43 protein-coding genes and 1 other RNA gene (1 of these 44 running past the window's edge) are annotated in these 48,170 nt (G+C 56.8%); 28 read left to right on the top strand and 16 right to left on the bottom strand.

The window, feature by feature from the left end; translation table 11 throughout:
- The first annotated feature begins 192 nt into the window (after positions 1 to 192).
- Positions 193 to 1,116: a homoserine O-acetyltransferase MetA gene (gene metA, locus WKS99_RS13080; protein WP_240288555.1), complete on the top strand. Its 924-nt coding sequence runs from the start codon at positions 193 to 195 to the stop codon at positions 1,114 to 1,116.
- A 64-nt stretch (positions 1,117 to 1,180) separates the two neighbouring features.
- Here the strand turns inward: metA and WKS99_RS13075 are convergent, their stop codons facing one another.
- A complete protein-coding gene (locus WKS99_RS13075) occupies positions 1,181 to 2,146 on the bottom strand; it encodes a LysR family transcriptional regulator (protein ID WP_340406436.1) in 966 nt (321 codons plus the stop codon).
- A gap of 180 nt (positions 2,147 to 2,326) precedes the next feature.
- On the opposite strand from WKS99_RS13075, the gene ilvD reads away from it, so the two are divergent.
- From ilvD to WKS99_RS13005, 14 genes are all read left to right on the top strand, one after another.
- Positions 2,327 to 4,003 carry a dihydroxy-acid dehydratase gene (ilvD, locus tag WKS99_RS13070; RefSeq protein ID WP_147573377.1) on the top strand — a complete coding sequence of 559 codons (1,677 nt, stop codon included), beginning with the start codon at positions 2,327 to 2,329 and terminating at the stop codon, positions 4,001 to 4,003.
- Positions 4,004 to 4,445: 442 nt separating this feature from the next.
- Positions 4,446 to 5,108 carry an HD domain-containing protein gene (locus WKS99_RS13065; RefSeq protein ID WP_147573376.1) on the top strand — a complete coding sequence of 221 codons (663 nt, stop codon included), beginning with the start codon at positions 4,446 to 4,448 and terminating at the stop codon, positions 5,106 to 5,108.
- Positions 5,109 to 5,265: 157 nt separating this feature from the next.
- On the top strand, positions 5,266 to 5,640 hold the full coding sequence (locus WKS99_RS13060; protein WP_147573375.1) for a BlaI/MecI/CopY family transcriptional regulator: 375 nt from the start codon (positions 5,266 to 5,268) through the stop codon (positions 5,638 to 5,640).
- Positions 5,633 to 6,541: a M56 family metallopeptidase gene (locus tag WKS99_RS13055; protein WP_186853119.1), complete on the top strand. Its 909-nt coding sequence runs from the start codon at positions 5,633 to 5,635 to the stop codon at positions 6,539 to 6,541. The genes WKS99_RS13060 and WKS99_RS13055 overlap by 8 nt, the downstream gene beginning before the upstream one ends.
- Positions 6,538 to 8,457 carry an XAC2610-related protein gene (locus WKS99_RS13050; RefSeq protein ID WP_340406433.1) on the top strand — a complete coding sequence of 640 codons (1,920 nt, stop codon included), beginning with the start codon at positions 6,538 to 6,540 and terminating at the stop codon, positions 8,455 to 8,457. The genes WKS99_RS13055 and WKS99_RS13050 overlap by 4 nt, the downstream gene beginning before the upstream one ends.
- 80 nt (positions 8,458 to 8,537) lie before the next feature.
- Entirely contained in the window at positions 8,538 to 9,839 is a 1,302-nt protein-coding gene (locus tag WKS99_RS13045; protein WP_340406431.1) for an XAC2610-related protein, read from the top strand.
- Positions 9,840 to 9,882: 43 nt separating this feature from the next.
- Positions 9,883 to 11,889 carry a hypothetical protein gene (locus WKS99_RS13040; protein WP_340406429.1) on the top strand — a complete coding sequence of 669 codons (2,007 nt, stop codon included), beginning with the start codon at positions 9,883 to 9,885 and terminating at the stop codon, positions 11,887 to 11,889.
- 248 nt (positions 11,890 to 12,137) lie between these two features.
- A complete protein-coding gene (locus tag WKS99_RS13035) occupies positions 12,138 to 12,977 on the top strand; it encodes a 3-hydroxyacyl-CoA dehydrogenase family protein (RefSeq protein ID WP_147573370.1) in 840 nt (279 codons plus the stop codon).
- Positions 12,978 to 13,507: 530 nt separating this feature from the next.
- Positions 13,508 to 14,653 (top strand): acyl-CoA dehydrogenase, encoded by a 1,146-nt coding sequence (locus WKS99_RS13030; RefSeq protein WP_147573369.1) that lies wholly within the window; start codon positions 13,508 to 13,510, stop codon positions 14,651 to 14,653.
- 18 nt (positions 14,654 to 14,671) lie between these two features.
- Positions 14,672 to 15,472, top strand: a complete 801-nt coding sequence (gene acrB, locus WKS99_RS13025) for an acryloyl-CoA reductase electron transfer subunit gamma (RefSeq protein WP_147573368.1) — start codon at positions 14,672 to 14,674, stop codon at positions 15,470 to 15,472.
- A gap of 19 nt (positions 15,473 to 15,491) precedes the next feature.
- Complete coding sequence (gene acrA, locus WKS99_RS13020; protein ID WP_340406425.1) at positions 15,492 to 16,604, top strand: acryloyl-CoA reductase electron transfer subunit beta; 1,113 nt, start codon at positions 15,492 to 15,494, stop codon at positions 16,602 to 16,604.
- A 141-nt stretch (positions 16,605 to 16,745) separates the two neighbouring features.
- Entirely contained in the window at positions 16,746 to 17,174 is a 429-nt protein-coding gene (locus WKS99_RS13015) for a hypothetical protein (RefSeq protein ID WP_340406423.1), read from the top strand.
- A gap of 286 nt (positions 17,175 to 17,460) precedes the next feature.
- Positions 17,461 to 18,330, top strand: coding sequence for a dipicolinate synthase subunit DpsA (gene dpsA, locus WKS99_RS13010; protein WP_240288568.1), 870 nt, complete (start codon positions 17,461 to 17,463; stop codon positions 18,328 to 18,330).
- A gap of 85 nt (positions 18,331 to 18,415) precedes the next feature.
- Positions 18,416 to 18,997 carry a dipicolinate synthase subunit B gene (locus tag WKS99_RS13005; RefSeq protein WP_147573365.1) on the top strand — a complete coding sequence of 194 codons (582 nt, stop codon included), beginning with the start codon at positions 18,416 to 18,418 and terminating at the stop codon, positions 18,995 to 18,997.
- A 53-nt stretch (positions 18,998 to 19,050) separates the two neighbouring features.
- Here WKS99_RS13005 and WKS99_RS13000 read toward each other — a convergent pair whose 3' ends face one another.
- From WKS99_RS13000 to hrcA, 6 genes are all read right to left on the bottom strand, one after another.
- The gene (locus WKS99_RS13000) at positions 19,051 to 19,212 is read right to left on the bottom strand and encodes a hypothetical protein (RefSeq protein WP_186853126.1); all 162 of its coding nucleotides are present in this window, start codon (positions 19,210 to 19,212) and stop codon (positions 19,051 to 19,053) included.
- Positions 19,213 to 19,404: 192 nt separating this feature from the next.
- Entirely contained in the window at positions 19,405 to 20,553 is a 1,149-nt protein-coding gene (dnaJ, locus tag WKS99_RS12995) for a molecular chaperone DnaJ (RefSeq protein ID WP_186853127.1), read from the bottom strand.
- A gap of 182 nt (positions 20,554 to 20,735) precedes the next feature.
- Positions 20,736 to 22,580: a molecular chaperone DnaK gene (gene dnaK / locus WKS99_RS12990; RefSeq protein ID WP_186853128.1), complete on the bottom strand. Its 1,845-nt coding sequence runs from the start codon at positions 22,578 to 22,580 to the stop codon at positions 20,736 to 20,738.
- Between the two features lie 41 nt (positions 22,581 to 22,621).
- Entirely contained in the window at positions 22,622 to 22,759 is a 138-nt protein-coding gene (locus WKS99_RS12985; RefSeq protein ID WP_186853129.1) for a hypothetical protein, read from the bottom strand.
- A gap of 62 nt (positions 22,760 to 22,821) precedes the next feature.
- Positions 22,822 to 23,433 (bottom strand): nucleotide exchange factor GrpE, encoded by a 612-nt coding sequence (grpE, locus tag WKS99_RS12980; protein ID WP_147573362.1) that lies wholly within the window; start codon positions 23,431 to 23,433, stop codon positions 22,822 to 22,824.
- 21 nt (positions 23,434 to 23,454) lie between these two features.
- Positions 23,455 to 24,522 (bottom strand): heat-inducible transcriptional repressor HrcA, encoded by a 1,068-nt coding sequence (gene hrcA / locus WKS99_RS12975; RefSeq protein WP_147573361.1) that lies wholly within the window; start codon positions 24,520 to 24,522, stop codon positions 23,455 to 23,457.
- A 315-nt stretch (positions 24,523 to 24,837) separates the two neighbouring features.
- On the opposite strand from hrcA, the gene WKS99_RS12970 reads away from it, so the two are divergent.
- The gene (locus WKS99_RS12970; RefSeq protein WP_186853131.1) at positions 24,838 to 24,993 is read left to right on the top strand and encodes a hypothetical protein; all 156 of its coding nucleotides are present in this window, start codon (positions 24,838 to 24,840) and stop codon (positions 24,991 to 24,993) included.
- A gap of 35 nt (positions 24,994 to 25,028) precedes the next feature.
- On the opposite strand, the gene WKS99_RS12965 is transcribed toward WKS99_RS12970, so the two are convergent.
- Genes WKS99_RS12965 through WKS99_RS12955 form a run of 3 tightly spaced genes read right to left on the bottom strand, consistent with a single transcriptional unit; the run spans position 25,029 to position 28,442 of the window.
- A complete protein-coding gene (locus tag WKS99_RS12965) occupies positions 25,029 to 25,871 on the bottom strand; it encodes an MBL fold metallo-hydrolase (protein WP_147573360.1) in 843 nt (280 codons plus the stop codon).
- 13 nt (positions 25,872 to 25,884) lie between these two features.
- The gene (locus tag WKS99_RS12960) at positions 25,885 to 27,273 is read right to left on the bottom strand and encodes an MATE family efflux transporter (RefSeq protein WP_186853132.1); all 1,389 of its coding nucleotides are present in this window, start codon (positions 27,271 to 27,273) and stop codon (positions 25,885 to 25,887) included.
- Positions 27,274 to 27,302: 29 nt separating this feature from the next.
- Positions 27,303 to 28,442 (bottom strand): cysteine desulfurase family protein, encoded by a 1,140-nt coding sequence (locus tag WKS99_RS12955; RefSeq protein ID WP_340406412.1) that lies wholly within the window; start codon positions 28,440 to 28,442, stop codon positions 27,303 to 27,305.
- Positions 28,443 to 28,724: 282 nt separating this feature from the next.
- Between WKS99_RS12955 and WKS99_RS12950 the strand changes: the two genes are divergently transcribed.
- From WKS99_RS12950 to WKS99_RS12930, 5 genes are all read left to right on the top strand, one after another.
- The gene (locus tag WKS99_RS12950) at positions 28,725 to 29,396 is read left to right on the top strand and encodes a thiamine diphosphokinase (RefSeq protein ID WP_147573358.1); all 672 of its coding nucleotides are present in this window, start codon (positions 28,725 to 28,727) and stop codon (positions 29,394 to 29,396) included.
- A gap of 72 nt (positions 29,397 to 29,468) precedes the next feature.
- A complete protein-coding gene (smpB, locus tag WKS99_RS12945; RefSeq protein ID WP_147573357.1) occupies positions 29,469 to 29,930 on the top strand; it encodes an SsrA-binding protein SmpB in 462 nt (153 codons plus the stop codon).
- A gap of 27 nt (positions 29,931 to 29,957) precedes the next feature.
- Positions 29,958 to 30,479 (top strand): peptidylprolyl isomerase, encoded by a 522-nt coding sequence (locus tag WKS99_RS12940; protein WP_186853135.1) that lies wholly within the window; start codon positions 29,958 to 29,960, stop codon positions 30,477 to 30,479.
- A gap of 233 nt (positions 30,480 to 30,712) precedes the next feature.
- Positions 30,713 to 31,077, top strand: a transfer-messenger RNA (tmRNA) gene (gene ssrA / locus WKS99_RS12935).
- A complete protein-coding gene (locus tag WKS99_RS12930) occupies positions 31,032 to 31,310 on the top strand; it encodes a hypothetical protein (RefSeq protein ID WP_340406408.1) in 279 nt (92 codons plus the stop codon). Before ssrA ends, WKS99_RS12930 begins: the two co-directional genes overlap by 46 nt.
- A gap of 495 nt (positions 31,311 to 31,805) precedes the next feature.
- Here the strand turns inward: WKS99_RS12930 and WKS99_RS12925 are convergent, their stop codons facing one another.
- Both WKS99_RS12925 and WKS99_RS12920 read right to left on the bottom strand, forming a co-directional pair.
- Positions 31,806 to 32,705: a PAS domain-containing protein gene (locus WKS99_RS12925; protein ID WP_243201030.1), complete on the bottom strand. Its 900-nt coding sequence runs from the start codon at positions 32,703 to 32,705 to the stop codon at positions 31,806 to 31,808.
- 36 nt (positions 32,706 to 32,741) lie between these two features.
- Positions 32,742 to 33,215, bottom strand: coding sequence for a sporulation initiation factor Spo0A C-terminal domain-containing protein (locus tag WKS99_RS12920; protein WP_147573355.1), 474 nt, complete (start codon positions 33,213 to 33,215; stop codon positions 32,742 to 32,744).
- 285 nt (positions 33,216 to 33,500) lie between these two features.
- On the opposite strand from WKS99_RS12920, the gene WKS99_RS12915 reads away from it, so the two are divergent.
- From WKS99_RS12915 to WKS99_RS12905, 3 genes are all read left to right on the top strand, one after another.
- Entirely contained in the window at positions 33,501 to 34,238 is a 738-nt protein-coding gene (locus tag WKS99_RS12915) for a helix-turn-helix domain-containing protein (protein ID WP_147573354.1), read from the top strand.
- A gap of 372 nt (positions 34,239 to 34,610) precedes the next feature.
- On the top strand, positions 34,611 to 36,146 hold the full coding sequence (locus WKS99_RS12910) for a DUF1538 domain-containing protein (RefSeq protein ID WP_340406403.1): 1,536 nt from the start codon (positions 34,611 to 34,613) through the stop codon (positions 36,144 to 36,146).
- Positions 36,147 to 36,818, top strand: a complete 672-nt coding sequence (locus WKS99_RS12905) for a hypothetical protein (protein ID WP_340406401.1) — start codon at positions 36,147 to 36,149, stop codon at positions 36,816 to 36,818.
- A gap of 69 nt (positions 36,819 to 36,887) precedes the next feature.
- Here WKS99_RS12905 and WKS99_RS12900 read toward each other — a convergent pair whose 3' ends face one another.
- Positions 36,888 to 39,314: an ATP-dependent Clp protease ATP-binding subunit gene (locus WKS99_RS12900; RefSeq protein WP_240288582.1), complete on the bottom strand. Its 2,427-nt coding sequence runs from the start codon at positions 39,312 to 39,314 to the stop codon at positions 36,888 to 36,890.
- A gap of 119 nt (positions 39,315 to 39,433) precedes the next feature.
- Here WKS99_RS12900 and WKS99_RS12895 point away from each other — a divergent pair, with 119 nt between their 5' ends.
- Entirely contained in the window at positions 39,434 to 39,604 is a 171-nt protein-coding gene (locus WKS99_RS12895) for a DUF362 domain-containing protein (RefSeq protein WP_147573351.1), read from the top strand.
- A gap of 162 nt (positions 39,605 to 39,766) precedes the next feature.
- Positions 39,767 to 40,480: a PAQR family membrane homeostasis protein TrhA gene (trhA, locus tag WKS99_RS12890; RefSeq protein WP_340406397.1), complete on the top strand. Its 714-nt coding sequence runs from the start codon at positions 39,767 to 39,769 to the stop codon at positions 40,478 to 40,480.
- A 63-nt stretch (positions 40,481 to 40,543) separates the two neighbouring features.
- On the opposite strand, the gene WKS99_RS12885 is transcribed toward trhA, so the two are convergent.
- Together WKS99_RS12885 and WKS99_RS12880 are read right to left on the bottom strand one after the other, a co-directional pair.
- On the bottom strand, positions 40,544 to 43,255 hold the full coding sequence (locus tag WKS99_RS12885) for an S-layer homology domain-containing protein (RefSeq protein ID WP_340406395.1): 2,712 nt from the start codon (positions 43,253 to 43,255) through the stop codon (positions 40,544 to 40,546).
- Positions 43,256 to 43,495: 240 nt separating this feature from the next.
- Complete coding sequence (locus tag WKS99_RS12880; protein WP_147573388.1) at positions 43,496 to 44,857, bottom strand: MATE family efflux transporter; 1,362 nt, start codon at positions 44,855 to 44,857, stop codon at positions 43,496 to 43,498.
- 226 nt (positions 44,858 to 45,083) lie between these two features.
- On the opposite strand from WKS99_RS12880, the gene WKS99_RS12875 reads away from it, so the two are divergent.
- Together WKS99_RS12875 and WKS99_RS12870 are read left to right on the top strand one after the other, a co-directional pair.
- Positions 45,084 to 46,691, top strand: coding sequence for a peptide chain release factor 3 (locus WKS99_RS12875; protein ID WP_147573348.1), 1,608 nt, complete (start codon positions 45,084 to 45,086; stop codon positions 46,689 to 46,691).
- A gap of 68 nt (positions 46,692 to 46,759) precedes the next feature.
- Entirely contained in the window at positions 46,760 to 47,167 is a 408-nt protein-coding gene (locus WKS99_RS12870) for a hypothetical protein (protein WP_340406392.1), read from the top strand.
- A gap of 39 nt (positions 47,168 to 47,206) precedes the next feature.
- Here WKS99_RS12870 and WKS99_RS12865 read toward each other — a convergent pair whose 3' ends face one another.
- Positions 47,207 to 48,170, bottom strand: partial view of an MATE family efflux transporter gene (locus tag WKS99_RS12865; RefSeq protein ID WP_147573387.1) — the 3' portion only. The gene runs 347 nt beyond the window's last position; only the last 964 of its 1,311 coding nucleotides appear in the window; the start codon falls outside the window, past its right edge; it ends in the stop codon at positions 47,207 to 47,209.

Here is a 48,170-nt window from a genome sequence, read left to right as displayed (position 1 = left end):
CTCACTCCCTCCTACCACTATATCTGGACCGCCCTTCTACCTGTCCATCTGTCAAGAACAAATATACACCAGATTTCCGCCTTGCGGAAATTCCTTGTTTGTGGTAACCTTATTTCATCCATGGCCGAGCAAATACGCACCACTAACGGCCAAGAGGCCACACACCTCTTATCATATAGGGAAGTGATCCAAATGCCCATCAAGATCCCCGACTCTCTGCCCGCCCGAGCCACGCTGGAGGGGGAAAATATCTTTGTCATGACGGAATATCGGGCCATCCATCAGGATATGCGTCCGCTGAATCTCCTTATCCTGAATCTAATGCCGACCAAAATCGTCACTGAAACGCAGCTGCTTCGCAAGCTGTCCAATACACCTCTGCAAATTCAGGTGGAGCTCCTTCAAATGGCTAGCCACGTTTCCCAAAATACGGATGCCAGCCATCTCGCTTCCTTTTATACTACCTTTGACCAAATCAAGGATAAACGGTATGACGGTATGATCATCACCGGCGCGCCGGTAGAAAATCTGGATTTCGCGGATGTGGACTATTGGCCGGAGCTGTGCGACATTATGGAGTGGACCAAGACTCATGTCCATTCCACTCTCCATGTGTGCTGGGGGGCTCAAGCCGGCCTCTACTACCACTACGGCATTCCCAAATACTCTCTGCCCAAAAAACTGTTCGGTGTCTTCCCACATACTATTATAAAAAAACAATCCCCCCTGTTCCGGGGATTTGATGATATCTTCTATGTCCCCCATTCCCGGCATACGGAAAACCATCTGGATGATATCCTGGCCCGCCCGGAACTAGAACTGCTGGCCGTATCGGATGAGGCCGGAGTTTTTGCTGTCAAAAGCGAGAACAACCGCCGCTTCTTTATCACCGGCCACCCGGAATATGATCCGGACACGTTGGCCAACGAGTACTTTCGGGATATCAACAAAGGGCTTGATATTGATGTTCCCAAGCATTATTTTCCCGGCGATGACCCCCGACAGTCACCCGTTGTCCGCTGGCGTTCCGCCGCACAGCTCTTTTACACCAACTGGCTCAATTACTACGTATATCAGACTACTCCCTATGACCTGTATCAAGGCCAACTGCAATGATAATAAAGCTGGTCCCCGAATGGAAGTTTCGGGGACCAGCTTTTTGTTATCTCAAATCTCAGGTCTACTGCTCCAGCACCTCTGTCTGCTCCAAGTAGCTGCCCACAATCTCCTTCAGAAGTGCAAAACAGTCTACCGCAAATTTGGGGTAGTACACCATATCCTGATACACCAAATCAAAGCGCAGGGATCGTTCCAAGCCCCGTACTGGTAGGATGCAGAGAAATCTTTCCTCTGGGCAGCTTCGGTTCCCCTTTATAATGGTAGGCAGAAATATTTGAGGACAGAAGGACGCCACATATCCAGTGCGACACGCCTCCTCTAATACGTTGTAATCACTGACTGACAACAGATTGTCTATCGTCACCCCATTTGTGACCAGGTGCTGGTCAATCAACTGGAAGGCTGTACTTTTTCCATAATTCATAGCAAAGGGCAGGCCTTGAAAGTGTTTCAAGTCAATGCCGCTCCTTAGGCCGGCTATTGCCTCTTTCTCCAGTCCGAGGTATTTTTTGAGATAGGAGACGGAGGCAATCAAATAGATGCTCTCCCGAGCCAGAGGGACCGACTTCATTCCAGGACGCAGAGCTGTATTGACACCCAAAAATCCATCCAGCTCACCGTTCTCCAGCATCCTTTCCATTGCGGAGGTCTCTCCCGGGACCAGCTCGAGCCGCACCTTCGGATATCGAGCATGATACTGCACAAAGAACAGAGGAATGATCAGGCGGGCTCTTGCATAGTTTGTACCTAATCTCAGGGTGCCAGCAGCCCCCTCCTCCAGTTCGGCCAATTCCGCTTCCAACCCGGACTCCAAATTTTTTACCCGCTGCAGCGTGCGCTGTACCGCTTCCCCCGCCGGAGTAAGGGACACCCGTGGACGCCGGTAGAAGAGCGGGGTTCCATAGCACCCCTCCAGCCGCCGGATATGGTCACTGAGCCCCTGTTGGCTGAGGAAAGCACGGGCCGCTGCCCGACGGAAATTGAGCTCCTCCGCCAAGATCAGAAAGAGTTTCTCACTATTTGTCATCTGTCTCCCCCCTTTCATGGTAACATACACGGCATTTAATAACAAGTATTTACTTGTTGATTTACAGAGTACAACTGTTTTACATAGAATCAGTTTTTCTCTATACTATATTGTATCAGAGCGGACACATACCACAGCAACCACTATATTATCATTTCAATTAGGGGAGGCAAGACCTAGATGGCAGAAAACTGGAAGGGGGTCCATGACCCTGATAATATCCAGGAGGGCTATTTCACCGGCCTGATGAATTCCTGCGGATACCGCATCAAGGATTTACGCAAACCTATCATCGGCATCGCAAATTCTTACACGGATGTCAATCCCGGTCACCGAAGCTTTGGCGAACTGGTCAAGTTCGTAAAGGAAGGTATCTGGTCCGCTGGCGGCGTACCGGGGGAGTTTAATGTCCCCGCCCCCTGCGACGGCATGGCCCAGGGCACAGGGATGCATTATATCCTGCCCCAGCGTGATTTGATCGCGGCCAGCATTGAATCCATGGCCAACGCCCACGGCTTTGACGGCCTTGTCTTCCTATGCAGCTGTGACAAGATCGTCCCCGGTATGCTTATGGCTGCCGCCGCGCTCAATAAACCCTGCCTTTTTCTCACTGCCGGCAGCATGGTGCCCTATGAGGCGGAGGAGGGCACCTATGTGACCCCTGATTTGAAGGAGTCTATCGGCGCCCGGAATATCGACAAGATCAGTGAGGAAACCTACACTCGTTATCGTGAAAACATCTGCTTTTCCTGCGGTACCTGCAGTATGTACGGGACCGCCAATACCATGGGCGTTTTTGCCGAAGTCATCGGCCTGTGCCCCATCGACAGCACCACCATGCTGTTCTGCTCCGCGGCTAAAAACCGTCAGGCCCGGGATGTGGGTGAACGCATCGTTCAGCTTGTGAAGGAGAACGTCAGGTTCAGCGATATCGTCACGGAAAGCAGCCTGATAAACGGCCTCCGTCATGTAGCGGCTACCGGCGGATCTACCAACGCCCAGCTCCACATATGCGCGCTGGCCCGTGTGATGGGTATTAAGCTCGATATGGGAGATTTCGACCAGATCCAGCAGCATGTCCCCTGTATTGCCAAGTTCAAACCCTCCTCCCAATATAATATCTATGACTATTACAAGGCCGGAGGCGTGGGAGCCACCCTCAAGGCGATCCAGCAGTATTTGGACCTGGATGCACGTTTGGCTATGGGCGGTACTCTGGGCGAATTTTTGTCCGCCTTCAAACGGAAAGTAAACGCCGAGATCATTCACTCTGTCGAGGACCCCCTGTATCCTGACGGCAGCTTTGCCGTGCTATACGGCAATTTGGCCCCCAACGGCTGCATCGTGAAAAAGAGCGGCGTGGTCCCTGAGATGTTCCACCACCGGGGGCCGGCTGTGTGCTTCGACTCTGAGGACGACCTGCGCAAGTTTATGGCAGATAGGGCCGTCAAGCCCGGCAGCGTCCTGGTCATCCGCTATGAAGGGCCCAAGGGAGGCCCAGGCATGAGGGAAATGTCCATCCCCGCCGCTATGCTGGTGGGCATGGGGCTGCACACCAGCTGTGCCATGGTCACCGACGGACGCTATTCCGGCGCGACACGGGGGCCCTGTATTGGCCATGTCTCCCCCGAAGCCTGGGATGGCGGTCCCATCGCCGCGGTCCAAGACGGGGATATGATCGAGATCGATATTGACAACCACACCATCCATCTGGAAGTAAGCGAGGAGGAGATTGTCTCCCGTCTAGCTAAGATTCGCCGTCCCGACCGCCCTGTTAAGGGCGCGTTGGCCGCCTACCGTTCCGCCGTGGAGGGGGTTGACAAAGGTTGCGTCTGGTTATACGGAGACGAGCAATAATTTCCCTACATTCTATTTTGTTATATTCTTTGATATATATTTTACTAGAACAGGGGTCCATAGGTTGAAACCTATGGACCCCTGTTTTTTCTTTTGATTTTCCTTAAACATACAGCTCAGACCGAGACCAGTATGCCTCATGCTTCTCCAACATCTCTGTGGTCCTGTAGCGCTCCCATCCTTCCCTACTGCCGGGCCAAGGTGTTTAGATTCTGGTCCGCTCTTTTTCGCCTGTCCAGTTTTATCCCATTTCAACTATTGAAAACTGCCCATAATTATTATAGTATAAACAGGGACATTTCCACCCCGGAGCGCAGTGTTTCCCTTTCAACGGGGAAGCGGCATCTCCGTTCCCCCTGCGTAACAGTTACCGGCGGCGGGTCACCCACACCATTTGGATGAGAACGTTCCCCAACCGGCCGGCATGAAGGAGGCTTTACTTATGTCTGTCACCTTTCAGGATATTCAAAACTCCGTGGAAATCCGCACTTATATTACCCAGGCGGACGCTTCCCTGATCGCTCTCGGCTTTACCGAACATTCCTTTGCCCATGTGGGCCGGTGTGCCGACGTAGCCGCCAGGATTCTGAACGAGCTGGGCTATCCCGCCCGAGAGGTGGAGCTGGCTCGGATCGCCGCCTTTATGCATGACATCGGTAATGTGGTCAACCGCCATGACCACGCCATCAGTGGAGCCACCATGGCCTTCCGCATTCTGGATAAAATGGGGATGGAACCGGCGGAGGTGGCCACTGTCATCACCGCCATCGGCCACCACGACGACTCCACCGCTTTTCCCGTAAACGCGGTGGCTGCCGCCCTGATCCTGGCGGACAAGACCGATGTGCGCCGCAGCCGGGTGCGCAACAACGATGTCATTAACTTCGACATCCATGACCGGGTCAACTACGCTGTGGAGCGGTCCGAGGTGCTACTGGACACCGTATCCGGAACCGTTACCCTCTCCCTGACCATTAACACCCAGGTCTGTGCTGTCATGGACTACTTTGAGATCTTCCTTCAGCGTATGGTGCTGTGCCGTAAAGCGGCGGAGTTCTTTCACCTTCAGTTCCATCTGGAAATCAATGGGCAGATTTTGCTGTAATTCGTTTTTCCCTGCGGCCGCTTATGAGGCGGCCGCTTTTTCTTTTTCCCCATCCATTCTGTTGCCCACTGTAACCACACTGTAACTTGATTTTCTATTACTTCAAGTGTAGTATGTTTTTAAGGACTACATTTGACGTAATAAGGAGCTATCTGACATGAAACGACTTCCTGACACCGAACTGGAGGTAATGAAGGCCCTGTGGACCTCTGGGCCAGGCACTCCGCGCGCCCAGCTGGACCAAATCCTGGCCCCTTTCGGCTGGTCTCCCAACACCATCAACACCTACCTCACCCGGCTAGTGGCGAAAGGGTTTGTGTCCGTTCGAAGGGAGGGCAGGGGCAACCTGTACACCCCTCTCATCCTTCGGGATGACTACCAGGCCTTTGACAGCCGGGCAGTGGTGTCTCGACTGTACGGTTCTCCCCGAAACTTTGTGGCCGCTCTGGCGCGGGAAGGCTTGGACCGCCGGGATCTGGATGAGCTTCAAGCCCTGCTGAACGAGTTGAGCGGAGGGCGGGATCATGGATGACTTTCTTCTCACTTTAGGGGCGCTGACCCTAGGCGGATCAGCGGCTATTCTCCTGCTGTCCCTAGCATCCCGCTCCACCCGCTCCCTCTATGGGGCCCGGTGGCGGTGCTGGGCCTGGCTGCTCCTTTGTCTGCGGCTGGCGGTTCCCTTCCCCCTGCTGCCCCAAGGGCAGCGTGAAGCCGCCCCTATCCAGCTCCCCACTTTTTCTGATTCCATTATCTACCAATCGCGCCCTGGCGGCGGAGAACAATCTCCCCCTGAAGGTCAGAGCGGGGAGGCGCCCGGCAAGGCCGGCAGTCAGGGGAGCACGGTTTCTTCTTCCTACTCCGGCGGTCAGCCGGACCCATCCTGGGATGAGCCTTTCTCCCTGTCCCTCTCCCAACTGGCTGGGGCATTGTGGCTGGTAGGAGTAACTGTCGTTGTGCTATGGGCCGGGCTGGCCCACCTGCGCTTCCTGCGCTACCTCCGGCGCTGGTCCTCTCCTGTCGTGGACAGCGACACTGTGCGTATTTTCAACCAGTTAGGGGACAGCTTGGGCCTGGGCCGTCGCCCTCGGCTGCTGGCGTGTCAGGGGCTGAAGGTGCCCATGCTGGCCGGTTTGCTGAGGCCCGTTCTCCTGCTGCCCCAGGATAAGCTGTCGGGAGATGCTCTGCACTACTCCCTCCTCCATGAGCTGACCCACTTCCGCCGCCGGGACATCTGGCTGAAGGCCCTGGCCCTGTGGGTCAATGCCCTTCACTGGTTCAATCCCTTGGCCTGGTATATGGTCCGTCTGGTAGAGCGGGACACGGAGCTGGCCTGTGACGAGGCGGCGCTTAACACACTCTCGCCGGAGGAACACGCCGCCTACGGGCAAACCATCCTGTCCGCTGTGTCCCGTCTGAGAAAGGAAGCGCCATGAACAGAACGTCCCTCCCCATTTCCCCTTTTACCACCGCCCTGTCCGGCTCGGCCAGGGAAATGGAGCTTCGCATCCGCAGCATCTTCCAGTGGAAGCGCAGACGCCCGCCTCTGCCTCTGCTGATCCTCCTGCTGGCCGCCGCCCTCCTGTGCGGCAACCTGGTGTCCTGCCGGACGGAGGAGCCTGACCTGGCCCAGCTTCTTCTGGAGGCGCACGAAAATTATCCCTATGATGGTGGCCGTATGTCCTCTAAGCTCCTCCTGTCCCAGGAAGGGGAGGGCTGCACCCTGGCCCTGGCTCTCGTAGACGGCGGCTCTCACCCCGCAGGGCTGGGCAATCTGATGCTGGGCCTGTGGGACGGGAGGGAGCAAGACTGGCGGGGCCCTGTCCGACAGGTGGCTGGGGATGACGGCCTGTTCTCCTCCTGGACCGATGCGGAGGGCATCCTCAACATTTTGTGCACCAACACCTCCACCTGGACCGGCATTGAGGGAGCCAGCACCGTGGCCCACTACCGCTTTGACGGCTCCAGTTTGGAGGAGGCGGCCCAGTGGGACTACTACAGTGACGACGGTCTCTCCGACCAGAAGGCCGTTCCCGTGGAGGGCGGCCTGGAGCTGTACTCCCTCAACCCGGAGTGGGGCTATCCCGACAGCATCCAGTCTGGCAGTCCCATGCCGGAGCAGTGGGTCTATTCCCATTTTGAGTCCATTGGCAAAGCAGGCATCTCCGCCCATACCGCCGCCTACTCCGTTCCCCTCACAAGCCAGCGGGATCTGACTCTGGAACTTCGTTCCGACAGAGCCAAGAGGGACGTTTTTTTCTCCCCTCTCAAGGAGATTCTGGTCTACGAGGACGGAAAGCTGCTTCAATCCATTGACGTCCCCGCTCTGATGGCCAGCGACCAACCCATTCAGGCCTACCGGTGGGACACACATTCCGTTGATATCTACCCCGCCTTCAGTCTGGCGGAGGAATCTCAGTATCTCTATGAGGGTCTGTTTTTCCGGGAGGAGTCCGCTTTTGGCGGCCAGGAATTTGGAGATTTCAACTTCGACGGCTACACCGACTTTGCCATTCCGGCGGTGGAGGCCTCTCCCCATAATGTGACCTACGCCTATTTTCTTTTTGACCCCGCGGCGGAGGAGTACATTTTCTCTTTCCTCATGTTCAGCCCGCCGGAGCTGTTGAAGGAGGAGGAGCTGCTGGTGGAGCATGAGCATGACAGCCAAACCGTCCAGCGCCGCTATTATTCCTTTGACCGGGAGGGACGGCTTGTGTTGGTGCGGCAGGAAACCGAGCTTTACGGACAGCCCTCTGACTCCCTCTCCCCTGAGCCTTATCCCGGCCCCGCCGAGGCAGCAGAGGCATTCCGGCAAGTGATGGCCGGAGACGTTCCTTTCCGCTCTGCATCAGACGGCAGGGAGTATTACCTCTCTCAAATCAACGAGCTGATTTGGAATGACCCTGCGGTGAACGCCTATGCGGAGCAATTTGCCGTGGCCGATCTGGACGATGATGGGACGCCGGAGGTCATCATTCTCACCAACCAGCACATCCACTCCGAGCCCATTCTGGTCCTGCGCTGGCAGGATGGGCAGATCTACGGCTACAATGAGGTGGGCCGGGGGATGCAGGGGCTGAAGGCGGACGGTACCTCCGGCTGGTCTGACGGCGCCTTTCACAACGGCACCCACCGGGACCAATACACCTCCAGCGGCGATGGCCCCGACCGGCGGGAGCAGCTCTATCTCAGTGAATTAATTGTGGCAGACGGTTCAGGGGAATTCTATCTCAGCGGCCAAGAGGTCACCCAGGCAGAGTATGAAGCCGCCGAAGCGGCCCAGGACGCCAAGCCTGACGCGGTCTGGTACAACCTTCTCCCGGAAACCATCGCCGACCTGTTTGGACAATAGGAGGAAGGGCCGCCCTGTGCCTTCGCCCCCCTAATTCCTAACTCCCATCCCAACTCTCCATTCTCAACCGGAGGTGTCCCATGAACAAAATCCCCTCCTCCCCCTTCGCCACCCGCCTGTCCGGGTCGGCCAGGGAGATCGAGCTGCGAATCCGCAGCATCTTCCAGTGGAAAAAACAGCGTCCGCCCCTGTGGGCCATGATCCTCACCGGCCTTGTCATCCTCTCCTGCGGCGGGCTGGTGTCCTGCCAGGCCCAGGAGGAAAGGCCCGCCCCCGGCGGCCTCTCCGGAGATCCGGACCCCGCCCCCGTCAGCAGACCCGCGGATCCCTCCCTCCCTTACGATCTGGAGACAGTCTCTTTGGACGGTCTGACTCTGGATGATAGCGGGACGGAAGACGACCGGGTCACCGTCACCTCCTGCCGGGTGGACGCTTCTGACCGGGAGGGGCTGACCACAGTGGAGGTCACTCTGGGCGGCGGGCAGACCGCTGTCTGGGAGCACCCCTTCCCCTGCTTCCCCAACATTGTCCCCCTGCACCTCACCTCACCTGACGTGCAATCCCTGGTCATCGAAATGGCAGACCGCACCTCTAATTATGGGGCCGCCCGCTACTTCATTCTGGAAATGGAGGACGGCGCTCTGGCGGAGCGGGGCCATATCGGACTGTGGGATGACCCGGAGTGTGACCTTTTGCCCGATGAGGCCGTCCTTTACGGTGCGAAGTGGGCAGAGCGGGAGGACAGCCCGCTCCAGGCCCTGCGGGTCCCCGTACTGATCGACAAGTGGCATGACCCCTGTTATATCACGCTGACCTGGGAAGATGGTCAGTTTGTATCAAAGGCCGACGACTTCTTCACCGACCGGGAAACACTTCCCCTGCCGGACGGCGGGGAAGTGACCATAGAGTTGGAGGGCCGCTGGGAAAACAGTGACACAGCCCGGCAGACGCTTTATTACAGTGAGATCCGGGTTTTGGAGGGGACCCGCCTGCTCCAAACCATCACGCCCCCGCACGCACTGCCCCAGCCCCGTGCCTTCGACTCCGATACCGCCGCCCAGGTCACCCCTCCGGCGGCCAACGCCCCGGCGCTGGGCTTCAGTGCAGAGCGCCAGCTTCACGCCCTGGATCTCCGGGATGTGAATTTTGACGGCTTCACAGACCTGGGCCTTCCCTGGGACACCACCCACAACGATGTCCACCTCTGGTACCTGTGGGATCCGGCGGCCGGACAGTTCCGGTATTCCTTCGCCCTCCAAGGGGATCTGACTATCGATGCGGAGCGGCATCTGCTGATCGAAACCCGCTGGGAGGAGGGCCCCCACACCTATTCCTTCAATGCCCGGGGCCAGATCTGCTGGCAGGGGCCGTATGAGATGTGACTGCCGCCCCTTTTTGCTCCAGGACAAAAGGAGGTATATTCAGATGAAAAAAATTCCCCGCTCCCCCTTCGCCACCCGGCTGTCCGGGTCGGCCAGGGAGATCGAGCTGCGAATCCGCAGCATCTTCCAGTGGAAAAAACAGCGCCCGCCCCTGGCCCTTTTCCTTCTCATGCTGGTCATCGGCCTGCTGTGCGGCAATCTGGTGTCCTGCCAGAGCAGTCCGGCAGGCGTTCCGGAGGATCCCCCCGCCCAGAGCGGCGAGGCGTGGAGCACCCGGTCCGTTCTGGACGCCCTGTCCCAGTGCTTCGACGCCGCAGAGTCGTTCCCCGACGGCATGGAGCGAGAGCTGCTGGATACCGTCGGCACCGGCGAGGATGTCACTCTGGCCGCGGCCCATTTTTACGACCGCTATCCCCGCTACTCCCTGGTCATCGGCATGGTGGACCGGGCGGGGCAGGTGGTCGGAACGCCCTTTGAGGTCCGGGGCTCCGGTGGTCGGCCCTATGTGGCCGCCTTTGTAAAGGACGGGGTGGAGTACCTGCTCTACACTGGAAGCAGTGCGCACCAGGCATACAGCAGCGGCCAGGCCGGGGTCATCCGTCTGGACGGAGGCGACTTCTCCTGGGTGTGGCCGGTGGAGGGGGACATCCGGGATGAAAGCTCCCAAGCTTACCGGGACTACAACGCCTATTGGGAGGAAAAAAAGCCCCTGATGGCCCCTGGCGGCGTAGATATTTTTACGGAAAACCAAGACTACGGCTCCTATGAGGGCTCCCCCGTCCAGTGGGTCCCCCACCACAATGAAACCTTCTGGTATACTGCCGAACAGGACCTGCCCATTGGCGTCTACTATCAGAGCCGGGGATGGTTGGAGGAATTTACCCGGCATGAACGGAACCCCTGGAACGCCTTGAACACCTCTGCCCTGTGGCAGATCGTATCCCTAGCCCCGGCGGACGGGGTGTACCGGGACAGAAACTATGACGGGGAGGCGGTCTATGAGCTGAAGGCCCGGGCGGACAGCGGAGAGGACCTGTGGTTTGCGGCCTCCCTCCTCTTTGACCACAGCGGGGAGCGTCCCATCCAGGTCCAGGGCTGGCGCATGGGTACAAAGGCGGAGATAGACAGTGCCGGCGGAGGGGCCGATCCGCAGCAGCCGGACGAGGCCCTCTACACCCTGCTCCGGGACTGGTATAACGGCCAATACCCCAACGGCCGGTGGTATTTTGTTTCCGACCAGCCCAGCGCCCCCCGGGAGGGGGACGTCCGACTTGGCCCTGTCACTTATGTCGGGGAGGTCCCCACAGACAGCGGGGCAGCAGCGGTCTACGAGATCGTCATATCCCGTTATACGCTCCACCGTGCAGACGAGAATGACCCCGGCTCCTGGGACTTCTTCTCCGCCGACACCCAGTTCATCGTCCTCCGGCTGGATGGGGAGGGCATACCCACCCAGGTGCTGGGCGTCGCCCCCACGCAGCCCAGCCGCGATATCCAGGCCATCGTCTATGAGGCCCTCTATGGCCTACTCAGCGGTGATGTGACCTTCCTCCGGGACGGCTGGAACACCCCCATCGGCCCGGGGATGGATCTGTCCTTCTCCTGCCTGGACATTGGGAGCATGGAGACGGAGCAGTTGGAGGACTACGAACCCATCTACCACGATGGGGACTACTGGTACCGGGTCTCCGCCAACTACCCCACGGGCACCTTTACCGCCCTGTGCTATCACAGCGCGGCAGACGACGCCGACTCCATCCACACCCTGGAGGCCTCCATGTCCGACCTGTACACCCCCCGGGGCATCCGGGTAGGGGCCAGCCGGGCGGAGGTGCTGGCCGCCTATCCGGAGGCCCTCACCGGCGATTACTGGGGCCAGTATCCGGAGGAGCCGGACCTGCTGGCCTATCTGCCCTGGAGCGGCCACGACCCGGAGCAGGTTTCCGACCTGTCCCAGCTGGAGTTTTCCCAGGGGCTGGGCCCGGCGATCCTGTTTTTCTTTGACGGGGACACCGTGGAGCGCATCGTCCTTACCAATATGTTCAACTGACCGCAGGGCAACAAACGGCAGCTTTCCGGCAAGATATGCAGGTCAAAACTGAAAAAGCTGCATTTTTTCAGGGCTTTGCCCAATTACACGGAAAAAATATTGTTTAAAATATTCCCCCCCTTTCCTCTTGCGTTTGCACAAAAAAACAGGTATACTGAGGTCCATAAGAGCGGGGCCGGGTTTCCCCGGCCGACCCCCGCCAGCGGATCTGGCACCATTTCACTTATTTTAATTAGGAGGAACACAGTATGAAAGTCGCATTGTTCGGCGCCGGCACTATGGGCCGGGGCATCGCCCAGGTCTTTGCCGCCAAGGGCCACACCGTCCTGATGTACGCCAGCAGCCCCGCCTCCGCCCAGCGCCACAAGGATACCTTGGGCAAGTCCCTGGCCAAGCGGGTCGAAAAGGGCAAGATGGCTCAGGAGGCTATGGATGCCCTGATGGCCAACGTTCTGATCCCCCAGACCCATGAGGAGGCCGCCGATGCCGATCTGGTCATTGAGTGCGTCAAGGAGGAGATGGCCACCAAGAAGGAGCTTCTGAACGAGCTGGACGGCTTCTGCAAGCCCGAAACTGTCTTTGCCTCCAACACCTCCTCTCTGTCCATCACCGAGATGGGCAACGGCCTGAAGCACCCCGTCATCGGAATGCACTTCTTCAACCCCGTGCCCTCCATGAAGCTGGTGGAGATCATCCGCGGAGCCAACACCACCCAGGAGACCTTTGATTTCATTTACAAGCTGTCCCAGGACATCGGCAAGGACCCCGTCGAGGTGGCCGAGGCCCCCGGCTTTGTGGTCAACAAGATCCTGATCCCCATGATCAACGAGGCCATCGGCCTGGTTGAGACCGGCGTCGCCTCTGTGGCCGACATCGACAAGGCCATGCAGCTGGGCGCCAATCATCCGATGGGCCCCCTGGCTCTGGGCGACTTCATCGGTCTGGACGTGTGTCTGGCCATTATGGACACCCTGTTTGCCGAAACCGGCGACCCCAAGTACCGCCCCGCCCTTCTGCTGAAGAAGATGGTCCGCGGCGGCCTGCTGGGCAAGAAGTCCGGCAAGGGCTTCTACGATTACAGCAAGTAAATCGCCCCATCCAGCTGCCCCCTCCCAAGCCGGAGGGGGCAGTTTTATATGTCAAAAAAAGAGCGGCACTTCGGGCCTTCTTTTCCGGAGGCACCTTCTCCGCCCCCCAATCCAGCCGGACCACGGGCCGGCCCCCCGGCGCCCTGAAAGGGCAGCGAAATCGCAGCCGGTCAACATACGCCAATCTTTTAGGCAACTTCCGCATATTTTCCCGTTTCCGACAAATCCGATATGGAAAAACTGTTAAATTTGCCAGATATGTCCCCCTTGCTTTACCCCTGAAAAACAGCTATAATCTGGGTTGTAAGTGGATTTTAGCCGTGTTTGATATGGTTCGCAACGCCAGGATTCTTTCCTGTGTTGCGCTTTTTTCCGGTTTTTATTGTTAAATTTCTAACAATATTCGTCAAACGCGGCGTCCCGACCATGTATCGTCTGCCCCCGGGGCCGGCTCTCTCCGGTCAAGAAAGGCGCGCCTCCCGGGCGTTTAAGGATGATTGCAAAGTAATTTAAACTAGGAGGACTAAAAAATGGATTTTCATCTGTCGAAAGAACAAGAGATGGTCCGCAAGATGTACCGCGAGTTCGCCGAGAACGAGGTCAAGCCCTTGGCTGAGGAAATCGACGAGGAAGAGCGCTTCCCTATGGAAACCGTAGAGAAGATGGGCAAGCTGGGCATGCTGGGCATCTACTTCCCCAAGGAGTACGGCGGAGCCGGCGGCGATGTGCTGTCCTACGCCATGTGCGTTGAGGAGCTGGCCAAGGTGTGCGGCACCACTGCCGTCATCGTGTCCGCCCATACCTCTCTGTGTTGCGCCCCCATCTTTGAGCACGGCACTGAGGAGCAGAAGATGAAGTACCTGCCTGACCTGCTCTCCGGCAAGAAGATCGGCGCCTTCGGTCTGACCGAGCCCAACGCCGGTACCGACGCCTCCGGCCAGCAGACCACCGCCGTAAAGAATGAGAACGGCGACTATGTGCTCAACGGCTCCAAGTGCTTCATCACCAACGGCACCGTAGCCGAAACTCTGGTGGTCTTCGCTATGACCGACAAGACTCTGGGCAACCACGGCATCTCCGCCTTCATCGTGGAGAAGAACTTCCCCGGCTTCTCTGTGGGCAAGCACGAGAAGAAGATGGGTATCCGCGGCTCCTCCACCTGCGACCTGATCTTTGAGGACTGCGTCGTGCCCAAGGAGAACCTGCTGGGCAAGGAGGGCCAGGGCTTCAAGATCGCCATGCAGACCCTGGACGGCGGCCGTATCGGCATCGCCGCGCAGGCTCTGGGCCTGGGCGAGGGCGCTGTGAACGAGGCTGTCAAGTACACCCAGGAGCGCGTGCAGTTCAAGAAGCGTCTGTCCCAGTTCCAGAACACCCAGTTCCAGCTGGCCGATATGCACACCCGGATGCAGGCCGCTCAGTACCTGGTGTACGCCGCCGCCGTGAAGAAGCAGAACCACGAGCCCTACGGCATGGATTCCGCTATGGCCAAGCTGTTCGCCGCTGAGGCCGCTTCCGACGTGACCCGCCGCGCCGTCCAGCTGTTCGGCGGCTACGGCTACACCCGTGAGTACCCCGTGGAGCGCATGATGCGCGACGCCAAGATCACCGAGATCTACGAGGGTACTTCCGAGGTCCAGCGCATGGTCATCTCCCGTGCTCTGGGTGTGAAATAAGTTAGGAGGCAGATCGAAATGAAAATCATTGTTTGTGTCAAGCAGGTCCCCGATACCTCCGGTAAGGTGGCCGTCAATCCCGATGGTACTCTGAACCGCGCCTCCATGGCCGCTATCACCAACCCCGACGACCTGAACGCCGTCGAGGCCGCTCTGACTTTGAAGGAGCAGACCGGAGCCGAGGTCGTGATCGTCTCTATGGGTCCTCCTCCCGCCGAGTCCATGCTGCGTGAGGTCATGGCCCGCGGCGCTGACCGCGCCGTTCTGGTGTCCGCCCGTGAGTTCGGCGGCTCCGATACCTACGCCACCTCCCAGATCCTGGCCGCCGCCATCAACAAGATCGGCGTCGAGGACGAGGATATCGTGCTGTGCGGCCGTCAGGCCATCGACGGCGATACCGCCCAGGTCGGCCCCCAGATCGCTGAGAAGCTGCACCTGCCCCAGGTTTCCTACGCCGCCGAGATCACCAAGGAAGGCGACACCATCACCGTCAAGCGGATGCTGGAGGACGGCTATATGACCATCAAGGTCAAGACCCCCTGCCTGATCACCTGCATCAAGGAGCTGAACGCTCCCCGTTACATGAGCGTGGGCGGTATCTATGAGTGCTACTCCAAGCCCTATGAGATCTTTGACTACAACACCCTGAAGGACGATCCCCTCATCGATCCTACCACCATCGGTCTGAAGGGCTCCCCCACCAACATCTTCAAGTCTTTCACTCCCCCTCAGAAGGGCGTGGGCATGATGCTGGAGGGCGCCGACAAGGCCACCTGCGACAAGCTGGCCGGCATTCTGGCCGCCAAGCACCTGATCTGATAGAAGGGAGATTAAGAATATGTCTAACTACAACAGTGCTGCCATCGAAGAATTCAAGGGCGGCGTTTGGGTATTCTGCGAGCAGCGTCAGGGCAAGATGATGCCCACCTCCTTCGAGCTGATCTCCGAGGGCCGCAAGCTGGCCGACGAGCTGGGCGAGAAGCTGTACGGCCTTCTGCTGGGCCACGAGATCGAGGGTATCGCCAAGGAGCTGGGCGGCTACGGCGCTGACGGCGTGTATGTCTGCGACCACCCCCTGCTGGCCAACTACACCACTGACGGCTACACCAAGGTCATCTGCGACGTGATCCAGGAGTACAAGCCTGAGGTCATGCTGATCGGCGCCACCAACATCGGCCGCGATCTGGGTCCCCGCTGCGCCGCCCGTCTGCACACCGGTCTGTGCGCCGACTGTACTCACCTGGACATCGACGTGCCCAAGTACAAGGACTTCCTGCGCTCCGCCTCCACTCTGGCTCCTGCCATGATCGACTCCATCCCCGAGGATGACCGCAACCTGAAGATGACCCGTCCCGCTTTCGGCGGTCACCTGATGGCCACCATCATCTGCCCCCGCTTCCGTCCCGCTATGGCCACCGTCCGTCCCGGCGTGATGAAGAAGAACGCCTTTGAACAGGCCAAGGCTGACGCCTGCGAGATCATCAAGCCCAACTTCTCCCTCACCGAGGACGACATGGAAACTCAGGTCGTCGAGGTAGTCAAGGCCGCCAAGAAGCTGGTCGATTTGATCGGCGCCGATGTGGTCGTTTCCGTGGGCCGCGGCATCTCCAAGGATGTTGAGGGCGGCATCAAGCTGGCCGAGGAACTGGCTGAGGTTCTGGGCGGCGTCGTGGGCGGCTCCCGTGCCACCATCGACTCCGGCTGGCTGTCCGCCGACCATCAGGTCGGTCAGACCGGCAAGACCGTTCACCCCAAGATCTATGTGGCTCTGGGCATCTCCGGCGCTATCCAGCACAAGGCCGGTATGCAGGACTCCGAGTGCATCATCGCCGTGAACAAGAACGATACTGCCCCCATCTTCGAGATTGCCGACTACGGCATCTGCGGCGACCTGTTCAAGGTCACCCCCATGCTGATCGAGGCCATCAAGGCTGCCAAGGCCGCCAAGTAAGATCGGCTGTAATCGCATAAAAAAGCCAGTACCCCCCGTCCAACGGACGGGGGGTACTTATTTTATAAGTAGTTTTTTAAAAAAATCCATGCTATACTGTTGATATAATACAGAAACTACTAGGCTTAAAGGAGGCATATCATGAAAATCTATCATAAACCTTCTTTTATGTACGGTCTTACTTTCCTTTTCGCGCTGCCTCTGTTTGCGTTTGGTATCATAAAGGTCCATTGGTGGCAGTGGATCATCACCATCGCATTTGCCACAAAGTTCTTATACACAGGACTTTCTAAATCAGAAAGCGAGTATCAGGAAAATATCGCAAAGAACTATCGGAGCGTGGCCCAGGAGCTTTACGGGAAATATGCAACCATAAAGTTAAATTTCCCTTTGGTCATTTTATGTTCTTTTTATGCTGTCGCTTTGTTCATCAGGTTGGTAGCTAATCTTTTTATTCCTATTTGGATCACTGTTTGTTTCACAATCGTTCTTACTGTTTCTGTCTTTTATAGCCTCAGCCTTGACCATAAAATCAAAGAACATATTGAAAATGGCACAAGTAGAGGATAGAAATGAATTAAACAACACCTCAAAAGCCAATACCCCCCCTAGGGCCAGCCGGTTTCCGGCTGGCCCTTTTTTATACTCCCCCTCATCTGTCTGGGCGGCTTGGCTACCCGTAGGATACTCCGGTGGCACACATCTCCCCCCTCTACACGGCGTAACAAGGTCGTCACCCTCTCTCCATCTTCCATCTCTTCTCTCCATTCTCATTCCCCCCGCACCGTGGCCCGGCCGTGCGCATAGGATAGCTCAGAAACCCGCCCCCCTTCAGGCGGTCTTCGGAGGTACTGCTATGAAACACGAACTGAACATCTGGGTGGTGGGCGGCGATATGCGCCAGGCCAAGCTGGCCCAGCTGCTGGCCCTGGACGGCCACACTGTCCATACTTACGCTTTGGAGCAAGACCGCTCTACCGGCCCGCTCCCTGAGGAGGATCTGTCTCAGGCCGAGAAGGCGGACTGTGTCGTTCTGCCGCTGCTGGTGTCCACAGAGGGCGGCCTGCTCAACGCCCCTCTATCCCAAACAAATCATCCCTTGTCCGACGTATTAGATGCACTTCGCCCCAGCCAGTTTATCTGCGGCGGCCGGCTGGACTCGGAAATCTTAGCTTTGGCTGCCCACCGCGGGCTAACCATTCGGGACTACTTCGCCCGGGAGGAGCTGGCGGTAGCCAACGCTGTCCCCACAGCGGAGGGAGCTATCCAACTGGCCATGGAGCATTTACCAATCACAATCCACGGCGCCCGTGTGCTGGTCGTGGGCTTTGGCCGGGTGGGCCGGCTCACCGCCCAACGCTTCCAAGCTCTGGGAGCAAAGGTTTCCGTGGCGGCCCGCCGGTATGAGCAGCTGGCCTGGGCGCAGGCCATGGGACTGGGCACCGAGCATCTGGCCCATCTAGCCGGATGGCTGTGCGGCTATGACCTGATCGTCAACACAGTCCCCGCCCAGGTCCTGGGCCGGCTGGAACTAGAGGATGTCAAAGAGGACTGTCTCATCCTGGACCTGGCCTCCAAGCCCGGAGGGGTAGACCTTAGGGCGGCGGGAGAGCTGGGCCTCACAGTAATCTGGGCCCTGTCCCTCCCCGGTAAGGTAGCCCCTGTGACCGCCGGGGCCGCCATTAAATCCACCATTTATAATATGCTTCAAGAGGCGGGGTACTGAGAGGGGCGTGCCCTGGAGGGAAGTACAAGACGTACCCCGGCGCGAATCGCCTCACATTCAGTCTGATTTGGAAAGGAAGATTGATTTGATCGATAAAACCGTCGGATTCGCTGTGTGCGGGTCCTTCTGCACCCATCACAAGGCCATGGAGGCCTTAGAGCAGGTGAAAGCCCGCTTCACCCATGTGGTGCCTATTGTATCCGAGTGCACTGCCGACACGGATACCCGCTTCGGCAAAGCTCACGACCTGATGCGGGAAATGGAGCGCATCTGTGACCACCGGGTCATCTCCACTGTCAAGGCGGCAGAGCCTATTGGCCCCCAGAAGCTGCTGGACCTGCTTATTATCTGCCCCTGTACCGGAAACACCCTGGGCAAGCTGGCCAACGGAGTGACAGACACCAGTGTCACTATGGCTGCCAAAGCTCACTTACGCAACAGCCGCCCCCTGGTCATCGCCCCCTCTACCAATGACGGACTGGCCGCCTCGGCCGTGAGCATCGGGGCCCTGCTGCCTAGAAAATACATCTATTTCGTTCCCTTTGGCCAAGACGACCCAGAGAGAAAGCCTACTTCTTTAGTATCTGATTTCTCTTTGGTGGCAGACGCGGCCCAGGCCGCCCTGGAGGGAAAACAGCTTCAACCCCTGCTCATCCCACATCATTGATCAAAAAAGATCCCGGACCACACCCTTACGGGTGAGGTCCGGGATTCGCTCTCTTAAAGGGAGCTCCCGTGCCAATATGACCGGAAATAATGGAGCAGGTCAGAGCCAAATTGGAACAGAATGATCAGCACCATCACGGTCACAGGCAAAAATAAGAGGAACATCACGATCTCGTCCATCAGCTGATATAGAGAGGCCCAAAAAAAGCTCCACATATTTCGCTCCTTTCCCGATTTGATCCTTCCCTACGTGCTCCTCCTCAACTTTTTCTCTATACAAAGTATACTATATCTCACGAGATTTATCAATATAATTTTCGTTTTTTTACAAATAAAATATCTTGATGTAATCCACCCTCTTCTTTATAAAAGGAGACCGCCTGTGTAAATCACAGGCGGCCTCCTTTTTCATTTTTTCTTTTTTCGCTTTTCAAAAAAACTCTTGACTACACCTTCTGGTACCTCTTCGCCCATGCTCTCACCAAAGGCCTCTAGAGCAGCGCGCTGATCGGCGCTCAGGCTGGTCGGTACTTGGACTTTGATGGTCACATACTGATCGCCCCGGCCTCGACCTCGAAGCTCTGGGATTCCTTTCCCCCGCAGGCGGAAGGTGGTACCGGGTTGTGTTCCGGCCGGCAGGCTCCACTTGACCTTTCCGTCGATGGTGGGAATCTCCAGCTCCCCTCCCATCGCCGCCCGGTAGAAGGAAACGGGCTGCTCGTAGAGGACTGTGGTCCCATCCCGGCGGAACTGCGTATGGGGCTTTATACGGATGCCCACAATCAGGTCACCGGCCGGGCCTCCGTTTTTACCGGCATTGCCCTGGCCCCGCAGAGAAACCGCCTGTCCGTCGTCGATCCCGGCAGGAATGGTAACGGTGATGCGTTTTTTCTTCCGCACACTGCCGGCGCCGCCACATACCTTACAGGGGGAGTGGATCAGCTTGCCCGTCCCCCGGCACTTGGAACATTGGGCGGTGGTGGAGAAGGCGAAGCCGCCCGCCCCCCGCTGAATCCGAACCACGCCGGTCCCCCGGCAGTCAGGGCAGGTCTCGGCGGTGGTGCCCGGCTCGCAGCCGGAGCCATGGCAGGCATCGCACATCTCAGTCCGTGTCAGCTCCAGCTCCTTCTCGCAGCCGAAAGCGGCCTCCTCAAACGTGACAGAGAGATTAGCCCGCAGGCTCTCTCCCTTTTGCGGGGCATTAGCTCTCTGCTGCTGACCACCAAAGCCACTGAAGCCGCCGCCGAAGAAGGAGCCAAAGATGTCTCCCAGGTCGATGTCCCCCATATCGAAGCCGCCGAAGCCGCCGCCACCCCCAAAATTGGGGTCTACTCCCGCATGGCCGAACTGGTCATACTTCGCCCGCTTCTCCTTGTCGGACAGGACCTCATACGCCTCATTGACCTCTTTGAATTTGGCCTCTGCCTCTTTGTTCCCCGGGTTCATGTCGGGGTGGTACTGCTTGGCCAGCTTACGGTACGCTTTTTTCAATTCTTCGTCCGAGGCCCCTTTGGACACGCCCAAGACCTCGTAATAATCTCGTTTCTGTTCTGGCATGATATCACCTCTGTTTCAGAGTTCAGAGTGGAACGTGAAGAGCGGAGATAAGGTCTGCGGCACATATGCCCGGAGTGAATGACCATATCTTCACTCTCCACTCTTTACCCTTCACTCTTTTGAACAGGCACAATGGCGCGCAGGCGGGGCGATGCCCCGCCCGCGCGGACCATAGATTTCTATTACTTCTGATCGTCGTCCACGACCTCATAGTCCGCATCGACCACATCAGGGCCGGCGGCGCTACCGCCCTGGGCGCCGCCCATATCGGGGCCGGGGCCGGGCTGGCCGGCCTGCGCCTGGCCATACAGCTTTTCGCTCACTGCGTAAAACTCCTTCGTCAGAGCCTCGGTGGCCTCCTTGATGGCTTGGGTGTCATTTCCCTTCAAGGTTTCCTTCAGGTGGTTCAGCGCGCTCTCCACCTTGCCCTTATCTCCAGCGGGGATCTTATCGCCCATCTCCTCCAGGGTCTTTTCTGTCTGATAAACCATCTGGTCCCCGTTGTTGCGGATGTCCACCTCTTCCTTCCGCTTGGCGTCTTCGGCGGCGAACTGTTCAGCCTCCTTGACTGCCTTATCAATGTCGTCCTTCGACATATTGGTGGAGGAGGTAATGGTAATATGCTGCTCCTTGCCGGTGCCCATATCCTTGGCGGACACGTTCACGATGCCGTTGGCATCGATATCAAAGGTGACCTCGATCTGAGGCACACCCCGGCGTGCGGGAGCGATGCCGTCCAGGTGGAAGCGGCCCAAGGTCTTGTTGTACTGGGCCATCTCACGCTCGCCCTGGAGAACGTGGACTTCTACGGAGGTCTGGTTATCAGCGGCGGTAGTGAAGGTCTGGCTCTTCTTCACGGGGATGGTGGTGTTACGCTCGATGAGCTTGGTCATCACGCCACCCATGGTCTCAATGCCCAGGGACAGGGGGGTGACGTCCAGCAGCAGCAGGTCCTTCACGTCGCCGGTAAACACACCGCCCTGGAGAGCGGCGCCCAAGGCCACGCACTCGTCGGGGTTAATGCCCTTGAAGCCCTCCTTGCCAGTCAGCTTCTTTACCATCTCCTGAACCGCGGGAATACGGCTGGAGCCGCCCACCATCAGGACCTTAGACAAATCGCTTCCGCTCAGTCCGGCATCAGACAGAGCCTGCTTCACAGGGCCGCTGGTGGCTTCCACCAGGTGGGCGGTCAGTTGGTCGAACTTGGCCCGAGTCAGGGTCAGGTCCAAGTGCTTGGGGCCGGTGGCATCAGCGGTGATATAGGGCAGGTTGATGCTGGTAGAAGTGACACCGGACAGCTCGATCTTGGCCTTCTCAGCAGCCTCCTTCAAGCGCTGCATGGCCACCTTGTCGCCGGTCAGGTCCACACCCTCAGTTTTCTTAAACTCCGCGGCCATCCAGTCCATGACGCACTTGTCGAAGTCGTCGCCGCCCAAGCGGTTGTTACCAGCGGTAGCCAGCACCTCGATGACGCCGTCGTCGATATCCAGGATGGATACGTCGAAGGTGCCACCGCCCAGGTCATACACCATGACCTTCTGGGCGGTCTCCTTGTCTACGCCGTAGGCCAGAGCAGCGGCGGTGGGCTCGTTGATAATCCGCTTCACGTCCAGGCCGGCGATTTTACCAGCATCCTTAGTGGCCTGGCGCTGGGCATCGGTGAAGTAGGCGGGGACTGTGATGACGGCCTCGGTGACTGTTGTGCCCAGATAGGCCTCGGCGTCCGCCTTCAGCTTCTGCAGGATCATGGCGCTGATCTCCTGGGGGGTATACTTCTTGCCATCGATGTTCACCTTGTAGTCGGAGCCCATCTCACGCTTGATGGAGATGACGGTCCGGTCGGGGTTCGTGATGGCCTGGCGCTTGGCCACCTGACCCACCATACGCTCGCCGTCCTTGGAAAAAGCCACCACAGAGGGGGTGGTGCGGTTGCCTTCGGCGTTGGGGATGACGACAGCGTCGCCGCCCTCCATGACCGCTACACAGCTGTTGGTCGTACCTAAATCGATACCGATGATCTTAGACATAATTCATTCCTCCTAAATATATGACATTCATGTTTACAAAGTTAAAATAGGAACAGCGGCCCGATGGCGTAGAGCGCGGCGCACCAGGCCAGCAGGCCCCCAGCGAGCAGCAGGGTATAGGATACAGCATCACAGGTTTTCGCTTTACAGCACTGCTTGCAGGGCTGATTTCTTTTCACTGTTTTCCTCCTTTAATCCCATCGGCTTTTGAAAATAAGCCGCGCACCTCGGTTCCGTTCCCCTAATTGGCCACCTGCACCATGGCGAAGCGGATGACCTTCTCGCCGCACTGGAAGCCGGCCTGGAACACGGCGGCCACTACGTTCTCGCCCAAGCTCTCATCCTCCACGTGCATAACAGCGTTATGGAGATTCGGATCAAAGGGCTGGCCCAGGGCGGGAATCTCAGTGATGCCCAGCTTGGAAAGGATCTCCTTCAGCTGGTTCATCGTCATCTCCACCCCTTTTTTGTAGGCTTCGTCGGCGGTGTCCTGCTTCAAGGCCCGCTCCAGGTTATCATAGACGGGAAGAAACGCGGCGGCGGTATCCGCCTTGGCGTCGTTCCAGATGGACTCCTTCTCCTTGGCGGTCCGCTTTCGGTAGTTGTCGTACTCCGCGGCCAGGCGGAGAAAGCGGTCGTCGAGGGGTGCGGTCCCCTCTCCGGAGGGCTCCTCCTTGGGTGCCTCCCCTGATTTCTGGTCCCCCTGGGCGGCCTCGCCGGCCTCCTGGGGCTCCCCTTTCTCCTCCTGTTCCGTGCGAACAGCCTCTTCCTCAGGCTCCACAGCCTCTTCCTTCCGAATATCCTCCTGACACTGCTCAGGCTGGGCCTGCTTCTTTTTATTTTTATCGCTCACGATGCGGCGCTCCTTTCCTGCTTATGGCTCCTGTGTATCTGTTTTCTCTGCCGGGGGTAACTCTCCCTTGCCGAACATGCGGGTCAGGCTGTCGGCAAAATAGGACAGGCGGGCGGTGACCTTGGCGTAGTCCATCCGGGTGGGTCCAACCACTCCGATGACGCCCTTCATATTTTCTCCAATGTCGTAGCTGGCCATGACCACACTGGTGTCCTTCAGCGCGTCACTGACATTTTCCGGCCCGATCAGGATGTTCATGTTCTGGCCGCCGGTCATTGTCACAGGCAGCCGGGCCACATCCTTCTCCTCGGCCAGATAGTTCATCAGAGGTTTAGCCTTGTCCAGGCTTCGGTATTCCGGGTGTTCCAGCAAGTGAGTGATTCCGGTAGTTCGGACCTTTTGGCTGCTCTGTTCCGACAGGATCTCCACCGCGAAGTCCACCACCAGGGCAATCAGCTCAAAGGCGCCTGGAGCGGTGCGGGTCTCCATCTTGTCCAAGGTCTGTTCCATCTCCTCCTGGGTCAGTCCCACGAAGGAACTGTTCAGAACCGCGGAGAGCAGTTGGAGCTGGGTGTCAGAAACCTCCTCAGGGATATGGATGAGTTTATTTTTAACGATGGAGTTGTCCGTCATGACCACGGCGATAAAGGCGTTTTCTTCCACTTTCAGCAGGTCATAGCGTTTGACGGTGATCCGCTCCGCGGGGGCGGCCATGGTAAATACAGGATAGTCGCTGAACTGGGATAGGACCTTTCCCGCCCGGTCGATCACTCGATCCAGCTCCTCCATCTTCAGGTTCAGCGCCTCGTTGATACGCTGAGTCTCCTGCATGGTCAACTGCTGATGACCCATCAACTCATTGACATACAGCCGGTAGCCCGCGGCGGAGGGTACCCGTCCGGCGGAGGTATGGGGCTGCTCCAAAAGGCCCATATCAGTCAAATCAGCCATCTCGTTCCGGATGGTGGCACTGGACACATCCAGTCCGGCCCGCTCCGCTACCATTTTCGACCCCACAGGCTCGGCGGTGGCGATATAGGTTTCAATGATGGCCCGAAGAATCCGTCTTTTTCTATCCGTCAGCTCCATGTTTCCCCCCCCTGTTCCTTTTATCTCGGCATGCGCTTCCGGCCGTTCCGGCTCAAGACAGCTCCGCTCCGCGGACCCTTCGTCTTATATCCTCATGCCGGCCTGCTTGCGCTTTGATCATTTCGTTAGCACTCAATACTCCTGAGTGCTAAAGATAATGTACCACCGGGGGGCAGAATTGTCAATAGGCACTTTATGAATTTGTTGTAAACAAATGAATCCCGCCAATTTTTTGCATCTTCTATCTTTTGCTGCTAAGAGCTCCGGCTCTTGACAAATGTTTCTAATGTATTACACTAGATATGAGGTGATTTTATGGGGATCGAAAAAAAGAATTACAGCTTTCGTTTTCATGAGGACATGGTAGAACGCCTCCGCGCCCAGGCCCAGCTGGAGAACCGCTCGCTCTCCAACCTGGTGGAAACGATTCTGCTCCAATATCTCTCCACTTTAGAGGAGAAAACAACATGACCGTCTGTCCATAGACAGGCGGTCATGTTTCTTTTTTATAGGGTAAACACCTGGCCGGTATACAGTCCCTGACAGCCGGGACCGAAGTATTCCGTCAGCCGCTCCAGGGCTGGCTGTCCGGTGCAGTGGCCGGTCAGGATTCGCTCCACCCCCAGGGCCTTCAGCGCGTCAGCCACCGACTGTACATACTCCGGCGAGCAGTTCATGCCAGTCCCCCCCTTGGCATACATATGCAGTCCGCCCACCACGGCGTGCACCCGCTTTCCGGGCAGCTGGTCCAGCACGCCCCGCACGATGTTGACGATGCCCCCATGGCTGCAGGAGTTGAAGACCACCAGTCCCCGCTCCCCCTCCAGCACCAGGGACTGCTCGTGGCTGAAATCGTCCGGGACAAAGTCATCCTCCCCTCGCTTGCAGACCAGGTTAGACGCCTTTCCCATAAAGGCCGGGTCCTTTGGACCGTCGGGCAGCAGCCACCCACCCTCCAGCAGCTCCATAGGTCCCGGTACTGGGACAAGCCGCTCTCTGGCCCCCTCCCAGATATCCCGGTGGACGCCAATAAATTTGGGTCCCTCCTCTGTCATGGAGAAGTAGGGCCCTCCGGCCTGGGGGCGGACATAGACCTTGGCTCTCTGGTTGAGCTGGAAGAACCGGCGCAGGCCATCGGCGTGGTCATAGTGGCCGTGGGACAGCACCCCCAGGTCCACATCCGCCAGGTCCACCCCAAGCTTCTGGGCGTTGTCGGCAAACCGTCCTGAGGCGCCCCCATCCAGCAGCAGCCTCTTCCCCCGATATTCGATATACAGGGACAGGCCGTGCTCCGGCACCAGACCGCATCCCTCCTGGGCAGTATTTTCCATTAATACGGCAACTTTCATGTCCTGTTCCTCCTTATTCCAGTGCTCCAGAGCGGGTCAAGTCTCGAATCCACTTGCCGCTCCTTAATCTCCACACTCCCCCGACGCACTTACAAAACTGCTCTACCCCCAGGGACAGGTAGACCCAAAAGATCCCCGTCTTCAACACCAGCCCACATATAGCGGCCATAGGTACTGCCACCAGCCAGAGCGGGAGAATGTCAATGAGCGTAGTGGCCCGCACATCTCCCCCTCCCCGGAGGACTCCCACAATATTCACGCTGTTAAAATCCTTCAGCGGCATGATGACCGCCTGGAGAGTAATCATCATAGTGGCCGCAGCCGCCGCTCCCGCCGAGAGCTTAAACAGCGGGAACACATAGGTAGGCGCCAGGAAAACCAGTACCAGCCACAGGGCCAATCCCAGCGCCGCGCCTCCTACGGCGGCCAAGGTGTTCAGGGCGAGTCCCACTCCATATACCCTGTCCTTATGTCCGGCACCGATCTCCCGGCCAATGATAATCGCCGCGGTAGAGGCAAGTCCCATGGAAACTACCTTACATATTTTCTCTACATTTCCTGCTAGCGTATAGGCGGCCAGTATCTCCGTGCTGCCCGCCATATGTCCCATGACTGTGGGATACATAGAGGTACCTAGCCCCCACAGGGTTTCATTCAGCACCACTGGCCCACTGCACATCAGAAATTGACGGGCCAGCCGCTTTCCTGGCCGCAGGACCAGTCTCCACCGCACCCGGAAGATCCGATTCCTAGCCATGTGACAGGCCACGATGACAACCTCTAAAACGCGTGCGATGAGGGTGGCCAGAGCCGCCCCTTGAACTCCCAGTGCGGGCGCTCCCAGATTTCCGAAAATAAATACCCAGTTCAAAAAGGTATTCACTGCCATAGAGGTAGCCAGAATGTACATTCCCAGTTGGGGATGCTCCATACTGCGGAAGGCTGCAATATAAGTCATTGAAAAGGCGTTGAATACATAGGACAGCCCCGCCAGCCGGCCATATTGGGCGGCCAGCTCCACCACCGCCCGGTCGTTGCCAAAGAGGCTGAGAAATTCTACCGGACAGATCAGCAGAATGACCGAGCACAGAGACGATACTGCCATCACCAGCCACAGGGCCATCCCATAGATCCGATTGATAGACTCCATGTCCTGTTTGCCCCAGTATTGGCTCAACAGGACCGTGGAGCCGCTCTGCACTCCAAAAATAAAAAGCTGCACTACAAACAGTGGAATATTGGCTAGGGTAACCGCCGCCATCGGCTCCTCCCCCAGCAGCCCCACCATAAAGGTGTCCGCCATGCTCAGGGTGCTGGTGATCATATCCTGGAGGATGATAGGCGCGGCCAGAGCAGCGACCTCCTTATAAAAATTCGGTCCTCTCCGCATATAGGCAAACATGGAAACGCTCCTTTTTCGTTGTTTCTCATTCAGGACAGGGATGGGAACAGCTTCTCCGATGCCCCTTTCAATCCCTCAATTAAGGCGTCTACGTCCTCCTGCTTGGTATCGTAGGAAAAGCTGATCCGCAGCACCCCGTCCCGTTCCCCCTTGGGCAGTTTCAGGGCGGCAAAGACGTGGCTGGGTTTCCCCTTGTGGCAGGCGGAGCCGGAGGAGATATATACCCCCCGGTCACTCAGGAAGCGGACCACCACCTCGCTCTTATAACCCACCAGGGAGATGGCTAGGATGTGGGGAGCGCCCCCCTGGGCCAGCAGTTTCGCCTTCGGCACTTCCTCCGCCAGCCGCCGAACGGTTTCTTCCTTCAGCCGGGCCATATGGGCCATGTCCTCCTCCAGAGTCTGCCGCCCCAGCCGGGCGGCGGCGGCGAACGCCGCGATCTGAGCTGTGGCCTCAGTACCCGACCGAAGGCCCTCCTCCTGCCCTCCGCCCCAGATCATGGGAGGCAGCTTCAGCCCCTTTCGAACATAGAGCGCCCCCACCCCTTTAGGGGCGTGGATCTTGTGCCCGCTGACTGTCAGCAGGTCTACACCCAGTTTTTTGGGGGAAAAAGGTATTTTCAAAAATCCCTGCACCGCGTCACAGTGGAGCAGAGCCGGGCAGCCAGTCCTCCGAATGACTTGGGCAACCTCCCCCACAGGCAGGATGGCGCCTAGTTCATTGTTAACCAGCATCATGGAGACCAGCGCCGTGTCCGGCCGCATCGCCTCCTCCACCTGGGCGGCAGTGATGTTACCCTGGCGGTCCGGCTCCAGGTATGTCACCTCATAGCCCCGGCGCTCCAATTCCCGGCAGGGCTCCAGCACAGCGGCGTGCTCGATGGCGGTGGTGATAATGTGCTTTCCTCGGCGGCGATTGACCTCCAGGGCAGACTGGATGGCCCAGTTGTCCCCCTCCGTGCCACAGGAGGTAAAAAACAGCTCCTCCGGCAGGCAGCCCAGGGCTTGGGCCACATTCCCCCGCCACTCCTTCATCCGGGCGGCCGCCTTGGTCCCCAGTTCATACCGGGACGAGGGGTTGCCCCAGCCTTTGGTCATCGCCTCTACCGCCGCCTGTACCGCCTCCGGCCGCACCGGCGTGGTGGCCGCATTATCCAAATAATGTATCATCCTGATCCACCCCAGTCTGTATCTGTTCAAAGTATCCTTCATTCTACCGTCTGCCTGGAGGAAAGTCAAGGCGGCGTAGACCGGCTCTGACCAGTGGGCTGCCGGACTTTCTCTCTATATCGGTCCTATCCGCACAACTTCCCTGGATACACTTATTTTTTCTTCTCCAGGAATATACTCTCCACAAGGAGACCTCTTTGTGGTATAATGAGAAAAAATCGCTCAAGGGTTCTCCCGGTCTTCTCCGGGCCTCTTATGCTCTCTGAAAAAGAAGGTTTTATCATGACCAATAACCAACGCATCTGTTATGTGGTGGGGGCCATGTCCCTGTCCCCCTCTCTGCGCCCCTACCCCGCTCCGGGGGACTACGTCATCGCCGCCGACCGTGGCTATGACTCCCTGATGGCCTACGGCGTCACACCTGACCTTGTGGTGGGCGACTTTGATTCCCTGGGTCGCACCCCCTCCCATCCCAACGTGATCCAGCTCCCAGCGGAGAAGGATGATACTGACATGGTCTACGCTCTTCGTAAGGGTCTGGAGCTGGGCTACCGGCGATTCGTTCTGCTGGGCGGCGTGGGTGGCCGGCTGGAGCACACCCTTGGCAACCTCCAGCTGCTGGACTGGCTGACTACCCAGGGGGCCCACGGATTCCTGGCAGGCGAAAAAACAGCGGCCACCGCCCTCCGGAACAGTTCCCTCACCTTCCCCGCCTCCATGTCTGGCTATCTATCTGTGTTCTGCAACAGCGGAACAGCGGAGGGGGTCACCCTCACTGGGCTCAAATTTCCGCTGGACCAGTATCAAATGGAGGGCAGTTTCCCCATTGGGGTCAGCAATGAGTTTCTGGGCACAGAGGCCACGGTGTCTGTAAGGCATGGTTCTCTCCTGCTGCTGTGGGAGGAATCGGGGAATTTTTACTCCCAGCTGCCCAAACTGTGGCCCAATCCTTGACTTTTTCCTTGCCTTTTGGGCTATCCTATGGTATAGTTGTTCCCTGATCTTGAGGGAGAGGAGGTGTCCCCAGTGGGCGAAGCGGTCAAGGTCGTCGCCAAAAACAGCAAGGCCTACCACGACTACTTTGTGGAAGAGAAATTTGAGGCCGGCATTGAACTGGCGGGCACCGAGGTCAAGTCTATCCGGCTGGGCAATGTGAATCTGAAGGATTCCTTCTGCATCATCAAGGAGGGGCAGCTGTCTGTCCTGGGTATGCACATCAGTCCATATGAAAAGGGCAATATTTTTAATAAGGACCCCCGCCGGCCCCGCCGGCTGCTTATGCACCGGCGGGAGATCCTGCGGCTCTCCGGCCGAATCCAGCAGGACGGCTACTCCCTCATCCCCCTGTCCGTCTATTTCAAGGGTCCCCGGGTCAAACTGGAGCTGGGGCTTGCTAAGGGCAAGAAGCTCTATGACAAGCGGGAGTCCTCCGCCAAGCGGGACGCCAAGCGGGAAATAGACCGGGCGATGAAGACAAGGAACCGGTGACCGGTACTATCAGAAAGGATGACAGATATGGCACAGAATCCCATTGTCACCATCGAAATGGAAGACGGCGGCGTCATGAAGGCGGAGCTCTATCCTGAGGTGGCCCCCAACAGCGTCAACAATTTCATCAGCCTGGTCCGCAAGGGCTTTTATAACGGGCTGATCTTCCACCGCTGTATCCCCGGATTCATGATCCAGGGTGGTTGCCCCCAAGGCACTGGTATGGGCGGTCCCGGCTACTCCATCAAGGGCGAGTTCAGCCAGAACGGTGTAAAGAACGACTTGGCCCACGACCGGGGTGTGCTGTCCATGGCTCGGGCCATGGCCCCCGACTCCGCCGGCAGTCAGTTTTTCATTATGGTCGAGAAGGCTCCCCACCTGGACGGCAGCTATGCCGCCTTTGGCAAGGTCTTTGAGGGCATGGAGGTGGCTGACGCCATCGTAAACAGCAAGACAGATTGGAATGACCGGCCCCGTCAGGACCAGAGGATGAAGTCGGTTACCGTTGACACCTTTGGTGTGGAGTACCCTGAACCGGAGAAAGTATAATATAGTCCTTGAGTAAGCGCATCCGTACCGGCGCGCCAGCCGTGCCGGTACGGTCTGATTTCACTGAATCCCTCAAGCAAACCACACTGCATACGTTTTCTTTTTCTGGCGGCAAAGCCGCTGTCCAAAATGGAACCCAGTGCAGCGGATCCGTTTTGGAGAGGAGGAATAAGGGAGCGAACGAAGTTTTCGCCATTATGGGAAGCGGAGTTGGCTGGACTTTGCGACGACGAGGGGGCGTACCGGTTTCGACGGGGACGCTGCAGTGGGAATAGCGGGCGGTGGCGCCTGGCCACCTTAAAACGGGCATTCTTTATAAATTAAAGAACGACAACTACGCTTACGCTGCCTAATTAAAGGCAGCCGTCTGACCGGGAAGGGCCACGAGCCCGGATCAGGCGTCGCTTAGTGGCGGACGTGAGCCGGCAAAGCTTTGAGCCGGCCATGCATCATGAAGCTCACCTGACCTTCAGGCGTGACGGCTTGCCTGAAGCGAAGGGAACGGGGAGAGCAAGACTCCTGTAATAACCGTCTGCGCCCGGAGAAGTTCCCATGAATGTGTTTTCGGACGGGAGTTCAACTCTCCCCGCCTCCACCAAAAGAAAATGCGGCTTGTTTCGACAAGTCGCATTTTCTTTTGGGTTTCGCTCCCGTTGGCCGCTCCACCCTTCGGTGATTGAAATGCTCGGGCGAAGTGAATTCGCCCTGCGCCAAGGTTTTGCCTGTGGCAAAACGCTTGTACGGCGCAAAGGCGCCGCCGGCCAGAAGGCCGGTTGGATGCTTCTCAAGAAAAATTGCAAATTTGAATCCAAGAGAGTTCGACCGACCTGAGAGGATTTGGATTGTTACCCCTTGCCAAAAAGAAAGACATCTGCTTTCAGCAGATGTCTTTCTTTTTGGGTTTCGGCCGCCTAAGTCGGCCGAAACCCTCCGGAATTTTAATGCTAGCGGTCGGCAGAGCTGCCCCTGCGCAATTCTCGGCCGCAGGCCGGGAATTTACGCGCCGCTCGGCGCACGGCCCAGAAGGGCCCGATAGGCGGTGTATTTCTTCTAACAGTCCCAAGGCTAAAAATATCGATTTTAACCGCTCTTTGCAGAACGAAACGGGACTGGTTGAAACAAGTCGCAATTCGTTCTAGGCAGCGTTCCTCAATATGCCGCTCATGAATCTCTCCTCAGCCTAACATGTTGTCCGGCTTTTCAATATGGCTGCTGTGTCACTACCTGCTGTTTTTTCCAGATATTTTGTACGCCGATTTTGCAGCCCAACGCCCTCCCTTTCTCCGATGGTGGCAAACATATGCTTAGGCTGGACAGAGGTCCACTTTAATTGGAGGAATCATGATCCCTGGCACACAGCGCGCGCTGCCGCCGACTTTTACAACACAGACGTTCCTCCATGAACTTCTGATGAGAAATGTCAATAACCATACCTGTGAGAAGCATATTCCCCTGTTGCTCAGACAATGAGCCGTTCATCAGCAGCCACACGACCTCTCCATCGGGACGGACGACACGGTATTCTAAGCTAACCGTTTGCTCCTTCTGTTCCACGGCTTTGTGCAGCCGCCGCTCAATAAAAGGAATATCCGCTGGATGGACCAAATGGATCGTCCCGTTATTGAGTCGATTGCGTAGACTCTCCCTCGTAATGCCATGTAGCGAATAGTAGTGATCGTTAGCATAAATCAGGGTAAAATCCCGGTCCATTCTGGCGCGGAAAATTCCACCCATAGGACACTGAACGATGGATTCCAACTCAGCCTGCGCCTCCACTTGGCCAGTGATATCTAAGCATAGGCTGACCAGCACTGACTCCCCATTCGGCAGAACCGTCTGTACCCCTGTCTCTTTCACCCAGATATAGCCTTTATCTCTGCATAGCATTCTATAAGTTGTTGTGTAACTGTTTCCACTCATAAGGGCCTGTGCAATTTCACTCCGCAAGCTCTCCCGATCCTCGGCCCGAACGCAGTTGATCACAGCACCTTTAATTGCGGTGGCAAAGTCCGTCTGGTTTGGGTAATCCAGAAAAGACAGCATCCGGTCATCTATGTAATAGAGGGGAAAATCCGGAGTATTATAGGTAATCATAATACCGCCAAACATACATTCACTTAACAAGTTCAGCATTGCTTTTTCTACACAACGCTCCAGTTCCCTATGCGCACCATGCTTATGGGCGGAAAAACGCCAAGAGGCTGGCATTTTTAAATCACTTTTCATTCTCACATATCTCTCTCCTAATTTCGAGATCGAGTATCATTGACCTTGCATCGCTATATTTTCAGCTCCGATGTTTGAGACAGCCTGTTGAATTTTGAAGGTCAGAGCATTCATCTCGTCTAAAATCTCGTTGTATATCTGCGCGCGGCATACTGACATGGCATCACATGAACTGTCTCCCATTGGATGTGTCTCTTGTCTCCAACGAAGGAATAAGACTTTCAGTTCATTGGAATTTCTAGTGTTGATAGGGTCCAGATACTGCTCCACCGACTCCAGATCCCCGCGCGTCAGAGCCCCCTCAAAGGCATAGCGTATCGCACGTTCAACTTGCCCCGGAGTCGCTCCATTCTGTTTGGCTATCTTTGCGTATAACACACAAACTTTACCAGAAAAATAGTAGGAATCTTTATCCATGAGTTCCAAAGCGTCGTGAATATATGTGAATCCTTTTGTATTAGCCGGAATCCCTGCACGCAATAGGATATCCACGATTTCATTCTGCAGCATAATCTAAAATATCCTTTCAGTAATAATTTTCTCACTACTCTCACGGCAGCCCCATACATTTGTGGGTTGACAGGAACTGTCTTTTGCTTTAGTATTATCGATATACTCAGTGTTCTCAACTCATGGTATGTACGTCCACGTATCACGAACAACGGTTTTAGCTTACAACAAACATCTTTGAAAGTCAACCATTTTTTACAAATTTCTTGTTACTATTTTTCTCATCTGCAAGAGATTTGTAAGGCAGGAAATGAGGATTGGAGCGTCTAACAAGGAGGAGCTCATATGAGCCTAGGAGATAAATTGCGGCAGAGGAGACAGGAAATGGGCCTCACCAGGCCCCAGCTGGCAGCTAAAATCTGCGTGACTCCGTCAGCGATTGCCAACTATGAAAATGGAATCAGCACCCCAAAGCCTGACATCTTAATTTCCCTGATTAATGTCTTAGAGGTTGACGCCAACTATATTTACTCTGATTATCTTGGAACAAACCGGATCAGCAAAATTTATGACCAGGCTCTAAGCGCGGAAGAGATTGACGCCATCAAAAAATACAGAGCACTTTCTGAAGAGGGGAAGCGGCTTGTTCGGCTGATTGTAAACGAGGAATATACTCGAACAATCGCCAGAAGCCGGCTCACCCTTCCCTGTTATCTGCCTGGTGTACGCAAGCTTCACACTGGTTTTCTCATGCAAGAGAACTTGGGCAGTGTGCGTATCATGCGAAAGGATCTGCCGGTTGGGGCCGATTTCTGCTTTCAGATTCAGGTAGACCAATATCTGCCCGTCTTCCGTAAATTCGATATTCTGGCCCTTCAGAGAAGGCAGGCAGGGCACAATGAGATGGGGCTGTTTTGTCTCAACGGTATTTATTATCTTCGTACCCTTTTTCAAGAGAGGGGAGAGTGTCGTCTGCGGGCTCTAAATGTAATTGATGAGGACATCTTAGTAACAGAAACAGACGAATTCCGCTGTATTGGTACGGTTCTTGGGCAAGTAAATGGTATTTTGGAGCCCTCCTGAATGACCTACCTTGTCTGAATAAACTGTTGTTAGCTGTTCCGATCCGACAGGGGACGTTCCCTGTGAACGTCCTTCCCCGGTCTGACCAAATGCTGGCTGTTGTTCAGGCCAGGCAGGCTTGCTTTATACCTAAAATTCTTGCGCCGTAACGGTATCAGTCCCTCTATCCAGATACTCAAGACGCAATACACACTATATCCCCTGGGCGCAACTACCCGTAAGATAACCGGATCGGTCAGCTGGCTGTTCCGGTTTTTATCACATATACCCCATAAAAACCGTCTAAATCATATTAAGATAATATAAAGATTGCTGTTTTATTTTTCTTCCTCCAGTATAATGGAATCAAGTCGTTTGAAAGGAGGCCTGACCGTGCGCTTGAACAAACAGCTACAGGAGAAAAATAAGGAGTCCCTCTCCTCTGTCCTGCCCATCACGGCCATCGTGTTTCTCCTTTCCATCTCCATTGCGCCCCTCGATCCAGGCACGTTGGTCCTATTCCTGTTCGGCGCCATTTTGCTCATCGGCGGCATGGGCTTCTTTACTCTGGGTGTGGATATGTCCATGACCCCCATGGGTGAGGGAGTGGGCGTAGAAGTGAGCCGGGCCAGACACCTGATCGTCCCCATCGTCCTCTACTTTCTCCTGGGTGTACTCGCCACGGTAGCGGAACCAGACCTGCAAGTCCTGGCGGAGCAGGTCCCGTCCATCGACAACCCGGTCCTAATCTGGACCGTGGCCATTGGTGTGGGAATATTCCTGGTGATTGCCGCCATGCGTATCCGTATGGCTGTCCCTCTGCGCCGACTGCTCCTGGTCTTCTACTTTATCGTCTTTGCCCTGGCAGCCCTCGCGCCCGCCAACTTTATCCCCGTTTCCTTCGACTCTGGTGGCGTCACCACTGGACCTATCACAGTACCGTTCATCATGGCCCTTGGCGTAGGTATTGCCTCCACCCGCAGCGATAAAAACTCCGCCAGCGATAGCTTTGGCCTGGTTTCTCTCTGCTCCATCGGTCCCATCCTGTCCGTACTGCTACTTGGTAGTATCTACCGCCCTGAGCAGGCTGTGCCCCACACCACTTCCATCCCGGACGTATCCACCACACTAGAGGCTGCCCAATACTTTTGGGTTTCACTCCCGGCTTACTTCCGGGAAGTGGCCGTCGCTCTTATTCCTATCGCCGGCCTGTTCCTAGTGTTTCAGGTCGTCACCCGCCGGTTCAAGGGGAACGAGCTGCTCCGGATCGGTCTGGGCCTTGTCTACACCTATCTAGGGCTGGTCCTGTTCCTGTGCGGGGTCAATGTGGGCTTCATGCCCGCCGGCCAGCTCATTGGTGCCACCGTAGCTTCCAGCCCCAACCGCTGGCTGCTGGTCCCCATCGGAATGGTCATCGGCTATTATATCGTCAAGGCCGAGCCCGCCGTGGCCGTCCTTACCAAGCAGGTGGAGGAGGTCTCTAATGGCTCTATCACACATAAGGCCATGGGCCACGCCCTGTCTATCGGCGTCTGTGTTTCCGTGGGTCTGGCCATGCTGCGGGTGCTCACCGGTCTCAATATCTTTTGGCTGCTGATCCCAGGTTATGCCATCTCCCTGGGGCTCACCTTCTTTGTCCCACCTATTTTTACCGGTATTGCCTTTGACTCCGGCGGTGTAGCCAGCGGCCCCATGACGGCCACCTTTCTCCTTCCCTTTGCTCAGGGGGCCTGTCAGGCCCTGGGCGGGGATGTGATGACTGATGCCTTCGGCATCGTGGCTATGGTAGCTATGACCCCTCTGGTGACCATTCAGATCATGGGTCTGTCCAGTGTGGTCCGGCACAGCCTGGCCCGCCGCCGGTTCCGGCACCGCATGGAACAGGTAGAGGATGTCATTCTCTATTTTGACGGAAAGGAGGGGGCTTGAATGGACGCAGTCAGTCTGATCGTATCCATCGTAGAGCGCGGCCGGGGCGTGACTATGGAAAAGCTGTATGCCAGCCGTCAGGTGTCCCTCCATCTCCAGTGCGCCGGGAGGGGAACCGCCACCTCGGAGATCATGGATATCCTGGGCCTAGGCTCCAGCGAAAAGGATGTGGTCTTCAGCTTTGCCACCCGCCAGACCGCCGCTCGGCTGCTGTATGATCTGGACAGCGACCTGCGTGGAAGCACTGGCTCCAGCGGCATTGTCTTTGATCTGCCCCTCAGCGGACTGAACAGTTTGACCGCCGCCGTGGTCAATTTTCAAAGCGAGGGCGCAAAGAGGGAAAAAGGAGGGGAAGTCCCTATGGAGCACACAGAAAACAGCTTGATTCTGGTGGCCTGCAGTCGTGGCAGCGCGGACGATGTCATGGCCACTGCCAAAGAGCACGGGGCCCGCGGCGGCACAGTCATAAAGGCCCGTCTGGCCGGACTTGAGCTGCTGGAGGAGGCCTATGACACTGATCTAAAGGCGGAACGTGAGATCGTTGCCATCGTGGTACCCACTGACAGGCGCGCTTCCATCATGGAGGCGGTCAACGTCCAGCACGGCTTACGCAGTCCAGCCCAGAGCGTACTTTGTTCCCTGCCCATCGATCATATCGTGCGGCTGGGCTGATTTCACAGAAACGCCCCCGGACCAGAAAGGACCGGGGGCCGTCTTTTTTTCCATCTCCGCAGGCCAGTGCTATACCAGCTGTACCCGTACCTGCCCCTCCTGGGCCATGACCCTCAGGGTATCCCCCTGCTTCAATTTTCCTGCCAGGATCAAATCTGCCGCCGGGTCCTCCACCAGGGTAGAAACGGCCCTACGCAGGGGCCGGGCTCCATACTCCCTGTCGGCGCCCCGGTCCGCCAGCAGCGCAACCGCCTGGTCCTCTACCTCCATGGTCACTCCCAGCTTTGATAGGCGGGCCCCTGTCTCTAACAGGACTTGCCGGGCGATCTGCCCCAACGTATCCCGCTCCAGGGGATGGAACACCAAGGTGGCATCCAGCCGGTTGAGAAACTCCGGGGCAAAGGTGGACCGGGCGTCGGCCAGGACGGCCCGCTCCAGCTCCTCCCGCTCCGCCTGTCCTCCGGTGTGGAAGCCAAGACTCTGGCTTTTTCCGAAGCGGCGCGCCCCCAGGTTGGAGGTCATGACCAGCACTGTGTTTCGGAAGTCGGTTCGGCGGCCCTGGGCGTCAGTGAGCACCCCCTCCTCCATGACTTGAAGCAGAATGGACCACACGTCACGGTGTGCCTTCTCCAGCTCGTCCAGCAGTACCACAGACCATGGATTTTTCCGCACACGCTCGGTGAGCTGCCCCCCCTCCTCATGGCCCACGTAGCCGGGAGGCGAACCGATAAGGCGGGACACGCTGTGGGCCTCCATATACTCAGACATATCAAAGCGGAGCAGGGCCTCCTGGCTGCCGAAGAGGGCGGAAGCCAGGCTTCGGCATAGCTGGGTCTTGCCCACTCCACTGGGGCCCAGCAGCAGGAAACAGCCCACTGGCCGGCGGGGGTCCTTCAGCCCCAGGCGCCCCCGGCGGATAGCCTTTGTCACCGCCTCCACCGCCCGGTCCTGGCCCAGCAGAGTGCGGTTCAGCTCCTTCTCCAGCGTAGACAGAGCCTTCTTGTCCGCTTCGTCCGGATCGGTGACCGGAACGCCAGTCCACTGGGTCAGCACTGCCCGAATGTGGCTCTCCTCCACCTGACGGGGCTTCTGGGCTGCCTGCCACCGCTCCTTTCCCTCTCTCAGCTGGCGGCGGAAGTCCCCCTCCGCGTCTCGGAGGAGCGCCGCCCGCTCAAAGTCCTGGTCCTGGATGGCCCGGCCCATCTGCCGGCCCGCCTGGGCGGCTCTATCCTCCAGCTCTTTCAGCTCTGGGGGCAGGGCCTGACGGTCCAAGCGGGCTCTGGAGGCGGCCTCATCTACAAGGTCGATGGCCTTGTCGGGCAAAAACCGCTGGGGCAGATAGCGGATCGATAGGTCCACCGCCGCCGCCAGCGCCTCATCCGTGATCGTCAGGTGGTGGTGGCTCTCGTACCGGCCCCGGAGCCCTCTCAAAATGGCCAGAGCCTGGTCCCGGCTGGGTTCCCGCACTGTGACCGGCTGGAAGCGGCGCTCCAAGGCGGAGTCCTTTTCGATATGCCGACGATATTCGTCCAAAGTGGTGGCTCCGATGACTTGTATCTCCCCCCGCGCCAGGGCGGGCTTTAGAATATTGGCCGCGTCAATAGCACCTTCGGCAGAGCCCGCCCCCACGATGGTGTGGAGCTCATCAATGAACAGGATGATGTTGCCCGCCCGGCGGACTTCGTTCAGGACATGCTTCAGCTTCTCCTCAAATTCTCCCCGATATTTGGTGCCCGCTACCATGGAAGACAAGTCAAGGGCGCACACTCTCCTGCCCAGCAGGTGGGCAGGAGCGGTCCCGTCCGCAATGGCTAAGGCCAGCCCCTCGGCCACGGCAGTCTTGCCCACTCCCGGCTCCCCGATGAGGGCCGGGTTGTTTTTGGTCCGCCGGGACAGAATTTGAATCACTCGGGCCAGCTCCTCCTCCCGTCCGATAACCGGGTCCAGCCTTCCCTCGGCGGCCATTCGAGTCAGATCCCGGGCGCACTGGTCCAGTTGCCTGGTGTCGGAGGCAGTCCTCGCCTCCGGCTCCCGTGCTCTGGTTCTGGGTGGCAGCTCCTCTCCGCCTAGGGAGGCGGCCACTTGTCGGTACAGCTGGGCCGGTTCCACACCACAGTCGGTCAACAGGCGGATGGCGCCATTTTGCCCGTCCCCCAGTAACCCCAGCAGCAGGTGCTCTGAGTTCACCGCCCCATGACCCAGTCGGCGGCTCTCCCCCACCGCACCCCGAATCGCCTGACAGCAGTTGGGCGTCAGTCCTTGATGGAGGGAGCGGGCGGGCACTCCGATCCCAACCCGCTGGCCAATCGCGCAGCGGAGGGTATGGCTGTCTGCCCCAGCCTTACGCAGAGCACAGGCAGCGGGGCTGTACTCCTGGCTGGCCAGCCCCAGCAGCAGATGTTCACAGCCCACATAGCTGTGTCCCAGGCGGGCGGCATTCTCTTGGGCCAGGCGGATGGCCCCTAGGGCGGTAGAAGTAAACTGGCTGTCTGCCATAGAAAGATCACCTCGGTCTAAAATCTTTATTAAGGTTTCCCTCTTTTCTAAAAATTAGCATTGCATTTTTCAAAAGTTGTGTTAAAATGTAGGTACAATTTGATGGAGGTGTACTTAACATGGCTTATGTGATCGGTGATGCTTGCATCAGCTGTGGTTCCTGCGCGGATGCCTGCCCCGTGGGCGCCATTTCTCAGGGCGATGACCACTATGTGATCGACGCTGGTGCCTGCCTGGACTGTGGTTCCTGCGCTGGCACCTGCCCCATGAATGCTATTACTGAGGGCTAATCACAAAAAGTAACGCCGGAATACTCCGGCGTTATTTTTTATATCTTATAATCTAATTTTAAATATTATATTTAGTCATATTTCACATTGATATTTTGCTGTGAAACGGATATACTGGTATTAAGAAAACAGCCTTTCCTGACCTTGAAAGGAGCGATCTCTATGCGTCCTGATACCATAACCGTTCAGCCCCCTCTCTTTCCCTCCGTCCCCCGGCGGAGACGGGAAGTCCGGGATCCCTATGACGGCTTACGCCCCTGGTCAGCCATCACTCATGGAGCCGGCGCCGTATTGTCCCTGGCTGGAACGATATACCTTCTCCTCCGGACTGCCGCCGAGGGAAACGGGCTTGTCTTTGGACTAATGGCTGTCTACGGGTTGTCTATGGTCTGCCTCTACACAGCCAGCACTCTGTACCACTGCCTGCGGGTATCGGTGCCCGGCCGCCTCGCTCTGCGGAAATATGACCACTGCTCCATCTACCTTCTTATCGCTGGCAGCTATACTCCTCTGTGCTTGACCGCCCTTCGGGACAGCGGTGGCCCCGTCCTGCTGGCTCTGGTGTGGAGTGTGGGGGTGGTAGGTATGATACTGACCATCACCAAGCTCTCCATCCCCCGCTGGCTCACCAGCGCGATCTACCTGTTCATGGGCTGGCTGGCCATCTTCGCCATCGGCCCCATCCGCATCGCCCTGTCCTCCGTTTGCTTCTTTTGGCTCATGATGGGGGCTGCCATGTACACAGTGGGCGGTGTACTCTATGCGGTCAAGTGGCCCGGCCGAAATAACCCCCGCTTTGGCTGTCATGAGATATTTCACGTCTTTATCCTGCTAGGTAGTATCTGCCACTTTGTGATGATGTATCAGTTGTTATAAATTTGAATACCAGACAGGAGAGCGGGACGCCCCCAAGGGGCGTCCCGCTCTCTGTACCGGCATTTACTTTGCGATATTCTCACAGAAGTTCATGAAGATCTGCGCTACCTCGGCACGGGTGGCCCCGGCGGTAGGCGCCAGGGTGTTGTTCCCCTTGCCGGACAGCAGACCGGCGTTCACCGCCCAGTCCATGGCCTTCACGGCATAGCTGGAGATGGAGGAGGCGTCCAGATAGCCCTCTGTACCCTTGCCGCTCTGGCTGGTCTTGTACCCCTCGTTCTGGGCGTAGCGGTACAGGATGGCCGCCAGCTGCTCCCGTGTAATGGGATCGTTGGGGCCGAAGGTGTCCCCGTAGCCGGACACGATGCCCTCACCGGCCGCCCAGGAAATGGCGTCGGCGTACCAGGCGCCCTCCGCCACGTCAGCGAAGTCAGCGCTGCCGGCCGCGGGCTTGCCCTCCAGGCTGTACAGCATCTGGGCCACCATAGCACGGGTCAGGGTGCTGCCGGGGGCGAACTCCCGGCTGGACACACCGGACATCAGGCCGTTGTCCAGGGCGTAGTCCACCGCCTCATGGTACCAGGCGTCCTCGTCCACATCCCGGAAGCCGGCGGCGGGGCAGGTATCCTGGTGGTCGATCTCCACGAAGGAGGCCTCAATGGTCACCTTGGACCGGGGCATCTTGAAGGTATACTTGCCGTCGCCCTTGTCGGTCAGCTTGATCTCGTCCCCGTTCTTGTCGGTGACGGTCAGCTCGTCCAACTCATAGCCCTCGTCGGCCTTGACAGTGATGGTCACCGTCCGGCCGCTGGAGGCGCTCCTGGGGGACACGGTCACAGTGCCGTTTTCGATGTTCTTGTCCACGCTGATGGAGTAGCTGCTGGAACCGCCCCCGCCAGAGGATGGTGTTGAAACGCCGGTTTCGGTTGTCGCGGAAAGTCTTCCCGCATAGCCAGAGCCAGCAACGGGAGTTACCACTACACGAATATATTTACCTGCGTCCTCATTGGTCATCATATAGGCAGCTTCCGTCGCGCCGCTGATATCATAGAACATTCCGTCCGCAGTATCACCGGACTGCCATTGATAGGAAACAGATATGTTATCCGGGATTCCACTTGTTTCCGCAACAAGCGTTTGGCCAATCTCTGCCGTACCAGAGATAACCACATTTCCTGTCAAAGAGGGAAGGATCGTAACTGTTTTAGAGGGGACAGAATAAACGCTTCCATCCTCCGGATTGGTAAAATAATTACCAATTGTATTGATATATACATACATTCCCAAGTCGATGTAGTCCTCTAAGAATTCAGTCAGCGGTGCTCCGCCATCGTACTCGCCGTCTTTTAAGATTATGAGATCATCTGCTAACATGATTTCTTGAGGCTTTTCGTCATACTGTGGGTCGCCGCCGTAATAAATCTTTTGAAGCTGAATGGCCTGGCAATACATATATGTGACTTCTTCTGGACTATCCACGTCCCCAGCGGCATGAGTTGAGATGGATAGAGAGGACCCTGGTTCTAAAACCAATTCAGTCCTGACGGGGACTGGATCAGTCTCAAAATTGTCCATATTGATTCCGATCCCCGTAGCACAGGCAGGACCGATTTGCTCTCCGTCAGATTGGCCATCAGTTGTGGCCTCGATTGTGATGCTTCCCGAATTCGTTAATGTAGCATTATCCGTCAGATTGCTTAAATAAATGCCCCATGTATAGGCATCATAGGCTCTGCAGTGGATAGTCCCCGTGTTATTTAAAACCGATGAGGAGCTGTCCAGTTCAAGGCCAATCGCATATTCCGCGGTTAGGTTGTTTCCAGCGTTTTTCGCAGTCAACTCCATGGTTCCAGCATTGGTCATCTCCATTTGATCGCTCACAACAGAAACCGCACAGGCATGATTCGAGCCCTTATGCAGCTCCTCTGACACACCCTCGTAATTGCCACCGTAAGCCACTACATCCGACCTGATCAGACCATTGTTCTGCCATGGAACCGAGGTGCTGGTACCGCGCAGGCCATAGGCATCTCCATTTACTGTAGAAACAGTCAAGTCCAACTCTCCGCTGTTCTCCATCCCTCCGCTGTAGATCAGTATCCCATAAACGTCCGCACCACTCCAAGTGGTCAGGCTTTGATTCTGAATTTCAGCGGTGATTTTACCCGTATTTTTTAGAAACGCAGATTGCTCTTCATACTCGCCGCCTATAATACCGGCTATGGTATCACTATACCCGGCCTGGGATGGCACAGAGATTTCGATAAAAAGTGTGGCATTGTTGACCAGTCCTGCTCCGGTATAGATACCTGATATTTTTTCGGTACTGCCAGACTCCGCTGCCTGTGAAACGGAAATAGTCAGGGAAGAATCTTCTTCACTCTCAAGAAATTCGATCTCACCACTGTTTTGAATGGCAAAGAACTCAACATTCTCTTGGGTATTCTTTGCGGAAATACGATTTTCTCCAATCAGTGAAATGGTCAGCTTTTCTATGTCTGCCTGGATGGCAGAGATATCCTCTGCGCTAATCTCCGCACCATTCAGCGTCAATGTCGCAGAGGATGCCTCCCAGCGGATGTTATAGTCCTCTTGGGTAGCGCCCTCAGTTGTGACTGTCCCCATGTCCGTTTTAGCGTATTCTGTTTCTGGAGTCAGAGTCACATTTCCGACAGAAATACTCTCTCCATCTTCCTCTGTTGCCGACACCGTCATTGGCAGAAGACAGAGACAGAAGGACAAGACGGCTAGTAAACTTCTCTGCCATTTTTTCATGGGAATAGACCTCCTTTAAGTAACTATACTTTTATAATTTTTTAAGGAAGCCTAAATATCAAGAAATTTCTTGCTTATTTTGCATATTAATGATATATTTTTTATTGTAAAAAGTATGCTTTGTACAATTTGTAAAAGTATACCTTTCCAATATTCCTCCTTCTAGCCGGAGGGACCGATATCTTAAATTGAAAAGCAGCGGCTCCGCTTTTGCGGAGCCGCTGCTTTCATTAGGATACCTCAGAGTAGCTTTGGAGATTCCCTCATGGGGGCGATCTCCTTCCGGTAGACTCGGCGGAGGAACAACGCAGACATGGCCAAAGAGAACAGCTCCGCGATGGGGATGGACCACCATACCAGCGAAAGCTCCCCCGTCTGAGCCAGAAGGAATGCCATAGGGAGCAGGACCACCAGCTGCCGCACCACCGAAACGGCCAGAGAGAGCACACCGTGACCTAGAGCCTGGAATACGGAGGAGCAGACGATGGCGAAGCCGGCAAACAGGAAGCTGTAAGAGATGGTGCGCAAGGCGGGGACTCCGATGGTCAGCATATCTCCACCGCCCTCTCCTTCCGCCATGAACAACCCCAAAAACACATGGGGGATCATCTGAAACAGGAGCAGCCCCACCGCCATAATACCTACAGCATAGGTTATACTCAGCTTGATGGTCTTGATAATCCGGTCCGGCTTCCTGGCCCCGTAGTTGTAAGCCACGATTGGCACCATGCCGTTATTCAAGCCAAAGACAGGCATGAAGATAAAAGACTGGAGCTTGAAATAGACACCAAAGACCGCGGTGGCAGTAGCAGTGAAGGCGATCAGGATCTGGTTCATCCCAAACACCATTACCGAGCCGATGGACTGCATGGCAATCGAGGGGATACCCACGCTGTAGATCCCAGCCACGATGGCTTTGCGGGGCAAAAAATTCTTCCAGCTCAACTTGATGTCCGGGTTGCGCGTCAGGTTGAAGAACAGGGCCAGCAGGCCGCCGCAGATCTGTCCAACCACGGTGGCCACAGCAGCACCAGCTACCTCCATTCGGGGAAAGCCAAACAATCCAAAGATGAGAATGGGGTCCAGAATGATGTTGATAATCGCGCCGGTGGCCTGGGTAATCATGGTGTAGAAGGTACGGCCGGTAGCCTGGAGCAACCGCTCACAGGCGATGGACAAGAAGATTCCCACACTGACCCCGGACACGATGGTCAGATAGTCCGTGCCATACTCCACAATGCCGGGGATGTCAGTCTGTACGGTATAAAACAGCCGGGCGCAGGTCCAACCCAGTATGGTAAACACCAGACAACTGGCCGCGGCCAGGAACAGGCCGTTCATGGCCGTCTGGTTGGCCCGCTCAAAATCTTTCTGTCCCAGGCTGCGGGACAGAAGGGCATTGATACCTACTCCAGTACCCACGGCCACGGCGATCATCAGGTTTTGGACTGGAAAGGCCAGAGACACCGCATTCAAGGCGTCCTCGCTGAGCTGGGCCACAAATACGCTGTCCACCACATTATAAAACGCCTGGACCAGCATGGATATGATCATAGGCACCGCCATGTTCAGCAGCAGTTTATTTACCGGCATAACGCCCATCTTGTTCTCTGCGGGTCGCTCCACTTCCAGTTCCCCCTTTTTTCATATTTCGAGCAATACAGACAGTAATAGATTATAGTGGAAAGAAATTTTAATGTCAATGGCTTTCTTTCTGTGGTTTCCTTGGAGTAGAAATATCCTTCTACCCCTTGCGGGCCCGGCTCTCCTGTGGTAAAATAGTTTGCTAAATTATGAAATCACTATTTTTTAGAGGGAGTGGACTCCTTTGTCGAGATACGAATCTGAGATCAAACGCCGCCGCACCTTCGCCATCATCAGCCACCCGGACGCGGGCAAAACCACCTTGACGGAGAAATTCCTGCTCTACGGCGGGGCCATCGCCCAGGCCGGTCAGGTGAAGGGCAAGAAGAATACCCGGGCGGCCACCTCCGACTGGATGGAGATCGAGAAGCAGAGAGGGATCTCCGTCACCTCCTCGGTGATGCAGTTTCAGTACGAGGGCTACTGCATCAACATTCTGGACACCCCAGGCCACCAGGACTTCTCCGAGGACACCTACCGCACTCTCATGGCCGCCGATTCCGCCGTCATGGTCATCGACGGGGCCAAGGGCGTGGAAGCCCAGACCAGGAAGCTCTTCAAGGTGTGCGCCATGCGGGACATCCCCATTTTTACCTTTATCAACAAGATGGACCGAGAGGCACGGGACCCCTTTGAGCTGTGTGAGGAGCTGGAGCATGAGCTGGGATTGGACACCTATGCCATGAACTGGCCTATCGGCTGCGGCAAGGAGTTTAAGGGCGTTTACGACCGGAACAATGGCCGGGTGATCCATTTTACCTCTAATACCAACGCCCGGGCGGCGACCGCCACAGAGATCGAGCTGGAGGATCCGGCCCTGGCCGACCTGATCGGTCAGGCCAAACGGGACCAGCTGGTGGACGAGATCGAGCTGCTGGACGGAGCAAGCTGTGACTTTGATCTGGACCGGGTGCGCCACGGCAAGCTCTCCCCGGTGTTTTTCGGTTCCGCCCTGACCAACTTCGGTGTGGAACCCTTCCTGGAGGAGTTCCTCCGGTTGACCACCGCCCCCCTGCCCCGAAAGGCGGGAGATGAGGTGATCGACTCCTTCGACGAGGACTTCTCCGCCTTCGTCTTTAAGATCCAGGCCAATATGAATAAGGCTCACCGGGACCGGATCGCTTTTATGCGAATCGTGTCCGGTAAATTTGAGGCGGATAAGGAGGTCTACCACCTGCAGGGCGGAAAGAAGATCCGTCTGTCCCGGCCGCAGCAGCTGATGGCCGCCGAACGTGAGATCATCGAGGAGGCCTATGCCGGCGACATCATCGGTGTGTTCGATCCCGGTATCTTCTCCATTGGGGACACCCTGTGCGCCCCCGGCAAGAAATTCCGCTTTGATCCCATCCCCACCTTTGCCCCGGAGCACTTTCAGCGCATCCGCTCGGTGGATACCATGAAGCGAAAACAGTTTCTCAAGGGTGTGGAGCAGATCGCCCAAGAGGGCGCCATCCAGATCTTCAAGACTCCCTACACCGGCATGGAAGAGGTGATTGTTGGCGTGGTGGGCACTCTGCAATTCGATGTGCTGGAGTACCGCCTGCGCAGCGAGTACAACGTGGAGCTATATAAGGAGAGCCTGCCCTTCGAATACCTGCGCTGGATTGTCAAGGAGGACGAGGAGGCCCCCGCTCTCAGAGAGGAGGACCTGCTGCTCCCCAATGACGCCAAGCTGGTGGAGGACTACAAGGGCAACCAGCTGCTGCTGTTCGCCTCCCAGTGGTCTATTCAATGGGTACAGGACCGGAACAAGGGACTGGTCCTGGCTGAGTTCGGCGGGGCAAAGTTTTAATGTCTCCCTCCCCCTGTTCTCACAATACAGCGCCCCCTCGGATACACTAGACCGAGGGGGTGCTTTCTATGGAATGGGAAGATGAGGACACGCTATGCCGCCAGCTGGCGGACGCAGACGCCTCATTGTATTTTTTAATCCTGTTGATCTTGTCCGTCTGCCTGTCCTGGGCCGCCACAGCCATCCAACGGCAGGGGCTGTACCGTGTCCTGAAAGGCGAGATCCAGAAGCTCCCTGATGTCTTTTCCCTCCGTCTGGCTGCCAACGCACTGGTGGTAGGGGCACTGACCTTCTTCTTTGGTCTTGCTCTAAAGGGCTGGGCGGAGGCAGACCGTTATGATCCATCCGCTTGCCGGGCCGCCGAGACCGACCTGTGGGCCTCTCTCTTTGTTTTGGCCGCGGCCCTACTCCGGCTATCGGCCCTAGCGGGCGGCCAAGGGCAAGCTCCGGCCCCAGATCAGGACCTGCCTGATTAAATTAAAAAACAGCGCCCCCTCCTGGGGGGCGCTGCTTTTTCAGTCTTTCGGGGTGGGCAGCAGCTTTTTTCGCCGGGTAAGGAAAATGGTCAGCGTGGTGGCAGAGGCCAGAATATCAGCCACCGGCTCGGCGATATAGACCCCCATTACGCTGTTGGTGATTCGGGGCAGAAGGATGGCAAGAGGCACCAAAAGGATCACCTTTCTCAACAGGGCAAGAAACAGGCTGGTCTTGGCCTGGCCCAGCGCCATGAAGGTAGTCTGACAGGCCATTTGGGCCCCAAAGGCCCAGATCCCGGCGAAGAAAACCGGCATGACCCTGTCCACCAGAGCGACCAGTTCCTGGTCGTCGTTGAAGATCTGGGCCAGTTGACCGGGGAACAGGGATACGATTATAAATGCGGTGATGGTGACGGTCATCGTCACGGTCAGCAGCCGTTTGAACACCTGGCGGACCCGCTGGAAGTTTTTTGCCCCGAAGTTATAGCTCATGATGGGCTGGGTCCCCTGGGTGATTCCCTGGACGGGCATGACCACCATCTGCATCACGCTCTGCATAATCGTAAGCGTTCCCACATAAAGATCTCCGCCAAAGGTCTGAAGACTAGAATTGAGAACGACAGTGACCAGGCTTTCTGTGGACTGCATGATAAAGGGGGCCACGCCCAGCGCCGCAATCCTGGATACAATCTCCTTTTTCAAAGCCATATTGGCCAGCCGGATCCGAAGCCCGGACCGCTTAGTACACAAAAAGCCGACAACCCAGCAGGCACTGACAGCCTGGGAGAGAATTGTGGCCAGGGCCGCGCCGCGCACCCCCATTTGGAACCCAAAAATAAAAATCGGGTCCAGGACGATATTTAGCACAGCGCCGATCAGGACGGAGAGCATAGAGGTGAGGGCTTTCCCCTGGGCACTGATAAAGGTGTTCAGACCAAGGGCAAGCTGGACGAACACTGTGCCCAATAGATAGATGGATAAGTATTCCAGCGCGTAGCCCACT

This window comes from Flintibacter sp. HCN-6482 (genome assembly GCF_037892565.1).
GTDB classification, from domain to species: domain Bacteria; phylum Bacillota; class Clostridia; order Oscillospirales; family Oscillospiraceae; genus Lawsonibacter; species Lawsonibacter aceti.
Note: the sequence above shows the minus strand (reverse complement) of the source record. Positions and strands in the feature narration are given on the sequence as shown.

What these genes read in the sequence shown, in the direction of transcription:
- trhA (WP_340406397.1), top strand. Translation starts at nt 39,767, where the DNA reads ATGCGTCCTGATACCATAACCGTTCAGCCCCCTCTCTTTCCCTCCGTC.
- WKS99_RS12970 (WP_186853131.1), top strand. Translation starts at nt 24,838, where the DNA reads ATGGGGATCGAAAAAAAGAATTACAGCTTTCGTTTTCATGAGGACATG.
- dnaJ (WP_186853127.1), bottom strand. Translation starts at nt 20,553, where the DNA reads ATGCCAGAACAGAAACGAGATTATTACGAGGTCTTGGGCGTGTCCAAA.
- WKS99_RS13045 (WP_340406431.1), top strand. Translation starts at nt 8,538, where the DNA reads ATGAACAAAATCCCCTCCTCCCCCTTCGCCACCCGCCTGTCCGGGTCG.
- WKS99_RS13065 (WP_147573376.1), top strand. Translation starts at nt 4,446, where the DNA reads ATGTCTGTCACCTTTCAGGATATTCAAAACTCCGTGGAAATCCGCACT.
- WKS99_RS12920 (WP_147573355.1), bottom strand. Translation starts at nt 33,215, where the DNA reads ATGCTGCAGAATGAAATCGTGGATATCCTATTGCGTGCAGGGATTCCG.
- ilvD (WP_147573377.1), top strand. Translation starts at nt 2,327, where the DNA reads ATGGCAGAAAACTGGAAGGGGGTCCATGACCCTGATAATATCCAGGAG.
- WKS99_RS12940 (WP_186853135.1), top strand. Translation starts at nt 29,958, where the DNA reads ATGGCACAGAATCCCATTGTCACCATCGAAATGGAAGACGGCGGCGTC.
- dnaK (WP_186853128.1), bottom strand. Translation starts at nt 22,580, where the DNA reads ATGTCTAAGATCATCGGTATCGATTTAGGTACGACCAACAGCTGTGTA.
- WKS99_RS12965 (WP_147573360.1), bottom strand. Translation starts at nt 25,871, where the DNA reads ATGAAAGTTGCCGTATTAATGGAAAATACTGCCCAGGAGGGATGCGGT.
- dpsA (WP_240288568.1), top strand. Translation starts at nt 17,461, where the DNA reads ATGAAACACGAACTGAACATCTGGGTGGTGGGCGGCGATATGCGCCAG.
- WKS99_RS12895 (WP_147573351.1), top strand. Translation starts at nt 39,434, where the DNA reads ATGGCTTATGTGATCGGTGATGCTTGCATCAGCTGTGGTTCCTGCGCG.
- WKS99_RS12955 (WP_340406412.1), bottom strand. Translation starts at nt 28,442, where the DNA reads ATGATACATTATTTGGATAATGCGGCCACCACGCCGGTGCGGCCGGAG.
- WKS99_RS13015 (WP_340406423.1), top strand. Translation starts at nt 16,746, where the DNA reads ATGAAAATCTATCATAAACCTTCTTTTATGTACGGTCTTACTTTCCTT.
- WKS99_RS12885 (WP_340406395.1), bottom strand. Translation starts at nt 43,255, where the DNA reads ATGAAAAAATGGCAGAGAAGTTTACTAGCCGTCTTGTCCTTCTGTCTC.
- metA (WP_240288555.1), top strand. Translation starts at nt 193, where the DNA reads ATGCCCATCAAGATCCCCGACTCTCTGCCCGCCCGAGCCACGCTGGAG.
- hrcA (WP_147573361.1), bottom strand. Translation starts at nt 24,522, where the DNA reads ATGGAGCTGACGGATAGAAAAAGACGGATTCTTCGGGCCATCATTGAA.
- acrB (WP_147573368.1), top strand. Translation starts at nt 14,672, where the DNA reads ATGAAAATCATTGTTTGTGTCAAGCAGGTCCCCGATACCTCCGGTAAG.
- WKS99_RS13000 (WP_186853126.1), bottom strand. Translation starts at nt 19,212, where the DNA reads ATGTGGAGCTTTTTTTGGGCCTCTCTATATCAGCTGATGGACGAGATC.
- WKS99_RS12870 (WP_340406392.1), top strand. Translation starts at nt 46,760, where the DNA reads ATGGAATGGGAAGATGAGGACACGCTATGCCGCCAGCTGGCGGACGCA.
- WKS99_RS12905 (WP_340406401.1), top strand. Translation starts at nt 36,147, where the DNA reads ATGGACGCAGTCAGTCTGATCGTATCCATCGTAGAGCGCGGCCGGGGC.
- WKS99_RS12925 (WP_243201030.1), bottom strand. Translation starts at nt 32,705, where the DNA reads ATGAAAAGTGATTTAAAAATGCCAGCCTCTTGGCGTTTTTCCGCCCAT.
- WKS99_RS13075 (WP_340406436.1), bottom strand. Translation starts at nt 2,146, where the DNA reads ATGACAAATAGTGAGAAACTCTTTCTGATCTTGGCGGAGGAGCTCAAT.
- acrA (WP_340406425.1), top strand. Translation starts at nt 15,492, where the DNA reads ATGTCTAACTACAACAGTGCTGCCATCGAAGAATTCAAGGGCGGCGTT.
- WKS99_RS13030 (WP_147573369.1), top strand. Translation starts at nt 13,508, where the DNA reads ATGGATTTTCATCTGTCGAAAGAACAAGAGATGGTCCGCAAGATGTAC.
- WKS99_RS13055 (WP_186853119.1), top strand. Translation starts at nt 5,633, where the DNA reads ATGGATGACTTTCTTCTCACTTTAGGGGCGCTGACCCTAGGCGGATCA.
- WKS99_RS12900 (WP_240288582.1), bottom strand. Translation starts at nt 39,314, where the DNA reads ATGGCAGACAGCCAGTTTACTTCTACCGCCCTAGGGGCCATCCGCCTG.
- WKS99_RS12880 (WP_147573388.1), bottom strand. Translation starts at nt 44,857, where the DNA reads ATGGGCGTTATGCCGGTAAATAAACTGCTGCTGAACATGGCGGTGCCT.
- WKS99_RS13060 (WP_147573375.1), top strand. Translation starts at nt 5,266, where the DNA reads ATGAAACGACTTCCTGACACCGAACTGGAGGTAATGAAGGCCCTGTGG.
- WKS99_RS12960 (WP_186853132.1), bottom strand. Translation starts at nt 27,273, where the DNA reads ATGTTTGCCTATATGCGGAGAGGACCGAATTTTTATAAGGAGGTCGCT.
- WKS99_RS12930 (WP_340406408.1), top strand. Translation starts at nt 31,032, where the DNA reads ATGAATGTGTTTTCGGACGGGAGTTCAACTCTCCCCGCCTCCACCAAA.
- WKS99_RS13050 (WP_340406433.1), top strand. Translation starts at nt 6,538, where the DNA reads ATGAACAGAACGTCCCTCCCCATTTCCCCTTTTACCACCGCCCTGTCC.
- WKS99_RS13035 (WP_147573370.1), top strand. Translation starts at nt 12,138, where the DNA reads ATGAAAGTCGCATTGTTCGGCGCCGGCACTATGGGCCGGGGCATCGCC.
- WKS99_RS12950 (WP_147573358.1), top strand. Translation starts at nt 28,725, where the DNA reads ATGACCAATAACCAACGCATCTGTTATGTGGTGGGGGCCATGTCCCTG.
- WKS99_RS13040 (WP_340406429.1), top strand. Translation starts at nt 9,883, where the DNA reads ATGAAAAAAATTCCCCGCTCCCCCTTCGCCACCCGGCTGTCCGGGTCG.
- WKS99_RS12915 (WP_147573354.1), top strand. Translation starts at nt 33,501, where the DNA reads ATGAGCCTAGGAGATAAATTGCGGCAGAGGAGACAGGAAATGGGCCTC.